General features: G+C 63.9%; 59 protein-coding genes (1 of these 59 cut by a window edge). 40 read left to right on the top strand and 19 right to left on the bottom strand.

Translation table 11 applies throughout. The features are described from left to right. Positions 1-435 carry the end of a tRNA epoxyqueuosine(34) reductase QueG gene (gene queG, locus ATI53_RS13015; RefSeq protein WP_009505898.1) on the top strand. It extends 612 nt beyond the left edge of the window, so the window shows 435 of its 1,047 coding nt (coding positions 613-1,047); the start codon falls outside the window, past its left edge; the stop codon is at positions 433-435. A 29-nt stretch (positions 436-464) separates the two neighbouring features. Here the strand turns inward: queG and ATI53_RS13010 are convergent, their stop codons facing one another. Then, a complete protein-coding gene (locus ATI53_RS13010) occupies positions 465-959 on the bottom strand; it encodes a hypothetical protein (RefSeq protein ID WP_009505899.1) in 495 nt (164 codons plus the stop codon). 217 nt (positions 960-1,176) lie between these two features. Between ATI53_RS13010 and msrB the strand changes: the two genes are divergently transcribed. From msrB to ATI53_RS12995, 3 genes are all read left to right on the top strand, one after another. After that, positions 1,177-1,626 (top strand): peptide-methionine (R)-S-oxide reductase MsrB, encoded by a 450-nt coding sequence (msrB, locus tag ATI53_RS13005; RefSeq protein ID WP_111550584.1) that lies wholly within the window; start codon positions 1,177-1,179, stop codon positions 1,624-1,626. After that, a complete protein-coding gene (gene msrA, locus ATI53_RS13000; protein ID WP_009505901.1) occupies positions 1,623-2,129 on the top strand; it encodes a peptide-methionine (S)-S-oxide reductase MsrA in 507 nt (168 codons plus the stop codon). The genes msrB and msrA overlap by 4 nt, the downstream gene beginning before the upstream one ends. A 314-nt stretch (positions 2,130-2,443) precedes the next feature. Beyond that, positions 2,444-3,004 (top strand): type 1 glutamine amidotransferase domain-containing protein, encoded by a 561-nt coding sequence (locus ATI53_RS12995; protein ID WP_111550583.1) that lies wholly within the window; start codon positions 2,444-2,446, stop codon positions 3,002-3,004. A gap of 83 nt (positions 3,005-3,087) precedes the next feature. Here the strand turns inward: ATI53_RS12995 and ATI53_RS12990 are convergent, their stop codons facing one another. Beyond that, positions 3,088-4,008, bottom strand: coding sequence for an IS110 family RNA-guided transposase (locus ATI53_RS12990; RefSeq protein ID WP_111550582.1), 921 nt, complete (start codon positions 4,006-4,008; stop codon positions 3,088-3,090). Between the two features lie 380 nt (positions 4,009-4,388). Here ATI53_RS12990 and ATI53_RS12985 point away from each other — a divergent pair, with 380 nt between their 5' ends. The 4 genes from ATI53_RS12985 to ATI53_RS12970 all read left to right on the top strand — a co-directional run bounded on the left by ATI53_RS12985 (position 4,389) and on the right by ATI53_RS12970 (position 7,123). Further along, positions 4,389-5,294 carry a LysR family transcriptional regulator gene (locus ATI53_RS12985; RefSeq protein ID WP_009505904.1) on the top strand — a complete coding sequence of 302 codons (906 nt, stop codon included), beginning with the start codon at positions 4,389-4,391 and terminating at the stop codon, positions 5,292-5,294. A gap of 161 nt (positions 5,295-5,455) precedes the next feature. Beyond that, positions 5,456-6,223 (top strand): ion transporter, encoded by a 768-nt coding sequence (locus ATI53_RS12980; RefSeq protein ID WP_009505905.1) that lies wholly within the window; start codon positions 5,456-5,458, stop codon positions 6,221-6,223. Between the two features lie 126 nt (positions 6,224-6,349). Next, the gene (locus ATI53_RS12975) at positions 6,350-6,730 is read left to right on the top strand and encodes a cupin domain-containing protein (protein WP_240778573.1); all 381 of its coding nucleotides are present in this window, start codon (positions 6,350-6,352) and stop codon (positions 6,728-6,730) included. A gap of 45 nt (positions 6,731-6,775) precedes the next feature. After that, positions 6,776-7,123, top strand: coding sequence for a YigZ family protein (locus ATI53_RS12970; RefSeq protein ID WP_111550590.1), 348 nt, complete (start codon positions 6,776-6,778; stop codon positions 7,121-7,123). Here the strand turns inward: ATI53_RS12970 and ATI53_RS12965 are convergent. From ATI53_RS12965 to ATI53_RS12950, 4 genes are read right to left on the bottom strand one after another with little or no spacing between them, the layout of a single operon-like run. Beyond that, entirely contained in the window at positions 7,120-8,022 is a 903-nt protein-coding gene (locus ATI53_RS12965) for an OmpA family protein (RefSeq protein WP_240778572.1), read from the bottom strand. The two genes, ATI53_RS12970 and ATI53_RS12965, sit on opposite strands and share 4 nt — an antisense overlap. Further along, a complete protein-coding gene (locus tag ATI53_RS12960) occupies positions 7,994-8,563 on the bottom strand; it encodes a peroxidase-related enzyme (protein WP_009505909.1) in 570 nt (189 codons plus the stop codon). The genes ATI53_RS12965 and ATI53_RS12960 overlap by 29 nt, the downstream gene beginning before the upstream one ends. Then, on the bottom strand, positions 8,560-9,291 hold the full coding sequence (locus ATI53_RS12955) for a GNAT family N-acetyltransferase (RefSeq protein ID WP_170134575.1): 732 nt from the start codon (positions 9,289-9,291) through the stop codon (positions 8,560-8,562). The genes ATI53_RS12960 and ATI53_RS12955 overlap by 4 nt, the downstream gene beginning before the upstream one ends. Then, positions 9,288-10,010, bottom strand: coding sequence for a competence/damage-inducible protein A (locus tag ATI53_RS12950; protein WP_111550578.1), 723 nt, complete (start codon positions 10,008-10,010; stop codon positions 9,288-9,290). The genes ATI53_RS12955 and ATI53_RS12950 overlap by 4 nt, the downstream gene beginning before the upstream one ends. 48 nt (positions 10,011-10,058) lie before the next feature. On the opposite strand from ATI53_RS12950, the gene sfsA reads away from it, so the two are divergent. Beyond that, a complete protein-coding gene (gene sfsA, locus ATI53_RS12945) occupies positions 10,059-10,772 on the top strand; it encodes a DNA/RNA nuclease SfsA (RefSeq protein ID WP_111550577.1) in 714 nt (237 codons plus the stop codon). A gap of 105 nt (positions 10,773-10,877) precedes the next feature. Beyond that, positions 10,878-11,735, top strand: coding sequence for a type I methionyl aminopeptidase (gene map / locus ATI53_RS12940; RefSeq protein WP_009505913.1), 858 nt, complete (start codon positions 10,878-10,880; stop codon positions 11,733-11,735). Between the two features lie 240 nt (positions 11,736-11,975). On the opposite strand, the gene ATI53_RS12935 is transcribed toward map, so the two are convergent. The 3 genes from ATI53_RS12935 to ATI53_RS12925 all read right to left on the bottom strand — a co-directional run bounded on the left by ATI53_RS12935 (position 11,976) and on the right by ATI53_RS12925 (position 14,777). Further along, positions 11,976-12,944, bottom strand: coding sequence for an MBL fold metallo-hydrolase (locus ATI53_RS12935; protein ID WP_009505914.1), 969 nt, complete (start codon positions 12,942-12,944; stop codon positions 11,976-11,978). 76 nt (positions 12,945-13,020) lie between these two features. Continuing rightward, positions 13,021-13,578: a 16S rRNA (guanine(966)-N(2))-methyltransferase RsmD gene (gene rsmD / locus ATI53_RS12930; RefSeq protein ID WP_009505915.1), complete on the bottom strand. Its 558-nt coding sequence runs from the start codon at positions 13,576-13,578 to the stop codon at positions 13,021-13,023. Further along, on the bottom strand, positions 13,575-14,777 hold the full coding sequence (locus ATI53_RS12925) for an NAD(P)/FAD-dependent oxidoreductase (RefSeq protein WP_111550589.1): 1,203 nt from the start codon (positions 14,775-14,777) through the stop codon (positions 13,575-13,577). Before ATI53_RS12925 ends, rsmD begins: the two co-directional genes overlap by 4 nt. An 87-nt stretch (positions 14,778-14,864) precedes the next feature. Here ATI53_RS12925 and ATI53_RS12920 point away from each other — a divergent pair, with 87 nt between their 5' ends. Beyond that, entirely contained in the window at positions 14,865-15,353 is a 489-nt protein-coding gene (locus ATI53_RS12920) for a peroxiredoxin (protein ID WP_009505917.1), read from the top strand. A 270-nt stretch (positions 15,354-15,623) separates the two neighbouring features. Here ATI53_RS12920 and ATI53_RS12915 read toward each other — a convergent pair whose 3' ends face one another. Together ATI53_RS12915 and ATI53_RS12910 are read right to left on the bottom strand one after the other, a co-directional pair. Further along, complete coding sequence (locus ATI53_RS12915) at positions 15,624-16,235, bottom strand: MlaC/ttg2D family ABC transporter substrate-binding protein (RefSeq protein ID WP_009505918.1); 612 nt, start codon at positions 16,233-16,235, stop codon at positions 15,624-15,626. Beyond that, the gene (locus ATI53_RS12910) at positions 16,235-16,993 is read right to left on the bottom strand and encodes an MlaA family lipoprotein (protein WP_111550576.1); all 759 of its coding nucleotides are present in this window, start codon (positions 16,991-16,993) and stop codon (positions 16,235-16,237) included. The genes ATI53_RS12915 and ATI53_RS12910 overlap by 1 nt, the downstream gene beginning before the upstream one ends. Positions 16,994-17,186: 193 nt before the next feature. Between ATI53_RS12910 and ATI53_RS12905 the strand changes: the two genes are divergently transcribed. From ATI53_RS12905 to ATI53_RS12870, 8 genes are all read left to right on the top strand, one after another. Continuing rightward, a complete protein-coding gene (locus ATI53_RS12905) occupies positions 17,187-18,923 on the top strand; it encodes a type I secretion system permease/ATPase (RefSeq protein ID WP_009505920.1) in 1,737 nt (578 codons plus the stop codon). Then, entirely contained in the window at positions 18,920-20,221 is a 1,302-nt protein-coding gene (locus ATI53_RS12900; RefSeq protein ID WP_111550575.1) for an HlyD family type I secretion periplasmic adaptor subunit, read from the top strand. Before ATI53_RS12905 ends, ATI53_RS12900 begins: the two co-directional genes overlap by 4 nt. 76 nt (positions 20,222-20,297) lie before the next feature. Further along, entirely contained in the window at positions 20,298-20,759 is a 462-nt protein-coding gene (locus ATI53_RS12895; protein ID WP_111550574.1) for a RidA family protein, read from the top strand. After that, positions 20,759-21,511 carry a glycerophosphodiester phosphodiesterase family protein gene (locus ATI53_RS12890; protein WP_009505923.1) on the top strand — a complete coding sequence of 251 codons (753 nt, stop codon included), beginning with the start codon at positions 20,759-20,761 and terminating at the stop codon, positions 21,509-21,511. Before ATI53_RS12895 ends, ATI53_RS12890 begins: the two co-directional genes overlap by 1 nt. A gap of 45 nt (positions 21,512-21,556) precedes the next feature. Then, positions 21,557-22,765, top strand: a complete 1,209-nt coding sequence (locus ATI53_RS12885) for a GNAT family N-acetyltransferase (protein ID WP_111550573.1) — start codon at positions 21,557-21,559, stop codon at positions 22,763-22,765. After that, the gene (locus tag ATI53_RS12880; RefSeq protein WP_009505925.1) at positions 22,762-23,052 is read left to right on the top strand and encodes a 4a-hydroxytetrahydrobiopterin dehydratase; all 291 of its coding nucleotides are present in this window, start codon (positions 22,762-22,764) and stop codon (positions 23,050-23,052) included. Before ATI53_RS12885 ends, ATI53_RS12880 begins: the two co-directional genes overlap by 4 nt. Positions 23,053-23,161: 109 nt before the next feature. After that, entirely contained in the window at positions 23,162-24,889 is a 1,728-nt protein-coding gene (locus ATI53_RS12875; protein ID WP_111550572.1) for a tetratricopeptide repeat protein, read from the top strand. Continuing rightward, positions 24,876-25,748, top strand: coding sequence for a 4-(cytidine 5'-diphospho)-2-C-methyl-D-erythritol kinase (locus ATI53_RS12870; RefSeq protein ID WP_111550571.1), 873 nt, complete (start codon positions 24,876-24,878; stop codon positions 25,746-25,748). The genes ATI53_RS12875 and ATI53_RS12870 overlap by 14 nt, the downstream gene beginning before the upstream one ends. On the opposite strand, the gene ATI53_RS12865 is transcribed toward ATI53_RS12870, so the two are convergent. Continuing rightward, positions 25,742-26,743 carry a polyprenyl synthetase family protein gene (locus ATI53_RS12865; RefSeq protein ID WP_009505928.1) on the bottom strand — a complete coding sequence of 334 codons (1,002 nt, stop codon included), beginning with the start codon at positions 26,741-26,743 and terminating at the stop codon, positions 25,742-25,744. The two genes, ATI53_RS12870 and ATI53_RS12865, sit on opposite strands and share 7 nt — an antisense overlap. Positions 26,744-26,810: 67 nt before the next feature. Here ATI53_RS12865 and ATI53_RS12860 point away from each other — a divergent pair, with 67 nt between their 5' ends. From ATI53_RS12860 to ATI53_RS12850, 3 genes are all read left to right on the top strand, one after another. After that, entirely contained in the window at positions 26,811-27,026 is a 216-nt protein-coding gene (locus ATI53_RS12860) for a putative signal transducing protein (RefSeq protein WP_034453162.1), read from the top strand. After that, positions 27,016-27,789: a tRNA1(Val) (adenine(37)-N6)-methyltransferase gene (locus ATI53_RS12855; RefSeq protein ID WP_111550570.1), complete on the top strand. Its 774-nt coding sequence runs from the start codon at positions 27,016-27,018 to the stop codon at positions 27,787-27,789. The genes ATI53_RS12860 and ATI53_RS12855 overlap by 11 nt, the downstream gene beginning before the upstream one ends. Positions 27,790-27,904: 115 nt before the next feature. Further along, complete coding sequence (locus ATI53_RS12850; RefSeq protein ID WP_009505931.1) at positions 27,905-28,078, top strand: YdcH family protein; 174 nt, start codon at positions 27,905-27,907, stop codon at positions 28,076-28,078. Positions 28,079-28,985: 907 nt separating this feature from the next. Here ATI53_RS12850 and phbB read toward each other — a convergent pair. The 3 genes from phbB to ATI53_RS12835 all read right to left on the bottom strand — a co-directional run bounded on the left by phbB (position 28,986) and on the right by ATI53_RS12835 (position 32,063). Next, entirely contained in the window at positions 28,986-29,708 is a 723-nt protein-coding gene (gene phbB / locus ATI53_RS12845; protein ID WP_009505932.1) for an acetoacetyl-CoA reductase, read from the bottom strand. 162 nt (positions 29,709-29,870) lie between these two features. Further along, positions 29,871-31,046 (bottom strand): acetyl-CoA C-acetyltransferase, encoded by a 1,176-nt coding sequence (locus tag ATI53_RS12840; protein WP_009505933.1) that lies wholly within the window; start codon positions 31,044-31,046, stop codon positions 29,871-29,873. A 180-nt stretch (positions 31,047-31,226) separates the two neighbouring features. After that, positions 31,227-32,063 carry an EAL domain-containing protein gene (locus ATI53_RS12835; protein WP_009505934.1) on the bottom strand — a complete coding sequence of 279 codons (837 nt, stop codon included), beginning with the start codon at positions 32,061-32,063 and terminating at the stop codon, positions 31,227-31,229. Positions 32,064-32,488: 425 nt separating this feature from the next. Between ATI53_RS12835 and rpsD the strand changes: the two genes are divergently transcribed. The 3 genes from rpsD (at position 32,489) to preA (ending at position 35,916) form a co-directional block, all read left to right on the top strand. Beyond that, positions 32,489-33,109, top strand: a complete 621-nt coding sequence (gene rpsD, locus ATI53_RS12830) for a 30S ribosomal protein S4 (protein WP_009505935.1) — start codon at positions 32,489-32,491, stop codon at positions 33,107-33,109. 175 nt (positions 33,110-33,284) lie between these two features. After that, positions 33,285-34,619: an NAD(P)-dependent oxidoreductase gene (locus ATI53_RS12825; protein WP_009505936.1), complete on the top strand. Its 1,335-nt coding sequence runs from the start codon at positions 33,285-33,287 to the stop codon at positions 34,617-34,619. Further along, positions 34,612-35,916, top strand: coding sequence for an NAD-dependent dihydropyrimidine dehydrogenase subunit PreA (gene preA / locus ATI53_RS12820; RefSeq protein WP_009505937.1), 1,305 nt, complete (start codon positions 34,612-34,614; stop codon positions 35,914-35,916). Before ATI53_RS12825 ends, preA begins: the two co-directional genes overlap by 8 nt. Positions 35,917-36,275: 359 nt before the next feature. Here preA and ATI53_RS12810 read toward each other — a convergent pair whose 3' ends face one another. Continuing rightward, positions 36,276-36,908, bottom strand: a complete 633-nt coding sequence (locus ATI53_RS12810; RefSeq protein WP_009505939.1) for a TetR family transcriptional regulator C-terminal domain-containing protein — start codon at positions 36,906-36,908, stop codon at positions 36,276-36,278. Positions 36,909-37,097: 189 nt separating this feature from the next. Here ATI53_RS12810 and ATI53_RS12805 point away from each other — a divergent pair, with 189 nt between their 5' ends. From ATI53_RS12805 to ATI53_RS12770, 8 genes are all read left to right on the top strand, one after another. Next, positions 37,098-38,345 (top strand): Zn-dependent hydrolase, encoded by a 1,248-nt coding sequence (locus tag ATI53_RS12805; protein ID WP_009505940.1) that lies wholly within the window; start codon positions 37,098-37,100, stop codon positions 38,343-38,345. Continuing rightward, complete coding sequence (locus tag ATI53_RS12800; protein ID WP_034453163.1) at positions 38,342-38,650, top strand: hypothetical protein; 309 nt, start codon at positions 38,342-38,344, stop codon at positions 38,648-38,650. The genes ATI53_RS12805 and ATI53_RS12800 overlap by 4 nt, the downstream gene beginning before the upstream one ends. Positions 38,651-38,665: 15 nt before the next feature. Further along, positions 38,666-40,120, top strand: a complete 1,455-nt coding sequence (hydA, locus tag ATI53_RS12795) for a dihydropyrimidinase (RefSeq protein WP_009505942.1) — start codon at positions 38,666-38,668, stop codon at positions 40,118-40,120. 63 nt (positions 40,121-40,183) lie between these two features. Next, on the top strand, positions 40,184-40,990 hold the full coding sequence (locus tag ATI53_RS12790; protein WP_009505943.1) for an ABC transporter ATP-binding protein: 807 nt from the start codon (positions 40,184-40,186) through the stop codon (positions 40,988-40,990). Then, positions 40,977-41,411: a GNAT family N-acetyltransferase gene (locus ATI53_RS12785; protein ID WP_240778571.1), complete on the top strand. Its 435-nt coding sequence runs from the start codon at positions 40,977-40,979 to the stop codon at positions 41,409-41,411. Before ATI53_RS12790 ends, ATI53_RS12785 begins: the two co-directional genes overlap by 14 nt. Continuing rightward, positions 41,408-42,271, top strand: coding sequence for an ABC transporter permease (locus ATI53_RS12780; RefSeq protein ID WP_009505945.1), 864 nt, complete (start codon positions 41,408-41,410; stop codon positions 42,269-42,271). Before ATI53_RS12785 ends, ATI53_RS12780 begins: the two co-directional genes overlap by 4 nt. Further along, positions 42,268-43,197 carry an ABC transporter permease gene (locus tag ATI53_RS12775; protein WP_009505946.1) on the top strand — a complete coding sequence of 310 codons (930 nt, stop codon included), beginning with the start codon at positions 42,268-42,270 and terminating at the stop codon, positions 43,195-43,197. Before ATI53_RS12780 ends, ATI53_RS12775 begins: the two co-directional genes overlap by 4 nt. A gap of 27 nt (positions 43,198-43,224) precedes the next feature. Beyond that, positions 43,225-44,214, top strand: a complete 990-nt coding sequence (locus tag ATI53_RS12770) for an ABC transporter substrate-binding protein (protein ID WP_111550569.1) — start codon at positions 43,225-43,227, stop codon at positions 44,212-44,214. Between the two features lie 196 nt (positions 44,215-44,410). On the opposite strand, the gene ATI53_RS12765 is transcribed toward ATI53_RS12770, so the two are convergent. Then, positions 44,411-44,767: a hypothetical protein gene (locus ATI53_RS12765; RefSeq protein ID WP_009505948.1), complete on the bottom strand. Its 357-nt coding sequence runs from the start codon at positions 44,765-44,767 to the stop codon at positions 44,411-44,413. 89 nt (positions 44,768-44,856) lie between these two features. On the opposite strand from ATI53_RS12765, the gene ATI53_RS12760 reads away from it, so the two are divergent. Next, entirely contained in the window at positions 44,857-45,588 is a 732-nt protein-coding gene (locus ATI53_RS12760) for a Crp/Fnr family transcriptional regulator (protein ID WP_034453180.1), read from the top strand. A 4-nt stretch (positions 45,589-45,592) separates the two neighbouring features. Here ATI53_RS12760 and ATI53_RS12755 read toward each other — a convergent pair whose 3' ends face one another. Next, positions 45,593-46,615, bottom strand: a complete 1,023-nt coding sequence (locus tag ATI53_RS12755) for a LacI family DNA-binding transcriptional regulator (RefSeq protein ID WP_034453164.1) — start codon at positions 46,613-46,615, stop codon at positions 45,593-45,595. 447 nt (positions 46,616-47,062) lie between these two features. Beyond that, the gene (locus tag ATI53_RS12745; protein ID WP_051989516.1) at positions 47,063-47,632 is read right to left on the bottom strand and encodes a PAS and helix-turn-helix domain-containing protein; all 570 of its coding nucleotides are present in this window, start codon (positions 47,630-47,632) and stop codon (positions 47,063-47,065) included. Between the two features lie 113 nt (positions 47,633-47,745). Here ATI53_RS12745 and ATI53_RS12740 point away from each other — a divergent pair, with 113 nt between their 5' ends. From ATI53_RS12740 to ATI53_RS12715, 6 genes are all read left to right on the top strand, one after another. Continuing rightward, a complete protein-coding gene (locus ATI53_RS12740; RefSeq protein WP_009505953.1) occupies positions 47,746-48,918 on the top strand; it encodes an acetyl-CoA acetyltransferase in 1,173 nt (390 codons plus the stop codon). 5 nt (positions 48,919-48,923) lie between these two features. Then, positions 48,924-50,468 carry a class I adenylate-forming enzyme family protein gene (locus ATI53_RS12735; RefSeq protein ID WP_009505954.1) on the top strand — a complete coding sequence of 515 codons (1,545 nt, stop codon included), beginning with the start codon at positions 48,924-48,926 and terminating at the stop codon, positions 50,466-50,468. 38 nt (positions 50,469-50,506) lie between these two features. Next, on the top strand, positions 50,507-51,592 hold the full coding sequence (locus tag ATI53_RS12730) for a C4-dicarboxylate TRAP transporter substrate-binding protein (protein WP_009505955.1): 1,086 nt from the start codon (positions 50,507-50,509) through the stop codon (positions 51,590-51,592). Positions 51,593-51,634: 42 nt separating this feature from the next. Continuing rightward, the gene (locus ATI53_RS12725) at positions 51,635-52,150 is read left to right on the top strand and encodes a TRAP transporter small permease (RefSeq protein WP_009505956.1); all 516 of its coding nucleotides are present in this window, start codon (positions 51,635-51,637) and stop codon (positions 52,148-52,150) included. A 30-nt stretch (positions 52,151-52,180) separates the two neighbouring features. Continuing rightward, positions 52,181-53,500, top strand: coding sequence for a TRAP transporter large permease (locus tag ATI53_RS12720; protein ID WP_009505957.1), 1,320 nt, complete (start codon positions 52,181-52,183; stop codon positions 53,498-53,500). Positions 53,501-53,578: 78 nt separating this feature from the next. Further along, on the top strand, positions 53,579-54,358 hold the full coding sequence (locus tag ATI53_RS12715) for an SDR family NAD(P)-dependent oxidoreductase (RefSeq protein ID WP_034453165.1): 780 nt from the start codon (positions 53,579-53,581) through the stop codon (positions 54,356-54,358). The last annotated feature ends 894 nt before the right edge of the window (positions 54,359-55,252 follow it).

The following is a 55,252-nucleotide window of genomic DNA, read 5'->3' as shown; positions in this document are numbered from 1 at the left end:
GCCTTTCCCGTGCCCTATCGGCTGGATGCGCGGCGCTGCATTTCCTATCTGACCATCGAACACGCCGGCCCCGTGCCCGAAGACATGCGCCCCCTGCTGGGCAACCGCATCTATGGCTGCGACGATTGTCTGGCCGCCTGTCCGTGGAACAAGTTCGCGCAGCAGGCAGCAGAGATCAAATACCATGCCCGCCCCGAGCTGGTCGGCCCATCGCTTGCCAGCCTTGCCGCGTTGGACGATGCCGCGTTTCGGGCGCTGTTTTCCGGTTCGCCCGTCAAGCGGATCGGGCGGAACCGGTTCCTGCGAAACGTCTGTTATGCGATCGGCAATTCCGCGGATGCGTCGCTGCGCCCGTCGGTTCAGGCGCTGTGCGACGACCCCGACGCGGCGCTGGCCGATGCCGCCCGCTGGGCAGTGGCGCGGCTGGGCGCGTAATGCGCCGGCCACCGCCCGTTTCCGGGGCTTCAGGCCCTGTCGTCGATCAGCAACGCGACGGTGCCGTCCCGCACGGAATAGACGCCCAGCACCTGGTCCGAGCTGAAACCGCCGTCTTCCAGCGCCCTGGTCAGAACCTCGTCGCCGTCCACGCGGGTCTGTAGCATGTCAAGCTGGGTCTGGGCGCGTGCCAGCGCGTTGTCCAGCGCGGCGTCGTTGCCCGAGCCGCTGTCGTCGGTGGGCAGCTCCCCCAGCAGAAGGGTTTCGACCGTGGTGCCTTCGGGCAGGTCTTCCATCGGCACGGCAACCCCGTCCCCGCTGAGCGTGCCGACCAGTTCGGCCAGCGTGTCAGGCGGGGGCGCAAGGGGCACGTCGGCTTCCAGCCGCGCCTGCGCGTCGGCCTGTGCGGCGGCCTTGGCCTGGCCCGTCAGATCGGTATCGGGCGACTGGGCATGGGCGCCGGTGCACAGGGCTGCCGCAAGCACGGCGGCAAGGCCTGTTGTAGTGGTCGAACGGATGGTCATGGCGAATCCTCTCTGTAATCCGTCGGTCGTATTGCCGGACAAACCGTTTGGGCGGCCATCCGGATCCCGCGCCGCTGTCGCTGTGGCAAAGCTTTGCCGATAGCGGGGTGCGATCGGGCGGGGGTATATGGTGGGGTACGACCCCGTGTCCGACGACAAGCCTTTGCAAACCGGCAAATGCGCCCCATCTTTGGGGGACAGATGATGGAGGAGCCCCATGGCGACCTACGAACGCAATCCCGACGTGATCCAGACGCTCGACCCCGAGCAGTACCGCGTCACCCAGCAGAACGGCACCGAGCGCCCCGGCTCGGGCCGGTATCTCGATAACAAGGAACCGGGGATCTACGTCGATGTGGTCTCGGGCGAGCCGCTGTTCGCCTCGGCCGACAAATACGATAGCGGCTGCGGCTGGCCCAGCTTCACCAAGCCGGTCGAACCGGCCCATGTCGCCGAACTGCGCGATGTCGCCCACGGCATGGTGCGCACCGAGGTGCGGTCGACCCATGGCGATTCGCATCTGGGGCACGTCTTCCCGGATGGTCCGGCGGACCGGGGCGGGCTGCGCTATTGCATCAACTCGGCCTCGCTGCGCTTTGTGCATCGCGACGACATGGAGGCCGAAGGGTACGGCGCGTATCTCGATCAGGTGGAGGACGTGGCATGACGGAACGCGCGGTTCTGGCGGGCGGATGTTTCTGGGGCATGCAGGATCTGATCCGCAAACGCCCCGGAGTCGAATCCACCCGCGTCGGCTATACTGGCGGCGATGTGCCCAACGCCACCTATCGCAACCACGGCACCCATGCCGAGGGCATCGAGATCCTGTTCGATCCGGCGCGGGTCAGCTTTCGCGACCTGCTTGAGCTGTTCTTCCAGATCCACGACCCCACCACGACGAACCGGCAGGGCAACGATGTCGGGATGAGCTATCGTTCGGCGATCTATTACGTTGACGATGCGCAAAAGCAGGTCGCGCTGGATCTGATCGCCGAAATCGACGCGTCGGGGATCTGGCCCGGCAAGGTCGTGACCGAAGTGGCGCCGGTGGGCGATTTCTGGCAGGCCGAGCCGGAACATCAGGACTATCTGGAAAAGTTCCCGGCGGGCTACACCTGCCATTTCCCGCGCAAGCACTGGATTCTGCCCAAGCGCGACGCGGCGGAATGACGGTGCCCCCGGCGGCCTGTTAACGGTGTGATTCGTGGCGGGCGGGGTACGCTTTGACGCGACGGTTTGCCTGACCGGGCGCCTGCTGACGGGTGGGGCGGCGGATGTGGTCGGCCATGCGCGCCGGTGTCCGGGTCGCCCCCGGTTTCGCTGCCAGGGCGTCGGCCGGCAAGGTGGACGTGAACGCCGGCACGCCATTGACCGGGGTGCCGGGCTGCGATCCTCACGAACCCGTTAACCGGGGGTATGGAACAAGGTGCCTGTCCTTCCGCGTTGTCCCCGCAACTGGAAGACAACTGAAAGGAAGGCACCCCATGCCCAAGATCACGCAAGCAAAAGTGCTCATCATTTCGACCAACGGCTTCGAACAGTCCGAACTTGAATTTCCCCGCGATCAGCTGCGCGAAAAGGGCGCGCAGGTCCACGTCGCGTCGCTCGACGGCAAGTCGATCAAGGGCTGGGAAGGCGCCGATTGGGGCCGCGAGGCCGAGGCCGACCTCAGGATCGAAGACGCCGACCCGACGCAATACGATGCGCTCGTCATTCCGGGCGGCCAGATCAATCCCGACCTGCTGCGCGTCGAACCCGCAGTGATCGCGCTGGTCCGCGCCTTTGCGCATCAGGGCAAGACCATTGCCGCCGTCTGCCACGCGCCTTGGGTGCTGATCGAGGCCGGCATTGCCACGGGCCGCGAAATGACCGGCTATCCGTCGATTCGCACCGACCTCAAGAACGCCGGGGCCAAGGTGCTGGACGAGCCCGTCGTTTGCGACAGCGCCATCGTCACCAGCCGCAACCCCGATGACCTGAAGGCGTTCGTGTCCAAGATCGTCGAAGAGATCGAAGAAGGCCGCCACAACCAGAAAGCCGCCTGACCGGGCAGCCATCGACTGGCTTTTCGCCGTGCCCCATTCGGGGCGCGGCGTTTTTCTTGCCCGTTGCGTAGTATCCGTCTTGATCAAGCGGCTTTTGCGTTCCATTTGCGGTCGTCGCGCAGCAGGGCGTCCGCGAGAACCAGCAGCTTTCGCATGATTGCCGTGATGGCGACCTTCGAGGGCTCTCCCGCGTCCTTGAGAGCCTGATACTTCTGTTTCAGGTCCGGATTGAATCGCAGCGCCACGAGGGCCGGCATGTAGAGTGCCGTGCGCAGGCTTCTCCGGCCGCCGCGGATTCGTGCCCGCCCAGACCATGTGCCGGACTGGCGCGTCATGGGCGCGAGACCCGCAAGACTGGCCGCCTGCTTGTTGTCCAGCGTGCCGAGCTCGGGCATCTCGATCAGGATCGCCATGGCCGTGACGGTTCCGATGCCGGGAATGGAAGCAAGAACATCCCGGCGGCGGGACAGGCCGGGATCGGTGGCGACCAAGGTCGCGATTGCGGCATCGATTTCCTTCAGCTGAATGCCGATCTGCTTCAGGCGGGCTCGCAACTGGCGCCTGACTACGAGGTTCACTGCGATCTGTTCGCGGTTGGTCGCGGCGATGCGGTCCTTGACCAAGGCTTGCCGGGCGACGCCCAACTCTCTGAGGTCGTGCAGGGTTTCCGATTTCGCGGGCCGTCCTTCAAGATCGAGAACCGCCCCCATCCGTGCCAGTATCGCCGCATCGATCCGATCGGTCTTGGCCAGTTCGCCGGTTGCTTCGGCGAAGCGGCGCGAGGAACGAGGGTTGACCTTGACCGTCATGATGTCTGCCGCGACCAGCGATGCTTCGAAGAGCCGGTGATAGGGGCCGGTGGGCTCGAACACGACCCGAACCGCTGACGCGCCGATCCAGCGGACCAGTGCTGCGCAGCCGGACCGATCATTCGGAAATTGCCGGTGTTCGCGTTTGCCCAGCCAGAATACGTCGAGTGTGGGTTTCGAGATATCGACGCCGATGGTATCATTCGTCGTCTTTCCCTCTTCCTCTGCTTGTCATCCGGGCCCAGAACCCGGGTATCCGTTCAGGGCAGATGAAAAGACGGGGGCGATCACACTACGCCTCGGTGCCCGGGTGTTTCGACCCGGCATCTGGTTTCCCTCGATCCGACCCCCGCCGCTGCCCGGCATAAATGCCGTGCCAGGCAGCGGCTCCTTTATCGCAAAGGAGCCGAGGAAAGTCATAAGACATGGGTTTCCGGTCGACGCACAGTCTGCGTCGAGACCCCGCTATTGTCGCGCCCGCGTCCCAATCGTGCCTGAATTGGCCACCATACCATGTGCTCAAGCGAGGCGTTGGCACCGTCTCATGCAAGGCAGGAACGACTGGGGAGACGGTGATGGATCGCCTGACCGAAATGGAAGCCTTTGCCATGGTGGTAGACCAGGGCGGGTTTACCGACGCGGCAAAGAAGATGGGCATCTCGAAATCGGCCGTGTCAAAACACGTGTCGTCGCTTGAGGCGCGGCTGGGGGCGCGATTGCTCAACCGCACGACCCGGCGGGTGTCGCCGACCGAAATCGGCCTGGCCTATTACGACCGCGCCCGCCGCGTTCTGAACGACGCGGGCGAAGCGGATGCGCTGGTGACATCCATGCAGTCGGCGCCTTCGGGGCTGCTGCGGATTTCCGTCGCGACGGATTTCGGGGTGAATCACCTGTCGCCGACATTGGGCGAATTCCTTGCGGATTTCCCGGACATCACAGTCAACATGGTGCTGAACAACCGCTACGTCGAGCTGATTTCGGAAGGGTTCGACATGGCCATCCGCATCGGCGAGCTGGAAGACAGCACGCTGCGGGCGCGCAAGCTGACGGACACGACGAAGCGGATGATCGCCTCGCCGTCCTATTTTCAGAAATTCGGTCGCCCGCAGCGGATCGACGATCTGAACGAACACAAGCTGCTGCACTATTCCAACCAGTCCTCGGGCAATGTCTGGAAGGTCACCGCGCCGTCCGGCGAAAAGCGCCAGGTGCGCACGGCGGGCTGGCTGTCGGTGAACGATGGGCAATCGCTGCTGAACGCCTGTATCGCGGGTCTGGGAATCGCCTACCTGCCGTCGTATCTTTATGCCGATGCCATGCGTCAGGGCCTGATCGAAGACGCCATTCCGGACCTTCCGGTGGAAACCCAAGGCATCTACGCCGTCTACCCGCCGGGCCGGTTCACCCAGCCCAAGGTGCGTGCCTTTATCGACTTTCTGGTCCATGCTTTCGCGGACAAGGGGCCGACCGACTGGTAAACGTCTGGCCTGCCTGCCTTTCCTCATGTTCTGCTTGTCAGGGCATTGCCTGCGCCCCGGTCCGTTCCGGGGCGCATTTTTTATTTGCGGCCTGGGGCTATGGACGGGGATCGTCACAGTGGCTAGATCCCCGGCATCATCCCAGAGGGAGCCAAGACCCCATGCGCCAAAGCCTCGCCCGGATTGTCGATCACCCGATCACCCGCAATGTCATCATCGCGGTGATTCTGTTCAACGCCGCGATCCTGGGGCTGGAAACATCACCGCAGGTGATGGCCGCCGCCGGTCCGCTGATACTGGCGCTGGACGCCGCCTGCCTTGCGATCTTTGTGGCCGAGCTTGGGGCGAAGCTGATCGCGCGCGGCGGGCGGTTCTTTCGCAACGGCTGGAACATCTTCGATCTTGTGGTGGTCGGCATCGCGCTGGTCCCGGCGGGACAGGGGCTGGCCGTTCTGCGGGCGCTGCGCATCCTGCGGTTGCTGCGCGTCGTATCGGTCGCGCCCACCCTGCGCCGCGTGGTCGAAGGGTTCATTGCCGCGCTGCCGGGCATGGGCTCGGTGTTCCTGTTGATGGGCGTGATCTTTTACATCGCCGCCGTCATCGCGACCAAGCTGTTCGCCGCCACCTTTCCCGACTGGTTCGGCAGCCTGGGGGCCTCGCTTTACACGCTGTTTCAGGTGATGACGCTGGAAAGCTGGTCCATGGGCATCGTGCGCCCGGTGATGGAGGTTCACCCCGACGCCTGGGTGTTCTTTGTGCCCTTCATCCTCATCACCACCTTCGCGGTGGTCAACCTTGTGGTCGGCCTGATCGTCAATTCGATGCAGGACGCCCACGCCGAGGAATCCAACCTTGCCACCACGGATTACCGCGATGAGGTCATCGCCCGGCTGCGCGCCATCGAGGAAAGGCTCGACAAGCGGGCCTGACCTGCGCACCTTGCCCGGCGGGAGGGTACCATGCCCAAATTCAGCCCCCGGACCGTGCAATCGGAAAGCGAAACCAGCGGCCCCTGAGGCCCGGCCCAGTCGCTTTTGTTCAGCGACAGCGGCGGGTTGACCCAGTCCGGTGCGTTTGTCGAAACCCTGCCGCCCGGTTCGTCTTCGGCGCTGAAACACTGGCATGCGGCCGAAGATGAAATGGTCTATATGCTGGAAGGCACAGCCACCGTGGTCGAGGGCGATGACACCTTTCCGCTTGTCCCCGGCGAGGCGGCCACCTTCAAGGCCGGCACCCCGGCCGGGCATTGCATCGTGAATCACGGCGAGACGCCGATCCGCTATCTGGTGATCGGCACGCGCGCGCCCGCCGACACGGTCACCTACCCCGATCATGACCGAAGGCTGGTTCACAGCAGGGATGTCTCTGGCAAGGTTGCCACGCGCCGGTTCACCACGCTGGATGGTGCGCCGTCGACCAGCGCCTACGACGACTGACGGCGCGGCATTGCCCGCATGGCGCGGCCCGGCTACACCGGGCCAATGCGCACGCTTGACAACATCATCTCTGACCGGGGGTCGAAATACGCCGTGTCCGGGGCGCCCTGCCGGTCCGAAGACGAGGCCAAGGCGCTTGTCAAGCAGTTGTGCCGCAAAAAGAAATTCGCCAAGGCGACCCACAACACCTGGGGGCTGCTGCTGGACAGCGGGCCGATCAAGAACGACGATGGCGAAAGCGGCGCGGGCATGGTCATTCTGCGGATGCTGGACCGCGAAGGGCTGACCGACCACCTTGTCGTCGTCACCCGCTGGTACGGCGGCAAGCACCTGGGCGGCGACCGCTTTCGCCACGTTCAGGACGCGGTGCGCCAGTATCTCGACACGCTTTAGGGCAGCAGAACCGCCTCGACCCGGCGGTTTTGCTCGCGCCCCTCGGGGGTCAGGTTGCTGGCGCGCGGGGCAAGGTATCCCGCCCCTTCGGCCGACAGCTGCGCCGCCGCGACGCCCTTGTCGCGCAAATACGTCACCGCCGCCCCGGCGCGGCGTTTCGACAGCGCCGTGTTGGCGGCGAGCGATCCCACCGCGTCGGTGTGCCCGACCAGAAGGATGCGCCGCGCCGCGTCCCCGGTCAGCCAGCCCGCCAACGCATCGAGCGAGGCGACCGCGCCGCCCAGCTCTGCCGCGCCGCTGTCAAAGTCGAGGTCGGGCAGAACCACATGCCCGGCGGTTTCGATCTGCATCACCACGCCCGACAGCGCGCCGGGTGCGGGCGGGGCCGCCAGAACGGCATCGACCGGCCCCGCCTGAATCGCCTGTAGGTATCCAGCGGCGCCTGACCGGCTGGCCAGCAACGACACCACGTCGCCGCCCGGGCCGCGCGCGGAAAGAAACCGAAAGGCGGTCAGGTCCACATACATTTCGGGCGCCGCGATGACATCGGTCCCGAACCGGAAATCAAATCCACCGCAGCTGCGCGTGCGGCATTCGAACAGGATCTCGTAGCCCTGCGCGATCAGCCCGTCGCGGACGGGGGCGAGGATCTGCAAAGTGGTCAGATCGCTTGACTCGATGCGCCAGGACCTGCGGCTGATCCGGCCCTCGACCATCCGGGTCGGAATGCCCGTTTCGGTCCATGGCCCCAGCGGCACCGCGTAGCTGCCCGCATCGGTCAGCGTCTCGCGCATCAGGCGCGCTCCGGACGGCAATGCCAGATCCAGCGCGGCCGCCGGACCCCCGGACAGCCCCACGATCATCAGCGCCTTAGCGAGCCTGCGAATGATAGCCGTCATTCGGGACCATGGCCGTGGCCGACGCCACGCGGTTCGTCATGTTGAAAAATGCCGTCACGTTGGCAATGTCCCAGATGTCGCGATCGGTGAACCCGGCATCGCGCAGCGCCTCGCGGTCGTATTCGGCGATCTCGGCGCTGGATTTCGTCATCTTTTCGGCAAAACCCAGCATGGCGCGCTGCCGATAGGGCAGGTCCGCGACGCGCCAGTTCATCACCAGCATCTCACCCAGCTTTGGATCGCCCGAAAGCGCGCGCACGGCGGCCCCATGCGCGGTAAGGCAGTAATAGCACTTGTTGATCGACGACACCACGACCGCGATCATCTCGCGTTCCAGCTTGGTAATTCCCGAGTCGGCCAGCATCAGTTCGTTGTACATCGCGCTGAAGGCATCCAGCTTGGCGGTGTCAAAGGCGTGCGCTTTCAGCACATTGGGCACCATGCCCAGCTTGTCCTGACAGATGTCGAAATACTTGCGCGTCCGGTCCGGAAGGGGGTCTGCCATGGGCAGGTCCAGCGCGGTGGGCTGATCTTTGGTCATGTCGGGGCCTCTGACTTGATGCGATAATGATACTGTCCCATGCATTCGTACCCAAGGGAAGCGTACAGCCCGTTGGCGGGCGCATTATCCGCAAGGCACAGCGCCGCCATCCAGGTGCCGCCCTGCGTCTGCGCCCAAAGCGCGGCCTGGCGCATCATCCATTTGCCAAGACCCTGACCGCGATGTGGCGCGCGGATTTCCAGCGCGTGGACCATGGCGATATCGGTGTGGATCGCGCAAAACGCGGTGCCTGCGGGTTTGTCCGACAGCCGCCCAAGGATGCCGGTCTTTGGCCCCCTGGCCCGGTCCATGACGCGCAGCCGGGCCGGGCCGATGTCCGCCTCGGCCCAGATCTCGCGCATGATGGCCAGCGGTTCCCACACATCAAAGGCCGTGACGCGGGGCATGTCGTGCCCCGTCTGGCTGTCGACGGGCGCGACCCACAGGTTGACCGGGTCGATCAGGTGGTATCCGGCGGTGTCCAGCGCGGCATCCAGCGCCATCTCGCCCTCGCGGATCATGAACAACGGTTGCTGCCCCAGCAGACGCATCGCGCTTTCGGCGGCGGCCAGATCATCCGCTGTCCAGTGCCCCGACGCGGTGGCGCAGGACACGCGCTTGCCGCCGCCGCCGCCCTCGCGCAGCATCCACGGCCCGGCCGTGACCGCGCGGACGCAGGGCCATGTTCCGTCGATGGCATCGTATAGCCGCGCCACTGCCGGAGTCATGCCGGGAACAGCCCGGCAAGCTGCGCCATCGCCTCGTCCACCTGCGCGCCGTCCTGTCCGCGAATGACGATATTCGCGCCATAGATGCCGTTCTTCTGGAACGGGTAGGACCCGATGCTGAGGTCGGGGAATTGCGCGGCCAGCGTCGCCAGCGGGCCGGCGATCTCGCCTTCGCCGCGCTGGATGCGCAGGCTTTGGGACAGCAGCGGTGCTCCGCCGGTCAGCGTGGGCAGGACGCTTGCCACCATCGCCTCGAACACCGCGGGGACCCCGGCCATGACGTTGACGTTGGCGATCCGGAAGCCGGGGGCGATGGACACCGGGTTGTCGATCAGCGCCGCGCCATCGGGGATGCGCGCCATGCGCTGGCGCGCGGCGTTGAATTCGGCGCCCTGGCGGTCGTAGTGGGCCCGCAGCAACTGGTAGGCATCCTCGCGCACGCCGATGGGGGTGTCAAAGGCGGCCGCCACGCTATCGGCGGTGATGTCGTCATGGGTCGGCCCGATCCCGCCCGAGGTGAACACGGTGCCATAGGACGCGCTAAGCTGTTTGACCGTGGCGGTGATGGCGGCGGGATCATCGGCGATAAACCGCGCTTCGCACAGGTTGATGCCGATCTTGGTCAGTTCCTGCGCAAGATAGTGCATGTTGGAATCGCGGGTGCGGCCGGACAGGATTTCGTCGCCGATGACGATCATGGCGGCGGTGGGGTTGGTCATGGGGCTGCCCTCCTTGGCACGTCTGCCTGACTGGTATAGGCCCGGCTCATGCGCTTTCAAACCCCACTCGTGCCTGCAACGCTGATCCGCCGGTACAAGCGGTTCCTTGCGGATGCCCGCCTGCCCGACGGGCGCGAGATCACCGCCCATGTCGCCAACCCCGGCGCGATGACCGGGATGAAGCACGAAGGGCTGACGATCTGGCTGGAACCCAACGACGACCCCGCGCGCAAGCTGCGTTACACTTGGCGGCTGGCCGAAACGGATGGTGTCTTTGTCGGCGTCGACACCGGGGTGCCCAACCGGATGCTGCGCACAGCACTTGAGGCGGGCGCAGTGGACGGGCTGCAAGGCTACGACACTGTCCGCCCCGAGGTGAAATACGGGGAAAACAGCCGCGTCGACTTTCTGCTCGATGGCCCACGCGGCCCCGCCTGGGTCGAGGTGAAGTCGGTGACGCTGTGCCGTCAGCCCGGCCTGGCCGAGTTTCCCGATACGGTGACCGCGCGCGGGGCCAAACATCTGGCGGAACTGGCCCTGCGGGCCGAGGCAGGCGAGCGCGCGGTGATGTTGTACCTCGTGCAGCGCACCGATTGCCATGCGGTGACGCTGGCCGGTGACGTCGACCCGGCTTACGTTCGCGCCTGGCACGCCGCCACCGGGCGTGGTGTCGAAACGCTGGCCTATGCCTGCGCCATCGCGCCCGATGCCGTGTCGCTTGGCGCGCGGCTGCCGTTTCACGCGCCGCCCGTGCCCGCCTGAATGCGGCGCGGTGTCGCAAAACATCCACCACGGGCCGCTCACCACTGGCATCTTCCGCCGAAAACGCCTAAATAGAAACAGGACACGCAGACGGAGCGCGCAGCCTTGAGACAAGAAACCGGTGGCCGCCTCACTCGGGACGGCATCCGCATCCACGACACCGAAGATTTCGACGGCATGCGCCGTGCGGGGGCCGTTGCCGCGCAGATCCTCGACGATCTGGTGCCGCATGTGGTTCCCGGCCAGACCACCGGCGGGCTGGAAACCGTTATCCGGGAACTGATAAAGGCAAGCGGCTCGACCTCGGCCACGGTCGGGTACAAGGGCTATCAGCACGCCAGCTGCATCTCGGTCAACCATGTGGTCTGTCACGGCATTCCCGGCAGCAAGATCCTGAAATGGAAGAACGACAGCCACGATCGGGTCGACGACACGCTTCTGGATGGCGACATCCTGAACATCGACGTGACCGTGATCGTGGATGGCTGGTACGGCGACACCTCGCGCATGTATGTCGCCGGAGAGGCAAAGCCGTTTGCCGCCCGACTCGTGCAGGTGACGCATGACGCGCTGATGATCGGCATCGACATGGTCAAGCCGGGCAACACCTTCGGGGATATCGGCCACGCGATCCAGACCTTTGTCGAAGGGCATCGCATGTCCGTCGTGCGCGATTTCTGCGGCCACGGGCTGGGGCGGGTTTTTCACGCCGCGCCCAACGTGTTGCATTACGGACGCCCCGGCACCGGGCCTGTGCTGGAAGAGGGGATGTTTTTCACCATCGAGCCTATGGTGAACCTCGGCCGGCCCGAGACCAAGGTGCTCAAGGACGAATGGACCGCGATCACCCGCGACAAGCACCTGTCGGCACAGTTCGAACATTCCGTTGGCGTGACCGCCGATGGCGCCGACATTTTCACACCGTCGCCGGGCGGCTTGTTTCACCCGACAAAACCGGCCTGACGCCCAGCCGCCGCGCCCACGGGGGCGCTGCCCGCCGCCGCGCGGCGGCTCCCTTGGGACCGTCCGGGCGCTGGTTTCGCGTCCCGATCGGCCCCTGGAAAGCTGGGCGCGCGGGGTGCGCCTGTTCTGGCGCGAAATATCCGGCCCCGGCCGCCAATCGCCGCTTGCGGTCTGACGCCGCGAAGATCGTGCCAGGGATCTTGCGGTCGTCAGATCAGGCCGCCTGTTCCGGTTGCTCTGTCAGTCCCATTTCCACAACGCGGGGATGAAGCGGTAGCTGTCGGCCTCGCGCATCACATGCCCCACGCCGGGGAAGGGAAAGTGGTAGCCCAGCACTGCCATGCGCCCGGTCGCGGCCATGTCCAGCAAACGGCGGCGGGTTGCCACGGTTTGCGCCCCGTCCATGTCGAAACCGTTGTACCAGCCGGGGTGTGCAAAGTTCATCCAGGCGTGGTTCAACGCATCCCCCGTCACCAGAAGCGGCTCGGCGCCCGACTCGATCAGCAGGCTCATGTGCCCCGGCGTGTGGCCGGGCGTTGCGATGGCGCGGATGCCGGGGGCGATTTCCGCACCGTCGGCGATCAGGGTCCAGTCGGCGCCTTCGGCGTTGATGGCGTTGCGCGCGCCAACCACAAAGGATTGCACCTCGGGCGCGACCCGTGCGGCAAGCCCGTCCTGCATCCAGAACCGATGTTCGCGTTCTCCAAGGAAGCAGGCGGCGCCCGGCAGGATCGATTCGTCGAAATCGTCGCGGATGCCCCAGATGTGATCCGGATGGGCGTGGGTGATCATCACATGGGTGATGCTGGACGGGTCGATCCCGGCGGCGCCAAGGTTGGGCAACAGCCGCCCGGCGGTGTCGAGAAACCGGTTCCCCGAGCCAACATCCACCAGCAGCCGCGTGTCGTTCATATCCACGACAAGGTGATTGGTGTGGGCATATTGCGTTTCCGGCGACAGGTAGTGTCGTTCAAGAAAGGCCCTGACCTCGGCGGGGTCGGCGTTCACTCCCAGCCCGCTGGCGGGCAGGTGCAGCGCGCCGTCCGAGATCACCGTCAGCCTGGCCTCGCCCAGCGTAAACGACATATGCCCGGGGTTTGCGGCCGGGGGTTGGTGAAGGTCGGCCCGCGCCAGCCGGGGCAGGGCAAGCGCGGGGGCGGCGGCGGCCATCGCCATGATGTCGCGCCGGGTGGGGGTGAGAATGGGCATGCGAGCCTCCCTGATCCGCAAATGCATAGATACATGCGAATACGATAACGGGACGAGGCCCGACGGGCGAGTCCTTTCAGGGCGCGGTCAGCATGGTGACGTGGGTGTCGCCATATCGGCGGCTGTCGAGCAGTTCGAACCCGTCCGGGGCGGGCTGGGGGGCATTCTCTTCCCACACGATCAGCGACCCGGCGGCGAGCCAGCCGCCCAGCGATGCGGCGTGCAGCGCCTTTACCCCGAGCGCCTTGCCATAGGGCGGGTCAAGAAACACCAGCGTGGCGGGGGTTTCGGCCGTGGGCAACCGGGTCGCGTCTCGGGCGATCAAGCGGGTGCGACCGGCGCAGTCCAGCAGGCGGATGTTTTCACGCAGAAGGCTTTGCGCCTTGCGCCCGTCATCCACGAAGGTGCAGCTTTGCGCCCCCCGTGACAGCGCCTCAAGCCCCAGTGCGCCGGTTCCGGCGAACAGGTCCAGCACCGTGGCGGCGGTGAACGGGTCACCGAACCGTCCGCCCGCAAGCATGTTGAACAGGCTTTCGCGGGTGCGGTCGGTGGTGGGGCGCAGATGGGCGCGCGGGTCGCCCTTGCCCACCGGGGTCAGCGCGCGGCCCCGCCATGTTCCGGCGATGATCCTCACTTGAGCAGGGTTTTCAGCTCGGTTGCCGGGTCTGCGACCGCTTCCGGCTTGGGGGATTTTCCGGATTCGATCAACCGTTTGCCAACCATATAGGCGCGCGGATCGTTCATCGCATCCAGCGCCAGCAGGGTGGCGCCGGCGTAATACCAGTGCGACACCGCAACGCCGCTGCGACGTGTCACGACACGGTCATAGCCTGCATTCAGCCCGGCAATCTGTAGTTTGACGTCGTACTGATCGGACCAGAACCACGGCTTGGCGTCATAGGCGCGCGCGGCGCCCAGGATGTTGTCGGCCACCACCCCGGCCTGGTCGATGGCATTGCCAACGCTTTCCAGCCGGATCTGCGCGCCTCTGTGCGGGAAAGACGCGCAATCGCCCGCCGCCCAGACGTTGGGGGCCGAAGTCTGCCCCGTGGCATCGGTGCGGATGCCGTTTTCGATCTCGATCCCGGCGGCTTCGGCAAGGTCCATCGCCGGCACGATACCAACGCCCGCGATCACGAAATCCACCGGTAAGGTGGTCCCGTCGGTCAGTTCCGCCGCCTGGACGCGGCCCTCGCCGGTCAGACGGCCCAGGCCCACGCCTTCGCGGATGTCGACTCCATGGGCGCGGTGCAGATCCCGGAAGTAGTCCGCCGTCTCGGGCGCGGCGACCCGTTGCAGGATGCGCTCGGCCATTTCCACCAGCGTGACCTTCAACCCCAGTTTGGACGCCACCGCCGCGGCTTCCAGCCCGATATAGCCGCCGCCGACGATCAGCACGCGGGCGCCGTGGCGAAAGCGTGGCCGCATCGCCTGCACATCGGCGATGGTGCGCACCGCGCAGACGCCCTCAAGGTCGCCGCCGATGGCGGCCGGCAGGCGGCGCGGGGTCGAGCCGGTGCAGAACACCAGATCGTCCCAATCCAGCTTGCGCCCGTCCGCGACCAGCGTGCGCGCGGTCAGATCGACCGCCGTGACTGGCGCGTTCAGGATGAGGTCGATCCCCCGCGCCGTGTAGAAATCGTGCGGGCGCAGGTACAGCCGTTCCTCTTCCATATCGCCCAGCAGATAGGCCTTGGACAGGGGCGGGCGCTGATAGGGCGGCACGGGTTCGTCGCCGATTACCGTGATCGGTCCCTCAAAACCCTTGTCGCGCAGCCGGACGACCAAAGACGCCGCGGCCTGTCCTGCCCCGATCACCACAACCTTGCCCATGCCGATGTCCTTCGAAAATTTCATTTATATGTCGTGGCGAAGCCTATATCCGTGAGAGTCGGAAACGCAACGCATAGGAGACGCGACATGGCTATCACCAAGGGCGACACGCTGCCGGGGGCAACCCTTGTCAAGATGGGCGCCGACGGGCCGCAGCAGGTCACGGTGGGCGAACTGACCAAGGGCCGCAAGGTCGTGATCTTTGCCGTGCCGGGCGCCTACACCCCCACCTGTTCCTCGGCGCATGTGCCCAGCTTTGTGCGGGTCAAGGACCAGCTGGCCGCCAAGGGCGTGGATGAGATCATCTGCCTGTCGGTCAACGACCCTTTCGTGATGTCCGCCTGGGGCGAATCGACCGGCGCGACCGAGGCGGGAATCACTATGTTGGGCGATCCCGAAAGCGCCTTTACCAAGGCGATCGGGATGGATTTCACGGCGCCCCCCGCCGGGCTGATCGCCCGGTCGCAGCGCTATGCTATGCTGGTCGAGGACGGCGTCGTCACCCTCCTGCACGCCGAAGCCAGCCCCGGCGAATGCGAGATTTCCGCCGGTGAAAGCATGCTCGAGGCGATGTAATGCGGTTCGGCGGCTGCGCCATTGCGTGCAGCCGCCGGTCATGCGGCGCAGATGCGGCTGGACGCCCGGACCGAGTTTCCCGACGGGTCCGACGCGTTGGCAAGCTGTAGCCATCCGCCATCGGCCAGGTGGGACGCCCCGAAACCCAGCCCCCGGCGCGGGCCGCCGAACACCGGTCTGATAAATGACTGCCCCTGCTTTAGATCTTTTGACGTGGCGTGCAGCGGGATCGGAACGCCGGCGTCGGCAGAGCGCAGTTCGACGATGCGATCACCCTGCGGAGCGCAGATCCGCGATCATTGCGTCGATGTTGCCGCCGCGACGGTCCAGCATCGACCCGATCTCGGTCCGTTCGGTCAACAGCATGTTCACGCCCTCGACGTACATGTTGAAGAACTTGCCGGACTTTTCGCCGACGAAAAAGGTCACGTCGAACGGTGATTGCCCGCGCAGGTAGGCCAACGTCGACACCTGATAGGCGTTCTTGACCGCCTTGGTGCCCTGGACGTCGATGCGCCCGCCTACGAACTTGCGGAACTGCTTGCCGTATTTGCGCGAGATGTAGCTGGAAAACGCCTGGGTAAACGCCTTTTTCTGCGCGGCAGAGGCGCGCCGCGCTTCGACGCCCATCACATAGGCGGCGATATAGGACATGTCGCCGTAACTGCGGAAAATCCGATCGAACTGCGCGATCATCTGCTGTTCGGACGCCCCGGTCGAGATCACGCCGTTGATGTCCCCGACAAGACGGTCGACCAGCGATTCGGCCTGCATCGCGCTGGCGGCCCGCGCGGGCGTACCAAGCGCGATGAGCAGCCCCGCCGACAGCATCCCCCCGATCATTGCCCGCCGCGTCATGGTGTCAGTCGCGAAATGCCGCATCAGAATCCCTCCGTGTCCAAGGCCTCGGGGTCCATATAGTCCGCCTGCGCGGCGCTTTCATCCCCCAGCTCGTACCGGCGGTTCTGAAGATAGATCGTGCGCGATTGCGCGTAGCTGTCGGCCGAGCCGTACAGCATCTCGTCGATCTGTTCGCTGTATTCGGACCTGTCGAGCACCCGTTCGGCCAGACGCACCCCGGTGGCGTAGTATTTGTCGGGCGCGGGCAGCCAGTAGCTGAGCGGATTGGTGACCAGATCGACCGCCATGCCGACCGCGTCGCGTTCGGTGCTGGGGCCGGTGACCGGAAGCTCGATATAGGCGCCTTCGGGAAACCCCCAGACATACAGGGTTTCGCCGAAATCACTTTCATCCTCGGGCAGGCCCATGGCTTCGGCGGGGTCCAGCAGTCCCAGCAGCCCGACGGTGGCGTTGATCGAAAACCGCGCCGCGTTGCGCGTTGCGCGCCCCAGCCGCAGTTGCAGCACCTGGTTCGCCACGGTTTGCGGCAGCGACAGCGTGTCGGCCATGTTCTCGATCCCGGCGCGCACCACGAAGGGAACGGCATCCCCGCCACCACCGCCGCCCGTCAACGCGGTATCGAGCCGCTTGTTGAAGGCGTGGACCCGGCGGTTCGGACCCTCCTGAGGGTCGTAGATTCCGTCCGGCGCTTCGCCCGGACCGGGAACCGCACAACCGGCAAGCAGCCCGGACGCGACAAGCAGCGTGACACAGACGATCATGCGGTGCGGGGTAGGCATTTCCTGACCTTCCTTGATTTGATGCTGGAACAGGCGAAGCCAGTCGATATAGGCTCTGCATACTTGCAGAACCGTGAAAGGCCAAGCGCCCGAGCGCGTGAGCCGGTCGCGGAATGGATTGACGTGATAACTTCTGTTAATTGAATTTTCGCTTCTCGGTGACAGGTTCGCCGCAGCGCGAAGGGGGCCTTCGATGGCGATTATGCAACGTTCAAAAGACAGCGGTCGGGATGAACTGGTCGCAGCGCGGCGCCAGGGCAGGCCATATTACTGGTTCGTCGGGGTTTTCAGCTTTCTGGTGAACGCGCTGATGCTGACCGGGCCGCTGTACATGCTTCAGATCTACGACCGCGTGCTTGGCTCGCGGTCCGAAGCGACGCTGCTGGCGCTGTCGGTGCTGGTGCTGTTTCTTTACGGCATGATGGGCATTCTGGATTATGCCCGCGGGCGCATCATGGCGCGGGTGGCGGCACGATTCCAGGCGGCGCTGGACCTGCGGGTGTTCGACGCGGTGATGCGTCGCGCGGCGGTCAAGCCGGACGAGCTGTCCATCACCGGGCTCAAGGATCTGGAATCGGTGCAGCGGCTGATGTCGTCGCCGGTGCTGATGTCGTTTTTCGATATTCCGTGGACTCCGTTGTTCATCGCCGCGATCTTTGTGTTTCATCCGGCACTTGGCATTCTTGCGGTATGCGGCGGGCTGGTTCTGGTGGGGGTCACGGTGCTGAATCAACTGCTCAGCCGTAGCCCGACGCTGAAATCGAACCAGGCGATGATGCGGGCGGAACATGGGTCGGAACAGATCCGGGCCGAGGCCGAGATGGTGCAGTCCCTGGGCATGCGCGCGGCGGCGTTCACCCGCTGGAACAAGGCCCGGTCGGCAGCCCTGAGCGGTCAGATCGGCACGACCGACATCGTCGGCACGTTTACCGTCGCGACCAAGACGTTCCGGCTGTTCCTGCAATCGGCGATGCTGGGCCTTGGCGCCTACCTTGTGCTGCGTGGCGAACTGACGCCGGGGGCGATGATCGCGGGTTCCATCCTGATGGGCCGGGCGCTGGCGCCGGTCGAACTGGCCATCGGTCAGTGGCCGATGGTGACGCGGGCGCGCAAGGGGTGGGACAACCTTGTGCAACTGCTGTCCGAACTGCCCCGCGAAGAGGCGCGGCTGCCGCTGCCCAAACCTGCGGCCAATCTTGAGGTGACGCAGCTGACAGTGGTGCCGCCGGGCGATCATCAGGCGGCGCTGCGATTGGTCAGCTTCACGCTTGATCCCGGACACGCCCTGGGTGTCATCGGGCCGTCCGGCGCGGGAAAATCGACGCTGGCGCGGGCGATCACCGGGGTCTGGCGCCCGGCGGGCGGCAAGATCCGCCTTGATGGGGCATCGCTGGAGCAATACGATCAGGATCTTGGGCAACACGTCGGCTATCTGCCGCAGCGGGTGACGCTTTTCGATGGCACGATCGCGGATAACATCGCGCGCCTGTCTGAAAATCCCGACCCCGAGGCCATCGTCACGGCCGCCCGCAAGGCCGATGCGCATGAGATGATCCTGAAGCTGCCGGATGGCTATGACACCCGTGTGTCTGCCGCGGGGGGGCGCCTGTCGGGGGGGCAGATGCAGCGGATCGGGCTGGCACGGGCGATGTACGGCGATCCTGTGCTGCTGGTGCTGGACGAGCCGAATTCGAACCTCGACAACGAAGGCTCCGAAGCGGTGAACCGTGCGATTCGCACCATGAAGGACGCGGGAAAGTCGGTGATCATCATGGCGCACCGCCCGGCGGCTATTCGGGAATGCGACATGCTCTTGATGCTGGAAAATGGCGCGCGCGCGGCCTTTGGGCCCAAGGAAGAGGTGCTGCGCTCGATGGTCAAGAATCATGACCAGATTTCGCGCAGTGCCGGCAACGGGGGTGTCAGATGAAAGACGATGGCTTTTCAACGCGCGTGCCGATGACCTTGGGTATCTGCGCCTTTCTGCTGCTGGTGGTCGGCTTTGGCACTTGGGCCGTGACGACGCAGATCTCTGGCGCGATCATCGCGGGCGGGCAGATCCAGGTCGAACGCAACCGCCAGATCGTGCAACATCCCGACGGGGGTGTGGTATCCGAAATCCTTGTGAATGAGGGCGATCAGGTGGAGATGGATGACGTTTTGGTGCGGCTTGACCCGACCTTGCGGCAATCCGAGCTGGCCATCGTCGAGGGGCAGTATTTCGAACTGCTCGCCCGTCGCGCGCGGCTGGTCGCGGAACGTGACGGGTCGGACGAACTTATCTTTGCGGACGAATTGTTGGCGCGCGCCGATGTTGAGGAAGAGGTTGCCGAACTTGTCGAAGGTCAGCGCAACCTGTTCTTTGCCCGCCTCGAATCCTTGTCGCGACAGACCGATCAGCTCGGCAAGCGCACCGACCAGATCCGCAGCCAGATCGAAGGCGTCGAAGCGCAGATTACCGCCATGGGCGATCAGCTTGGGCTGATCGAAAAGGAACTGGTGGACCAGCAATCCCTGCTGGACCGCGGTCTGGCGCAGGCCAGCCGCGTGTTGAACCTTCAACGCGAAGCGGCGCGTCTGGCGGGCCAAAAGGGCGATCTGGTCGCGCAAAAGGCCCGCGCCGAGGGGCAAATCACCGAGATCGACATACAGGTGCTTGGCCTGGAAACCACGCGGCGCGAAGAGGCGATCACCACGCTGCGCGACATGCAGTTCCGCTCACGCGAGCTGGCCGAACAGCGCCTGTCGCTACTGGAACAGCTCAAGCGGATGGAAATCACCGCGCCGGTCGGCGGGGCGGTGTATGGCCTTGCGGTGCACACGCCACGTTCGGTGATCCGCGCGGCCGAGCCGGTGCTGTTCATCGTGCCACAGGATCGCCCGCTGGTGATTCAGGCCAATGTCGATCCGATCCATGTCGACGAAATTCACCTTGGCCAGGAGGTGCTGCTGAGATTCTCGGCGCTTGACCAGCGCACCACGCCCGAACTGTTCGGCACGGTGACGCAGATCTCGGCGGATTCCTTTACCGATGAGACGACGCAGGCCAGCTATTACCGCGCCGAAATCGTCATGTCGGAAGGCGAGGTCGGCAAGCTTGCCGAAGGCACGACGCTGATCCCCGGCATGCCGGTCGAGGCGTTCCTGCGCACCGCCGATCGCACGCCACTGGCCTACCTTGTCAAACCGTTCACCGACTATTTCAACAAGGCGCTGCGGGAAAGCTGACCGCGTCTCTTCGGGTGTTTCCATCGGCGCGCAACAGCGGTAGCGTTGTGGCGACACGCTAGACAGGACATTTTCGATGACCGATATCGACGCTCGCCTGGCCGAACTTGGCCTGACCCTTCCCGATGCCCCTGCACCCGCCGCGAACTATGTGCCCTATGTCATCAGCGGCAACACGGTCTATGTGTCGGGACAGATCAGCCAGGGCCCGGACGGGCTTATCCTTGGCAAGCTTGGCGTCGACACCACCACCGAAGAGGGGGCAAAGGCGGCGGCCACCTGCGCGCTGAGCCTGCTGGCGCAGGTCCGGGCGGCCTGTGGCGGCGACTGGTCAAAGCTCAAGCGCGTGGTCAAGCTGACCGGCTTTGTCAATTCGACCCTTGATTTCAGCGAACAGCCCAAGGTGGTGAACGGCGCGTCGGATCTTCTGGTCGAGGTATTGGGCGAGGCGGGCAAGCATGCGCGCTCGGCGGTCTCGGCGGCGTCGCTGCCGCTTGGCGTCGCGGTCGAGATCGAAGGCATCTTCGAGCTGGTCTGATGCAACTGCCCTCCGCCTTTCTGGAACGCCCTATCGCGCATCGTGCCTTGCACGACAGCGAAAGGGGGCGGCCGGAAAACTCGCTTTCAGCGATTTCCGCCGCGATTCAGGCCGGTTACGGGATCGAAATCGACCTGCAACTGTCGCGCGACGGCGAGGCGATGGTGTTTCACGATGACGACCTGTCCCGCCTGACCACGCAGACGGGGCCGGTTCGCCAGCACAGCGCCGCCGAGCTGGGCGCAATCACGCTGCGCCACGGACATGACCCCATTCCGACGCTTGTTCAGGTGCTGGCGTTGGTCGCGGGCAAGGCTCCGCTGCTGATCGAGATCAAGGATCAGGATGGGGCCATGGGCCCCAATGTGGGCGCGCTGGAAACCGCCGCCGCGCGCGCGCTGGCGGGCTATATCGGCCCGGTCGCCGTGATGTCGTTCAACCCGGCATCGGTGGCGGCGATGGCGCGACGGGCCCCCGGCCTGCCGCGCGGGCTGACCACCTGCGGCTGGGACGCCGAAGACCAACCGCTCGTGCCCGAAGCGACCCGGGCCCGGCTGCGCGGCATCCCCGATTACGATGCGGTGGGGGCCTGTTTCATCAGTCACGACAAATCCGACCTTTCGCGCCCGCGCGTGGCCGACCTGAAACGCGACGGCGCGGCGGTGCTGTGCTGGACGGTACGCTCGCCCGAGCAAGAGACAGAGGCGCGCAAGATCGCGCAGAACATCACCTTTGAGGGATACGCCGCTTGAACCCCGCGCAGGCTGCGCCACATCAGCGGCAGGGGATCGCGCAAAATGACAGACCACACCACAGACCAGCCGGGCGCGGCGATTGCCGTCAACGTGTTGACGTCGCTCGACCAGATCGCCGAGGCGGACTGGGACGCCTGCGCCTGTCCCGAGGCTTTCGAGACCGGGCGCCCCAACGATCCTTTCACCACCTGGCGATTCCTGCACGCGCTTGAATCGTCGGGCTCTGTCGGGCGCGGCACCGGGTGGGAACCGCGCTACCTTGCCGTCGAGATGGACGACGTGGTCATCGCCGTGGCGCCGCTATATGCAAAGTCGCATAGCCAGGGCGAATATATCTTCGACCATTCCTGGGCGCATGCCTATGAGGGTGCGGGTGGGCAGTATTACCCCAAGCTTCAGATTGCGGTGCCCTTTACCCCGGCGACGGGTCGCAGGTTTCTGGTCCGGCCCGGCCATGAAGTCACCGGCATTTCGGCCTTGTTGCAAGGCGCGGTGCAGTTCGCATCGGAAAACGACGTCAGCTCGCTGCATGTCACCTTCTGCACAGAGGCCGAGGCCATCGCGGGCGCCGAAATGGGGCTGATGCGCCGCATCACCCAACAATTTCATTGGGAAAACAACGGCTATGCGGATTTTGACGGTTTCCTCGACAGCCTGAACGCACGCAAGCGCAAGACCATCCGCAAGGAACGCCGCACCGCCCAGGCGTTTGGGGGCGACATCCGTGTGCTGACGGGCGATCAGATCGAACCCGAACATTGGGATGCTTTTTGGCGGTTTTATCAGGACACCGGCGCGCGCAAATGGGGCACCCCCTACCTGACCCGTGCGTTTTTCGACATCGCCCATGACACGCTGCGCAACGACATCGCGCTGGTGCTTGCCGAACGCGACGGGGTGCCCGTGGCGGGGGCGCTGAATTTCATCGGGCGCGATGCGCTGTACGGCCGCTACTGGGGCTGCATCGAAGATCACCCCTGTCTGCATTTCGAAGCCTGTTACTATCAGGCCATCGACTTTGCCATCGCACGGGGGCTGTCGCGCGTCGAGGCGGGCGCGCAGGGCGAACACAAGCTGGCGCGCGGATATCTGCCGACCCAGACCCACAGCCTGCACTGGATCGCCGATCAGGGTTTTGCCCGCGCCGTCGCGCGTTATCTCGAAGAAGAACGCCGTGCGGTGGACGAGGATATAGAAATCCTTACCGCCTATGGCCCGTTCCGCAAGGACCGCAGGGAGGAACAGCAATGACGGAAAAGCTGTCGGATACCGCACGCGAAACCATTCTCGCGCCGCTCATCGCAAACGGCTGGATGATGACCCAGGGCCGGGACGCCATGGAAAAGACCTATGCCTTTGCCGATTTCATCGAGGCGTTTTCCTGGATGACCCGCGCCGCCTTCTGGGCCGAAAAATGGAACCACCACCCCGAATGGACGAACATCTACAACAAGGTCACCGTGGTGCTGTGCACCCATGACGTGGGCGGGTTGTCATCGCTGGACGCCAAGCTTGCCCGAAAACTGGATCTGCTGTGACCAGGGGACGCGTCGCAGGGTGGGGATGACGGGGGCGTGAAGCCCCCGCTCATTGCGTGTTGGCATATGGCAAGCTAGGCTTTCGGCAACATCAACGGAGGCAACAGGCATGGCATCACGGACGTTGGGTCCCATTCGCGGGGCGGCGCTTGCGCTTGCGTTCGCGGCGGCAGTCGCGGGTCCTGCGGTGGCCAACAGCCTGTCGGGCGGCTATCTTGCCGCGCGGCAGGCAAGCTTCCTTGGCGATTTCAAGGCGGCCGCCGACTATTACGAGCGCACGATCGCGTTTGATCCGGACAACCCGGCGCTGGTGGAACGCGCGGTTCTGGCCAATCTTTCGCTGGGCGATATCGATCATGCGGTGGCGCTGGCCAACCGGCTGTCCGAGGCGGGCTATCAAAGCCAGGTCGGCCACATGGCCCAGATCGCCGAACTTGCCGCGACCGACGATTTCGCCGGTCTGATCGCCCGCATCGAAGAAGGATCGGCCATTGGCCCGCTGGTCGACGGCCTGACGCGGGCCTGGTCCGAACTGGGCCAAGGCGACATGACCGCCGCGCAGGCGGCGTTCGATGCGCTGGGTCAGGAACGCGGGCTGAGGTCCTTTGCGGAATATCATCGCGCCATGGCGCTGGCCTCAGTGGGGGATTTCGAAGGCGCCGAGGCGGTGTTCGCCGCCCGTCGCGCGGGGGCGATGCAATTGACGCGCCGGGCGGTGATGGCGCGTTCCGAGATGCTGAGCCAGCTTGGCCGTCAGGCCGAAGCGGTGGCGATGATCGACGAGGGCTTTCCCGAACCGCGCGACCCCGCGCTTGAGGTGATGCGCAAGCGGCTTGTCGATGGCGAGGTGCTGCCTTTTACCTACGTCCGCAGCGCCCGCGACGGCATCGCCGAGGTGTTCTACACCCTCGCCGGCGCGCTTTCGAGCGAGGCGAACGACGATTTCACCCTGCTTTACGCCCGCATCGCCGAATATCTTCGCCCGGACCATTCCGGTGCGATCCTGATGACCGCGTCGTTGCTGGAAAGCCTGGAACAATACGATCTGGCCGTCGCGGAATACAAGAAAGTCCCGCGCGAGGACCCCGATTATCACGCTGCCGAACTGGGGCGTGCCGATGCGCTGCGGGCGCAGGACAAGACCGATGCCGCGATCGAGGTGCTGGAACAGCTTGCGTCGACCCATGGCGGCGAGGCGACGGTGCAATCCGCGCTTGGCGATCTTTTGCGCCAGCTTGAACGCTATGACGAGGCCGTCGCGGCCTATACCCGCGCGCTTGCGTCTTTTGACGCGGAAAACCCGGCGCAGTGGTTCCTGTATTACGCGCGCGGCATCAGCAACGAAAGGCGCGGGGCCTGGGACGATGCCGAGTCGGATTTTCGCAAGGCGCTCGACATCAATCCGGGCCAGCCGCAGGTGTTGAATTACCTGGGCTATTCGCTGGTCGAACATCAGCAAAAGCTGGACGAGGCGCTGGCGATGATCGAACAGGCCGTGTCTGCGCAGCCGCAGAGCGGCTATATCGTCGACAGTCTGGGCTGGGCGCTTTACAAGCTCGGCCGCTACGAAGAGGCGGTCGTTCACATGGAACGCGCCGCCGAACTGATGGCGGTGGACCCCGTGGTCAACGATCACTTGGGCGATGTCTACTGGGCCGTGGGGCGTGAAATCGAGGCGAAGTTCCAGTGGCAGCGCGCCCTGAGCTTTGTCGATTGGGAAGACGCATCGGACGAGCTTGACCCCGAGCGGATCCGCGAAAAGCTGCGGGTCGGGCTGGACCAGGTGCTGGCCGAAGAAGGCCAGCCGCCGCTCAAGGTTGCCGATGAGGGCAACTGAGGTCTTTGCACCCGCGAAGATCAACCTTGCCCTGCATGTGATCGGCCAGCGGGCCGACGGCTATCACCTGCTGGATTCGCTGGTGGTGTTCGCGCCGGTCGGCGACCGGCTTGTGATCGCGCCGGGCAGGGGTCTTTCGCTTCATGTTCACGGACCCGAAGCGGCGGGCGTGCCTGCGGATATGGGCAACCTCGCGCTGCGGGCGGCCGCCCTGCTGGGGGGGGACGCGGCGGTGACGCTGGACAAGCGGTTGCCGTCTTCTTCGGGAATCGGGGGCGGGTCGGCGGATGCCGCCGCCGCGTTGCGCGGGATGGCTGCGCTGCACGGCACACGGATCAATGACATGCAGGCGCTGGCGCTGGGCGCGGACGTGCCGATGTGCCTTGGCTCGCGCCCCGTTCGTGTGCGCGGCATCGGCGAACGGCTTGATCCGGTGACGCTGCCGCCCGTGGCCGCAGTACTGGTGAACCCCCGCCGCCCGGTGTCTACCCCCGCCGTGTTCAAGGCATTGCAATCGCGCGACAATCCTTCGATGCCCGACAGGTTGCCCAGCCTGACCGATGCGCCGGGGCTGATCGCCTTTCTCAGGGAAATGCGCAACGATTTGGAGGCGCCGGCCCGGCAGGTCGAACCGGTCATCAACCTTGTGCTGACGGCTTTGGAGGCCCAGCGCGGGTGCACCCTTGCGCGGATGTCCGGGTCGGGTGCGACCTGCTTTGGCCTGTTTGCCCATGAGGCTGACGCGCAGGCCGCAGCGCAACGGATCGGCCGGGCCAAGCCCGACTGGTGGGTTGCGGGCGGCGTGCTTGGCGATCAGATGCAGCAGGCGGCGCCGCGTCTGAGCCAGGGCATTCAGTAAAGCCGCGCCACCACGAAATCGGCCAGGTCGACCAGAACGTCACGCATCTCGCTTGTGGGCATCGCGCGCATTGCCACCTTGGCGGTTTCGGCCCATTCCAGCGCATCGTCGCGCGTGTTTTCCAGCGCGCCATGCCGATTCAGCAGGGCCAGTGCCTGTTCAAGATCGCCATCGCGCTGATCGCCCTTTTCGATGGTGCGCTTCCAGAACGCGCGTTCGGTGTCATCGGCGGCGGCAATCGCCTTGATGACCGGCAGCGTCAGCTTGCGCTCGCGGAAATCGTCGCCGACGTTCTTGCCGGTCGCATTGGCATCTCCTTGATAATCCAGCAGATCATCGGCGATCTGAAAGGCGATCCCCAGCGCGTCACCATAAGTGTAAAGCGCCTGCACGAGGTCTTCGTCGACGCCTGCAATGACGCCGCCAACCTCGGTCGCGGCCGAAAACAACGCCGCCGTCTTGCCCCGCACGACCTGAAGATAGATTTCTTCGGTGGTTTTGAGGTTTTGCGCCGCGGTCAGTTGCAGCACCTCGCCTTCGGCGATGGTGGCGGCGGCGCTGGACAGAATGTCCAGCACGCGCAGGTCGCCCGGCTCGACCATCAGCTGGAAGGCGCGCGCGAACAGGTAATCGCCCACGAGCACGCTGGATTTGTTGTCCCACAGCAGGTTCGCGGTGGGTCGGCCGCGCCGCTGGCTGCTTTCATCGACCACGTCGTCGTGCAGCAGCGTCGCTGTGTGGATGAATTCGACCGTCGCCGCCAGATGCACATGGAACGGCCCGTCATAGCCGCACAGCCGCGCCGAGGCGAGTGTGAGCATCGGACGCAGCCGCTTGCCACCGGCCTCGACAAGATGCGCGGTGACCTCGGGGATGCGCGGCGCGTGTTTCGACGCCATGCGCTCACGGATCAGGGCGTTGACCCCGGCCATGTCATGGTTGAGCATTTCAGAGAGCCGGTCATGCGGCTTTTTCGTCGGCGTATCCAGGCCCATCGGATCCCCATCAGTCCTTGTCCGAACAGGCTCGACAAGGTAGTTGCGCTGTCCTTACATCCTGCCCATGGAAGAGCTTCTTAGAACAAACGACATAACGCTCGTACCGTTGGTGAAAACCCTTCTGGACGCTGAGGGTATAGACAGCTTCGAGCTGGACGTAAACATGAGCGTGCTTGAGGGCAGCATCGGCATATTGCCGCGCCGTCTGATGGTGCGGACCGATCAGGCAGATCGCGCGCGGCGGGTCCTGCGGATGAACGGGGTAAGGTTTGAAGTCTGACCACTTTGCCGAGACCGACCTGTCGTGCGACGCGTTTCTGGGCGGAAAGGCGCAGCTCTGGCAGCCGCGTGCGGGCTATCGCGCGGGAATCGATCCGGTGCTTCTGGCCGCGACGGTGCCGGCGCGGACGGGCGAGACGGTGCTGGACCTGGGCTGCGGAGCGGCGCCCGCGCTGTGTTGCCTTGGGGTGCGGGTGCCGGGGCTGCGGCTGCTGGGTCTGGAAATACAGCCCGCCTACGCGGCGCTTGCGCAACGTAATCTTGCGCATAACGGTCTGAGCGGAGTCATCATGACCGGAGATATCGCGCACCCTCCGGAGGTGTTAAAGACCTATGCGGCCGATCATGTCATCGCAAACCCGCCGTATTTCGACCCGGCTGAGCGATATTCTGCCGACGATCCGGGGCGCGAGCTGGGGCTTGCCGGGCCGGTGCCGCTTGCCGCCTGGGTCGCCTTGGGGGCCAGACGGTTGAAGCCGCGCGGTACGCTGACCGTGGTGCTGCGCGTCGAACGTATGCCCGCGATGATCGCAGCGATGTCCAAACTTCTCGGTTCCTTGGAAATATGGCCGCTTGCACCGCGTACGATGCGCGCGCCACGGCTGTTTTTCGCTCGTGCGCGCAAGGGGGGACGGGCAGCTTTCCGCCTTCATCCATCGCTGATCCTGCACGACGGCGCGCGCCATCTTGAAGACGGCGAGGATTATTCTCAGCTTATCAGGGCGGCGCTGCGGAACGGCCAGGAGTTAAATTTTCCGCGGTGACCGCACGGTGTTGACGCGTCGTAAAGTTATTCTTCAGCACGCTCGCATCTGCAGCGTGACAGGAATCACTCGATGTGCTGCACTGACGGCTCAACCCAGCACAAGGAGGAAACAAATGAGCTTGAGTTCGCACCTGCAGGAACTGAAGAAGAAACACCACTCCCTCTCGACCGCTGTGGAAGAAATGCAGCGGAGTCCCAGCACGGACGGCCTCCACGTCGCACAGCTCAAGAAGCAGAAACTGCGGATCAAGGAAGAGATCTCGCGCCTGAGCGGGCAGCTGCATTGATTCCCCCAGACAGATGATGCCCGGCCCGGCCGTTTTCGGGGCGGTCGGGCCGGTTCGGGGCCACGGCATGACAGAGCCACAGGCGGATCGGGGCCAGAGGACGGCCCGGTGCGCCACTGCCAATTGCCGCCCCTCACCGTTTGGCGTCCCGCATGTTGCGGGGCGCCTGTTGCAGAGACGCTCGCACCGGCAGACGCACTGGGTGCGGCCCGTCCAGCGGCTCCCGTCCAGCGGCTTCAGAACCTGTTCCGGCTTTTGCCGCAGATGCGCGTGCCGCTCTGTCACGCTGGGCGCGGCAACAGGCGTTTCGGACAGGATCGTCGCGCGCAAAGCCGGGGATGTTGTTTGCCACTTCGAACAGCACACCGGGGGGACGGCAATAGGTCGCCTGCTTGCGCTGGACACTCACCGCATCGCGCACCCGCTGTTGCGCCGGGCGGTCCGGCACGGCGAATGCGATGTGGTGAACGTGCCCGGCACCGCTGAGCGCCTGGCAGGTCGCGCTGGCGCAAAATCGACGACCCACGCCGTCGATGCGTTGAGACAGCGCCCGTGCCCGCGGAGCGACCTTGGGGTAAGAAAGCAGGTCATCACCGTGCCCGGGCTGCCCTCTGCATCGCCGTGGTACAGGTGGCAGACAGTCGGTGTGTCGAAATTCACCGTGCTGTTGACCGGCACACCCCAACCCTGCGGGAGCGGACCGCGCGGTTTTCGCGCGGGCTGCGGCCCCGGGCGGCGACGTGCTGCGATCACTGAACGTCGCGCTGCATCGCATTTCTTTCTTTGCTGTGTCGAGCAAGGATGCCACGACGACCGCTATATGTATCGGCACAGATGCGCGCTGATGTGAGGCGTGTTCGCACGAAAACGCCCCGCGCGCGGGCACGGGGCGTTTCAGAACCTGGGATCAGACGAAGAACTGGCCGCCGTTCGCGGTAATCGTCGAACCGTTGATAAAGCCCGCATCGTCAGCCGCGAGAAACACCACGCAGCGCGCGATTTCCTCTGGTTCGCCAAGCCGGCCCGTCGGGATCTGGGCAATGATCGAGTCGCGCACCTTTTCGGGCACGGCCATCACCATTTCGGTCGCGATGTAGCCGGGGCAGATCGCGTTGGCGGTGATACCGGCGCGCGCGCCTTCCTGGGCCAGCGACTTGACGATGCCAAGATCGCCAGCCTTGGTCGCGGCATAGTTCACCTGCGCGAACTGACCCTTTTGACCGTTGATAGACGAAATCACGATGACGCGCCCGAACTTGCGTTCGCGCATTCCCGGCCAGATCGGATGGACGGTGTTGAACACGCCGGTCAGGTTGGTGTCGATCACCTCTTTCCACTGATCGGGCGTCATCTTGTGGAACGGCGCATCGCGGGTGATGCCGGCGTTGGCAACCACCACGTCGATCGGGCCAAGGTCGGCCTCAACCTGTGCAATTCCGTCTTTCGACGCCTCGTAATCGGCGACGTTCCACTTGTAGGTCTTGATGCCCGTCTCTTCGGTGAATTTCGTCGCCTTCTCGTCATTTCCGGCATAGGTGGCGGCGACGTCATAGCCTGCCGCCTTTAGCGCCTTGCTGATCGCCTCGCCAATGCCGCGGCTCCCCCCCGTGACCAATGCAACTTTTGCCATGATGTCCTCCGCTCCGGCTTTTCGTCGTCTGTCGGTAACTTTGTTACTGTGTAAATTAACAATACGCAATCTTGTTGCGCACGCCGTCTTGTGTGTCTGAGGATTGTTACACCTGACGCTCCGCGCCATGACCCTTTCATGACGCGGAGCGCGGACGGTCGCTTATGGACGCTCGACGCACATGGCAACGCCCATGCCGCCCCCGATGCACAGCGTGGCGAGGCCTTTCCTCGCGCCGCGGCGCTGCATCTCGAACAGCAGAGTGTTCAGGACGCGCGCGCCCGAGGCTCCGATGGGGTGGCCGATGGCGATAGCGCCGCCGTTGACGTTGACGATGGCCGGGTCCCAGCCCATGTCCTTGTTCACGGCGCAGGCCTGGGCGGCGAAGGCCTCGTTGGCCTCGACCAGATCGAGGTCCGACACCGACCAGCCCGCCTTGTCCAGCGCCTTGCGCGATGCGTAGATCGGGCCGACGCCCATGATCGACGGGTCAAGACCGGCGGTGGCGTAGGATGCGATGCGGGCGATCGGTTCGATGCCGCGCTTTTCGGCTTCTTCCGCGCTCATCAGCAGCACACCGGCGGCGCCGTCGTTCAGCCCCGACGCGTTGGCGGCGGTGACGCTGCCGTCCTTGGTGAAGGCGGGGCGCAGTTTTTGCATGTTCTCGATGGTGGCGCCGTGGCGAATGTATTCATCCTTGTCGACGATTGTGTCGCCCTTGCGGCCCTTGATGGTAAAGGCGATCACCTCGTCATCGAATTTACCCGCCTTTTGCGCGGCTTCGGCCTTGTTCTGGCTGGCAACGGCGAATTCATCCTGCTGCTCTCGGCTGATTTGCCACTGCTCGGCGACGTTTTCCGCGGTCTGGCCCATGTGGTAGCCGTTGAACGCGTCCCACAGGCCGTCCTTGATCATGGTGTCGATGTATTTGACATCGCCCATCTTGTAGCCATTGCGCAGGTTCTGCGCATGCGGGCTCATCGACATGTTTTCCTGACCGCCCGCGCAGATGATCGACGCGTCGCCAAGCATGATGTGCTGGGCGCCGAGTGCGACGGCGCGCAGGCCCGACCCGCACACCTGGTTGATGCCCCACGCCGCGCTTTCCTTGGGCAGGCCCGCGTTGACATGTGCCTGGCGGGCGGGGTTTTGCCCTTGGGCTGCGGTGAGAACCTGGCCAAGAATGGTTTCGGAAACATCACCCTTGTCGATGCCGGCGCGGGCGACGAGCGCCTCAAGTACGGCGGCGCCGAGGTCATGCGCGGGCGTGTTCGCAAAGCTGCCCCCGAAGCTGCCGACGGCCGTACGGGCCGCAGAAGCGATAACGACATTGGTCATGGATAATTCCTCCAAGCAGAACATGACAGGAGAGGCCACCGTATCGCTGGCAAGCCTCCCTTCTGGATCTTGCGCCCCTTCCATAACGCGGCGTCGCCGAGCGTGACAGGGGGCCTGACAGGAAAGTAACCGCTGGTAGCGCAAATGGTAGCGCAAAAAAACCGGATGCGGGGCGGGACGTCAGCCCAAGGCGCGGTCGGGTTCGATAATGCGCCAGTCGGGGGACACGGTGGGGGCGCCAAAATAATACCCTTGCAGGCAATCGACGCCGATTTCGGTCAGGAACGCCGCATCGTCTGCCCGTTCCACCGACTCGGCGACGGTGAACAGGTCGAATTGTTCGGCGATGCTGACCATGGCGCGGGTCAGCACCTGATTGTCGGGGTCCCGTGCGATTCCGCGAATGAATTCGCCGTCGATCTTGAGGATGTCGAAGCTGAAATCCTTGAAATGACGCAACGCCGTATAGCCCGCGCCGAAATCGTCCATCGCAAAGGTGATGCCGTCGGGCTGAAGGTCGGCCATGAAGCTGGTTACCAGTTCGGGCACCAGCATGGCCGAGGATTCGGTGATTTCCAGGATCAGGCGTTCGCCGACCGTGGGGTTTTCCGCGATGCCCTTGTGAAGGATGTCCATCCAGCGCGGATACCCGATGGAGCGCGCCGACATGTTCACCGCCAGGCGCAGGGACGGGACGTTGGCTAGTTCGCTGAGCCCTTCCTCAAGCGCGATGCAGTCCAGCATACGGCCATATTCGGTCCCTTCGACCGCAGAGATGAAGTCGCGGGCCGGAACGATACGTCCGGTTTCGTCAAGCACGCGGACCAGCCCCTCGTGAAAGGCGAGGGAATCGGGCTTGCGCGCCTGCACCACAGGCTGAAAGGACAGCATCACCTGTTTGTGCCGGATTGCGTTGCGCACCGTGTCCAGGATCGTGCGATCACGCTCCGCCACGGCAAGATCAAGCGGGCTCTGCCCTTGCGGAATGCCCTGTGTGTTGCGGCCTTGCATTGCCATCGCCCTTGTTGTCATTGTTAATCACCGATCGGCCGGCGCCGCTGTGCCCGGCCCCGCGCGCCACATGTGACCGCCCGGTCCTTGCCAGCCACTTTGGCCCGTCGCGCTTAATCGTTGGTAAAAGATTGCATTTGGAAGTATTTTCCGGCGCGCGCAAAGCCGTGTTGACTCGGGCCCCGCATGCCCCTATTAGCCGCCTTTCATTGGTGTTGGTGGCCCCTGCAAGGGGATGCCTGTCAGACCGGGGTGCCAACCGCGATTCGTCGCGCGCAGGTCCGGGAAGAGGACAACGCCCTTCATTGCCGCGCCTTGGCCGGAACGGGACCGATTTGGAACGGTCGGGACGCGATTGCGTCCTTGACCCGAAAAAAACGGGCACCGGTTTTCGGAACAAACGCGGAGCCAGTAAAGAAGGAGATCAGACGGTGACCAAACGCACCTCTGCCAAGTACAAGATCGACCGCCGCATGGGCGAAAACATCTGGGGCCGCCCGAAGTCCCCGGTGAACCGCCGCGAATACGGTCCCGGCCAGCACGGTCAGCGCCGCAAGGGCAAGATGTCCGACTTCGGTCTTCAGCTGCGCGCCAAGCAGAAGCTCAAGGGCTACTACGGCGACATGACCGAAAAGCAGTTCCGCCGCGTGTTCTCGGATGCCGAGCGTGCCAAGGGTGACACTGGCGAGCTGCTGATCGGCCTGCTTGAGCGGCGCCTTGACGCTGTTGTCTACCGTGCCAAGTTCGTGCCGACCGTGTTTGCGGCCCGCCAGTTCGTGAACCACGGCCACGTCACGGTGAACGGCCGTCGCGTGAACATCCCGTCGTACCGCGTTCAGGAAGGCGACGTCATCGAGGTTCGCGAAAAGTCCAAGCAGATGGCGCTTGTCATCGAGGCGTCGCAGTTGCCCGAGCGTGACGTGCCCGACTATCTGGACGTCGATCATAACAAGATGGTCGCGACCTTCGTGCGCACACCCGGCCTGTCGGATGTGCCCTACGCCGTCCAGATGGAACCGAACCTGGTCATCGAATATTACGCGCAGAACTGATCCGGTTCTGACGCCGTTTTGCAAAGGCCGCTCCGTTTGGGGCGGCCTTTTTCGTCGTTTCGCCTCATTTTGCGGCATCGCTTTCGGGCGGGGCGCGGTTTGATATTTTACCAGTTGATAAAAAAATAGAAGCGTGGAAGCCTCTCCCGAGCATATAGGCAGCGGGAGGCGACCGATGGACGCAAAGGCTCTGGCTCCGGGGATTCAGCCGGGGCGTCTGGACAAGGCAGGGATCGAGGCGGGATTCTCCGACCTGCATCCGGCGCTGGACGATCACGAGGCATTGGTGGCGGCGGACCGCTGCTATTTCTGCCATGATGCGCCTTGCGCGACGGCCTGTCCGACGGACATCGACATCCCGCTGTTCATTCGCCAGATCGCGACCGGCACTCCCGACGCGGCGGCGCGCACCATCCTGTCCCAGAATATCCTTGGCGGCATGTGCGCGCGGGTCTGTCCGACGGAAACGCTGTGCGAAGAGGTCTGCGTGCGCGAAACCGCCGAGGGCAAGCCGGTCGAGATCGGCCGTCTGCAACGCTATGCCACCGATACGGTGATGGCGCAGTATGTGCATCCGTTCGAACGCGACGCTCTCACGGGCAAGCGCGTCGCCGTGGTGGGCGCGGGGCCCGCGGGGCTGTCGTGCGCGCATCGGTTGGCGATGATGGGCCATGATGTGGTGATCTTTGACGAACGCCCCAAGCCCGGCGGTCTGAACGAATACGGCATCGCGGCCTATAAAAGCACCGAAGACTTCGCCGCGCGCGAGGTCGACTGGCTGATGGGCATTGGCGGGATCGAGCTGAAATCCGGCATGGCGCTGGGCCGCGATCTGACACTGGAGCGGCTTACGGCAGAGTATGACGCGGTTTTTCTCGGGATGGGCCTTGGCGGCGTCAACGCGCTTGGGGTGCCGGGCGACGATCGCGACGGTGTCGTTGACGCGGTTGATTTCATTTCAGAGCTGCGACAGGCGCCGGATCTGACAACGCTGCCCGTGGGGCGCAACGTGGTGGTCATCGGCGGTGGTATGACGGCGGTGGATGCCGCAGTGCAGTGCAGGCTGCTGGGCGCGCGCGACGTTACAATCGTGTATCGCCGCTCGCAAAGCCGCATGGCCGCGTCGCGCTATGAACAGGAACTGGCACAGGCAAAGGGCGTGCGCATCATCTGCAACGCCTCGCCCGTCGCGGTGCATGGCAATGGCACGGTGCGCGAGATCGAGTTCGCCTATACCGGCGACGATCTGACTCCGACGGGCGAAACCTTTCGCCTGCCCGCAGATCAGGTGTTCCGCGCCATCGGCCAGACGCTGGCAGGCGTTGGCCTGCCTGACCTTGACGGGCGCAAGATCGCGGTGGACGGCACCGGGCGCACCTCGGTCAAAGGAGTCTGGGCCGGGGGCGATTGCGCCAGCGGCGGCGACGATCTGACCGTTACGGCGGTGGCCGAAGGCCGCGATGCCGCGATCGACATCCACACACGCCTGATGGAGCAAGCGAATGGCTGACCTGACATCCAACTTCATCGGGATCAAATCTCCCAACCCGTTCTGGCTGGCCTCGGCGCCGCCCACGGACAAGGAATACAACGTCCGCCGCGCCTTTGAGGCCGGTTGGGGCGGCGTCGTCTGGAAGACGCTCGGCGAAGACGGCCCCCCGGTCGTCAATGTCAACGGGCCGCGCTACGGTGCTGTCTGGGGCGCGGACCGTCGGCTGCTGGCACTGAACAATATCGAACTGATCACCGATCGCCCGCTTGAGGTGAATCTGCGTGAAATAAAATCGGTCAAGCGCGACTATCCCGACCGCGCGGTCGTGGTTTCTCTGATGGTGCCCTGCACCGAGGACGCCTGGAAGGCGATCCTTCCGCAGGTCGAAGACACCGGTGCCGATGGGGTCGAGCTGAACTTCGGTTGCCCGCATGGCATGTCTGAACGCGGCATGGGGGCCGCCGTGGGGCAGGTGCCCGAATATATCGAAATGGTGACGCGCTGGGTCAAGCAGCACAGCCGGATGCCCTGTATCGTCAAACTGACCCCCAACATCACCGACATTCGTGCGCCTGCGCGCGCGGCCCATGCCGGTGGCGCAGATGCGGTGAGCCTGATCAATACGATCAATTCCATCACGTCGGTTGACCTTGATCTGTTCGCACCGGAACCGACGATTGACGGCAAGGGGGCGCATGGCGGCCTCTGCGGCCCTGCGGTCAAGCCAATCGCGCTGAACATGGTAAGCGAAATCGCACGCAGCCCCGACATGTATGGCTTGCCGGTTTCCGGTATCGGCGGGGTGACAACGTGGAAGGATGCGGCGGAATTCATGGCCCTTGGGGCCGGCAATGTGCAGGTCTGTACCGCCGCCATGACTTATGGATTCAAGGTGGTGCAGGAGATGATTTCGGGCCTGGCGCAATACCTTGACGAAAAGGGGCTGGCGCTGGACGACCTTGTCGGGCGCGCGGTGCCGAATGTGAGCGACTGGCAACATCTGAACCTGAATTACATTACCAAGGCGGTGATCGACCAAGACGCCTGCATCAGCTGTGGGCGCTGCTACGCTGCGTGCGAGGATACCTCGCACCAGGCCATCGACATGAGCGAGGACCGGGTCTTTACGGTCAAGGACGACGAATGCGTGGCCTGCAACCTGTGCGTCAATGTCTGCCCGGTCGAGGGGTGCATCACCATGAAACGGGTCGAACCCGGCGACACCGATCTGCGTACTGGCAAGGTGGTGTCTGCACAGTCCGCAGACTGGACGAGCCACCCCAACAACCCGATGTCTGTCCGCGCGGCGGAATAAGATTTTTCGTACGAAAAATCTTGGGACAGGCGCACCGCGTCAAGCCGCACCCTCCAAGAAAATTCGTACGAATTTTCTTGGAGCCGTCGAATCAGCAGTGAACGCGCATCTGCCCGGGGTTGCAGATTATGACGTATTGGTCCCCGCATTCCAGGAGGTGAAACCCACGGGCCCGAACCTCGGCCAGCAGCGCTTCGTATCCGAGCTCTCGGTGCACATCGCTTTTCTTGCGTCGCAGCACACCTCCAGCCCCAACCGCTTTCGCCGAAAAGAGCTGCGCCCGCCAGGCCGGGTTGCGCGGCCGGGAGGTTTGGAAAAAAGGCACATGTTTCATGTTTTCGAGCATCGGTTGATTCTGGTTAATCAGACCTTTCCGAAACGGAAAGCAATTTGCGAAACATTTCCTCGACATGGATAAAGGCCTCGTCCCAGCCCGTTGCCTCATCGGGGATCAAAACCCGGATCTGCGCGTCGAAATCCGCGTAATGCTGAGTGATGGCCCAAATTGAAAGGATCAGCTGCTCGGGGTTCACCATGGCCAGCCGGCCTTGTCCGATCCAGCGCCCGATCAGGGCCGCCTTTTCTTCGAACAGCGGCTTCAGCCCGGTTTCCAGATGCGGCGCCATACGCGGTGCTCCTTGCAGGATCTCATTCGCGAAGAGTCTGCTTTCTTTGGGAAATTTCCGGCTCATTTCCATTTTTCGGCGCGCGTAGGTCAGGATCTCGTCCAGAGGATTGCCGTTTGGATCCATCTCGTGCAGCGGCGCCAGCCAGTCTTCCATCAGGCGGTTCAGAACGGCGACGTGGATCGCTTCCTTGCCGTCGAAATAGTAGATGAGGTTGGGCTTGGACATGCCCGCCGCTTCGGCAATCTGGTCCAGCGTCGCGCCCCGGTAGCCATGCTGTGAAAAGACGTTGAGCGCGGCCTCCATGATCTTTTTGCGGTTGCGCAGCTGGATGCGGCTCGGCTTCTTCGCGGCGTCTTCTGGCATTCTGCCTCCGGTTCGCTCAATTTGCGGGCAATGTGCCCGGCGCTGTGCCTGCATTCCGGGCCACGGCCCGCAGGGAAATCTTGACAGCTTCGGGGGTGGTTGCAATCGTGCCTTTACCAAATGGTAAAAAACAACCCGGACAGGCAGCGGCCGGCCCGGAAAAACAGCAGACAGAACAGGGGAAGCGACATGGTGACCGGTGAAAACCTCCGGATTGACGGCGACCGTTTGTGGGACAGCCTGATGGAGATGGCCCGGATCGGCCCCGGCATCGCGGGAGGCAACAATCGCCAGACCCTGACCGACGAAGACGCCGAAGCGCGCGCGTTGTTCAAGACATGGTGCGATGAGGCCGGGCTGAGCATGGGCGTCGATCAGATGGGCACCATGTTCATGACGCGCCCCGGCACCGACCCCGACGCGCTGCCGGTTTATGTGGGCAGCCATCTTGATACCCAGCCCACGGGTGGCAAGTATGACGGCGTGCTGGGCGTGCTGGGCGCGCTGGAGGCGGTGCGGTCGATGAACGATCTGGGCATCAAGACAAAGCACCCGATCGTTGTCACCAACTGGGCCAACGAGGAAGGCGCGCGGTTTGCGCCGGCGATGCTGGCATCCGCCGTGTTTGCCGGGGTTCTGACGCAGGATCACGCCTATTCCCGTACCGATCTGGACGGCAAGACCTATGGCGACGAACTGAAGCGGATCGGCTGGAAGGGCGACGAAGAGGTCGGCACCCGCAAGATGCACGCTTACTATGAACTGCACATCGAACAGGGGCCGATCCTTGAGGCCGAGGGCAAGGACATCGGCGTCGTCACCCATTGCCAGGGGCTGTGGTGGCTGGAATTCACCCTGACGGGGCGCGAGGCGCACACCGGGTCCACCCCGATGGACATGCGGGTGAATGCCGGGCTGGCGATGGCGCGGATTCTGGAAATGGTGCAAGAGGTGGCAATGGCCGCCCAGCCTGGTGCCGTCGGAGGTGTCGGGCAGATGCAGTTTTCGCCCAACTCGCGCAACGTGCTGCCGGGCAAGGTGGTGTTTACCGTCGACATCCGGTCGCCCGATCAGGCCAAGCTGGACGGGATGCGGGCCGAGATCGAAAGCCGCGCCGCCGCGATCTGCGCCGATATCGGGGTTGGATGCGCAATTGATCCGGTCGGGCATTTCGACCCCGTGACCTTTGCGCCCGAGCTTGTCGGCAACGTCCGCAAGGCAGCCGAAGAACTGGGGTATTCACATATGAACCTGATTTCGGGCGCGGGGCATGATGCGTGCTGGGCGGCGCAGGTCGCGCCCGCCACGATGGTCATGTGCCCCTGCGTGAACGGAATTTCGCACAACGAGGCCGAGGAAATTTCCAGGGAATGGGCGCGGGCCGGGGCCGAGGTTCTGTTCCGTGCGGTGCTTGAGACGGCGGAGATCGTGGAATGAAGATTTTTCGAACGGATTCAGATCCTCAACAGATCGCGATTAAGTTTCCATATCGAAATGGTGCCCCCGCTCGGTATCGGGTCTTTCCTGCATACCGGTATGAAGTGGCGGGGCGCGAAAAGAACACGCTGCAGGAAGAGGTAGCCTTCGAAAGACTGGAGGACGCGGCCGATTTCATTGTTCGCCATCCAGGTTCGGCGATTCGGATGATGCCTGGTCGTGCGCTGGTCTCGGTCGGCTTGGTGATTGATATCGATGCTGATGAGCCCGAAGCGGCAGGCGAGCCTATAGATGATGATGCATAGGGAGTGCGAAACAAAATGACCACTGTCATCAAGGGCGGCACGGTCGTCACGGCGGATTACAGCTATGTCGCGGATGTTCTTGTCGAGGGCGGCAAGATCATCGGGATCGGCCCGGATCTGAAGGGGGACGAGGTTCTGGATGCCTCGGGCTGCTACGTCATGCCCGGCGGGATCGACCCACATACGCATCTGGAAATGCCGTTCATGGGCACCTATTCGAGCGATGATTTCGAAAGCGGCACGCGCGCCGCGCTGGCGGGGGGCACCACGATGGTGGTGGATTTCGCGCTGCCCTCGCCCGACCAGGGGCTGCTGGACGCGTTGCAGATGTGGGACAACAAATCGACCCGCGCGCATTGCGACTACAGCTTTCACATGGCGATCACGTCCTGGTCCGAAAAGATCTGGAACGAGATGGAAACCGTCGTCAAAGAGCGCGGCATCACCACCTTCAAGCATTTCATGGCCTATAAGGGCTCGCTGATGGTGAACGACGATGAGCTTTATGCTTCGTTCAGGCGCTGCGCCGAACTGGGCGCGATCCCGCTGGTGCATGCGGAAAACGGCGACGTGGTGGCGGAATTGTCGGCCCGCCTGCTCGCCGAGGGCAACAACGGCCCCGAGGGGCACGCTTATTCGCGTCCCCCGCAGGTCGAGGGTGAGGCGACCAACCGCGCCATCATGATTGCCGACATGGCCGGGGTGCCGCTGTATGTGGTGCATGTCAGCTGTGAGGACAGTCACGAGGCGATCCGCCGGGCCCGGATGATGGGCAAGCGGGTCTGGGGCGAGCCCCTGATCCAGCATCTGACGCTGGACGAGTCCGAATATTTCGACAAGGACTGGGATCATGCGGCGCGCCGCGTGATGTCTCCGCCGTTTCGCAACAAGATGCACCAGGACAGCCTGTGGAACGGGCTTGCGTCGGGGTCGCTGTCCTGTGTGGCGACCGATCACTGTGCCTTTACCACCGACCAGAAGCGCTATGGCGTGGGCGATTTCACCAAGATCCCCAATGGCACTGGCGGGCTGGAAGACCGCATTCCGATGCTGTGGACCTATGGCGTCGGCACGGGGCGGCTGACGAAGGAAGAATTCGTCGCGGTGACCTCGACCAATATCGCCAAGATCCTCAACTGCTACCCGCGCAAGGGCGCGGTTTTGGTCGGGGCGGATGCGGACCTGGTGGTGCTTGACCCCGAAAAGACCAAGACGATCACGGCGGCATCCCAGCAATCGGCGATTGATTACAACGTGTTCGAGGGCAAGGAGGTCAAGGGCCTGCCGCGTTTTGTGCTGACGCGCGGGCGCGTGGCGGTGATGGATGGCGATCTGAAACCCGCCGAGGGCCATGGCCAGTTCGTGAAACGCCCCGCCTCGGGCGCTGTGAACACGGCGCTGTCGTCATGGAAGGCGCTGACCGCGCCGCGCGCCGTTGAGCGTACGGGCATTCCGGCAAGCGGGGTCTGAGGTGTCCATGCGAGCAGCCCGAAGGAGCGGCGGAACGGCAAGCTTGCGGGGCCGGACGCAAACATGATCCCTGAACGCAAGCCGGAGATCGCGCATCGCACCGTGATCGAAGCCAGCAAGCTGAACCTGACGTTCCAGACCGGCGATGGCCCGGTGCATGCGCTGAAAGACGTGGACCTCAAGGTCGAGAAGGGCGATTTCGTGTCGTTCATCGGCCCGTCCGGCTGTGGCAAGACCACGTTTCTGCGCGTCATGGCGGACCTTGAACAGCCGACTTCGGGGGCGATTCTGGTCAACGGAGTCCTGCCCGAGGTGGCGCGCAAGAATCGTGCCTACGGCTATGTGTTTCAGGCCGCCGGGCTGTATCCGTGGCGCACCATCGGCGGCAATATCCGTCTGCCGCTGGAAATCATGGGCTATGATCGGGCCGCGCAGGCCAAGAAGGTGGCTGAGGTGCTCGAACTGGTCGATCTTGCCGGGTTCGAAAAGAAATATCCCTGGCAATTGTCGGGGGGGATGCAGCAGCGCGCGTCGATCGCGCGGGCGCTCGCGTTCGAGGCGCAGATCCTGTTGATGGACGAACCCTTCGGCGCGCTTGATGAAATCGTGCGCGATCACCTCAATGAACAGCTTCTGGCGCTGTGGGCACGCACGCAAAAGACTATCTGTTTCGTCACCCATTCGATCCCCGAAGCGGTGTACCTGTCGACCAGGATCGTGGTGATGTCTCCACGCCCCGGCCGGATCACCGACGTGATCGAAAGCACCCTGCCACGCGAGCGACCGCTGGGCATTCGCGATTCACCCGAGTTTCTGGCCATCGCGCACCGGGTGCGGGACGGGCTGCGGGCGGGTCATGCCTATGATTGAGGTCCGGCGCGCCGCCCCCGGGGATATCCCGGCCTGTGCCTTCGTCATCAACGGCTGGATCGACCGCACCGACTGGTTCCCGCGCCTTTTCACGCCCGAGCAGATCGAAGGCTTCTTCCGCGATGTCTGGGACGCGCGCGAGGTCTGGGTGATCGGCGATCCGGTCGAAGGCTATGTCTCGGTCGATCCTGCCGAGGGCAAGGTTTCGGCGCTGTATACATCGCGGCCGGGGGCGGGGCTGGGCAAGGCGCTGCTGGATGCGGCAAAGCCTGGGCGCGGGACGCTGCATCTTTACACCCATGTGCCGAACGAGGCGGCGCAGCGGTTCTATCGGCGCGAAGGCTTTGTGCAGGTGGGACAGGCGCTGCCCCCCGAGCCCCCCGAAACCGTGCCGGAAATCCGCATGGAGTGGCGCGCATGAAGAACATCCTGCCTGTGCTGACGGTGATCCTTGCGCTGCTGGTGGTCTGGTACGCATCGGCGTTTCAGCTCAACAAGCAATGGGCGCTGGACATGGCGGCGCGGCAGGACCGCACCATGACCACGCCGCAGCTGATCGCCGACACCTGGGCGCAGGACAAGCCCAAGCTGCCCGCGCCGCATCAGATCGTGGTCGAGCTGTGGAACACCGTCGCGCTCAAGAAGGTGACGTCCAAGCGCAGCCTTGTCTATCACGCCTGGGTCACGCTCAGCGCGACGCTGGCGGGGTTCGGACTGGGCACCGTGCTGGGGATCTCGCTGGCGGTCGGGATCGTCTACAGCCGGGTGATGGATCGCAGCGTCATGCCGTGGGTGATCGCCAGCCAGACCATCCCGATCCTTGCCATCGCGCCGATGATTATCGTGGTGCTGAACGCGGTCGGAGTCTCGGGGCTTTTGCCCAAGGCGCTGATTTCAATGTACCTGTCGTTCTTTCCCATCGTGGTGGGCATGGTCAAAGGGCTGCGGTCGCCGTCACGGATGGAACTGGATCAGATGCGCACCTGGAACGCGAGCGGCGCGCAGGAATTTGCAAGGCTGCGCCTGCCCGCGTCGATGCCCTACCTGTTCGCGTCGCTCAAGATCGCCATGGCCGCCAGCCTTGTCGGCGCCATCGTCGGAGAGTTGCCGACAGGCGCGGTTGCCGGCCTTGGGGCGCGCCTGCTGGCGGGCAGCTATTACGGTCAGACCATTCAGATCTGGTCGGCGCTGTTCATGGCGGCAGCCGTGGCAGCGGCGGCGGTCGGGCTGATCGGGCTGATCCAGCGCGCGACCCTGAAACGGATGGGGCTGGACCGATGACGCTGCCACCGATCATCCTGGCCGAGGCGGCGCTGGGGGTTCTGCTGACGGCGCTGGCCGCGCTGACGCTGGGCGGCCAGGGCGCGCTTGTCACCGCGCTGGTCTTTGCGGTGTGGATCGCGGGCACCGCGTGCAACATCTGGCTGGTGGGCCGGGTTGGCGGCGCGGCGGCCGGTATCGCCCCGCTGGTGCTGGGGGGCACGATCCTGGTGATGTGGGAAATCGCCGTGCGCGGTTACGGCGTTTCGGGCGTCATCCTGCCGCCGCCCACCGCCATCGCCGCGAAGATCGCGACCTCGGTGTCGATCCTGTGGGAGGATTTCGTGCAGACCGTCATCAAGGGCGCGTTGTCGGGCTATGCAATCGGCTGTATCGCCGCGCTGGTGACCGCCGTAATCGTGGACCGGTTCGATTTCCTGCGTCGTGGGCTGCTGCCGGTGGGTAATTTCGTCGCCGCGCTGCCGGTGATCGGCATCGCGCCCATCCTTGTGATGTGGTTTGGCTTCGACTGGCAGTCCAAGGCGGCGGTCGTCGTGGTCATGGTGTTCTTTCCGATGCTGGTGAACGCGGTCGAGGGGCTGCGCGCGACCGAGCCGATGCAGCGCGACCTGATGCGGACCTACGCCGCAGGATACTGGTCCGGGCTGGTCAAGCTGCGCCTGCCCGCCGCGCTGCCGTTTATCTTCAACGGGCTCAAGATCGCCAGCACTCTGGCGCTGATCGGGGCCATCGTTGCCGAATTTTTCGGCTCTCCGATCCGGGGCATGGGCTTTCGCATTTCCACCAGCGTGGGGCTGCTTGCGCTGGATCTTGTCTGGGCTGAAATCGTGGTGGCGGCCATTACCGGGTCGGCCTTTTACGGCGCGATCGCACTGATCGAAAAACGCATGACCTTCTGGCATCCGTCGCAACGGGGCCGGGGATAGAACGAATAACAAAACAGGGAGACGACCATGACCACCTTCAAGCTTTCCGCCGTTGCCGCGCTGACACTGGCAGCAGGCACCGCCCAGGCCGCCGACGAGCTGACGCTTCAGCTCAAATGGGTGACGCAGGCGCAGTTCGCGGGCTATTATGTGGCTGCCGAAAAGGGGTTCTATGACGAAGAGGACCTGGACGTGACCATCAAGCCGGGTGGCCCCGATATCGCCCCGGTGCAGGTGCTGCTGGGCGGCGGCGCGGATGTGATGGTCGACTGGCTGCCCTCGGCGCTGGCGGCACGCGAAAACGGTGCGCCCATCGTCAATATCGCGCAGCCGTTCAAATCGTCCGGCCTGATGCTGACCTGTCTCAAGGAAAACGGCGTGGAAACCCCCGCCGATTTCCCCGGCCACACGCTGGGCACCTGGTTCTTTGGCAACGAGCTGCCGCTGTATTCCTGGATGTCGAAACTGGGCTATGCCACCGACGGGTCCGAAGGCGGCGTGACCATCCAGAAGATCAACTTCAACGTCGACCCGCTGCTGCAAAAGCAGGTCGATTGCGCCACCACCATGACCTACAACGAATATTGGCAGGTCATCGACGCGGGGCTGACGCCGGAAGACCTCGTGGTGATGAAATACGAGGACGAGGGGATTTCGACCCTTGAAGACGGGCTTTACACCACCGAAGACAACCTCGACGACCCCGAGATGGTCGACAAGCTGACGCGCTTTGTGCGTGCGTCGATGAAGGGCTGGAAATACGCCGAATCCAACCCCGACGAGGCCGCCGAGATCGTGCTGGAAAATGACGACACCGGGGCGCAGACCGAAAAGCACCAGAAACGCATGATGGGCGAGGTCGCCAAGCTGACCGCAGGGTCAAACGGTGCGCTTGATCCGGCGGATTTCGACCGCACGGTCGATGTGCTGCTGTCCGCCGGCGCCGATCCGGTGATTACCGCGAATCCGGGCGAGGCCGCCTGGACCCACGCCATCACCGACGCGGCGCTGCAATAAGCCCGTGTGATACGAAAGCGGGGTGACCGGCAGGCCACCCCGTATGCGTTCTGAAAGAGGTCTTTGAAATGATGCGAGCCTGCGGCTTCGGGGACGCGGCTGGAAAAATCTCACTGGTTACCTGCGAGACAAGGCGCAGCCTAAAGGCGCGGTATGACAGCGCCATGTCAGCCCGATGAAAGTTGATCGCCCTTGCTTAGTCCGCGATCAGCGCCAGCAGATCCATCGACCGGAACGGGCGCTCCAGAACGGCAAACCCCGCGGCCTGTCCGCGTTCTTCGGCTGCGTTGCCCAAAAGAACGATCCGCGCTCCGGCCCGCGTCAGCGCCTGCCCCAGGGGGGTGTCCCTCACCGCTTCGGGCGCCATCTGCACAATGGCCACGAGCGGCCCGCAATCGGGCGTCAGCTGGGGCGGGGCGCTTTCGGGCGACTCCGCGCACAGGACCCTGGCCTGCGGACACGCGTCCAGCAGGATGCCAGACACATCCTCGGCGACGATCATATCGGTGATCCAGATCAGAAAAGTCGGGTTCAGGGCCGTCGTATCGTGCATTTCTATCTTCTTCGTAGCCATGAGGGTGTATTGGAACGAATCGGACGAAAGGGCATTAAACTATGACATACCGGCCGACTGGATTTTTGATGAAAACCGTTTCTTGCCGCGCCTGCCCGCTGTCCAAGTGCGAAACACTGATGCAGCACACCGAAGAGCACCGCAGGTTTCTGACGAAATTCCGCGCCGGGGAAATGGCGGTCGAGGCGGGCACGCAGATCCTGCTGGAAGGGTCCAGCGCGCCACAATTCTACACGGTGCTTGAGGGTATGGGCCTGCGCGACAAATCGCTGCCGGACGGGCGGCGGCAGGTGATAAACTTTGTCATGCCGGGGGATCTGCTGGGGCTTCAGGCCAGCGTCATGGGGGAAATGAACCATTCGATCGAAGCGGTTACAGCCATGCGGCTCTGCGTCTTTCGACGTGAAGACATCTGGTCGCTATACCGGACGCAGCCCGAACTGGGTTACGATCTGACCTGGATCGCCGCTGCCGAAGAACATTTTCTGGGCGAAACCATCACCACCATCGGCCAGCGCACCGGCACGGAGCGTGTGGCCTGGGCCTTGCTGCGGCTGTACCAGCGGCTTCGGGGGCTGGGAATCGGCAGCGACGCGCGGGTGCCGCTGCCGTTCCGCCAGCAGGACCTTGCGGATGCGCTGGGGCTGTCGCTTGTCCACACCAACAAGACGCTGGCAAAGCTGCGCGCAAAAGGTGTTGCGGATTGGGCCAACCGCGAGCTGAGCGTGCCCGATCCAGAAGCCCTTGCGCAGCTTGCCGTGGCCGAGCTGGAGTCGGTGCAGAAACGCCCCTACCTGTGAGGGCTCAGCGGCGCAGCGTATCGCCGTAGGCGATCTTGGGCGTCATCTCGATGATCTTGTCGAAGGCCGCGTTGGGGTCGTTGACCCGCGCGGCGATGATTTCGGCCGCCTTCACGCCGATCTCGGTGCGGCAGGCATCCATCGTCGCCAGCTTCTTGGGCAGTCCCTGAAGCAGTTCGACCCCGTTGAAGCCCGCAAGCCCGATATCGCCGGGAATGTTGCGTCCCTGTTCCAGCAGGTACAGCAAACCACCCGCGCCGATCATGTCGTTGGAATAGTAGATGAAATCCAGTTCGGGTTCCTGCCGCAGCAGCGCCGCGGTCATCTCGCGTCCCTTGGCCAGTGCCGATCCGCCGGAATAGAATTCCTGTGCCGCGATCTCGACCCCGCCCTTGGCGAGCGCCTCGGTAAAACCTTCGAAGCGTTTGCGCGCGCGATAGTCCAGCGGCATCTTGGTGCCGAGAAAGCCGATCTTCTGATACCCGGCCCGCAGAATGGCGTTCGCCATCTCGCGGCCCGCACGGCGATGGGAAATGCCCACGGCGGTGTCGATGGGGGTGCCGTCGGTATCCATGATCTCGATCACCGGGATGCCCGACGCCTTGAGCATGGCCTTGGACGCCTCGCTGTGTTCGATCCCGGCGATGATGATGCCAGAAGGACGCCACGACAGCATTTCGTACAGGACACGCTCTTCCTTTTCGGGGATGTAATCGGTCACACCGACCACGGGCTGAAGCTCGGTATCCTCAAGCACGGACGAGATCCCGGCCATGACCTCGGGAAAGACCATGTTGCGCATCGAAGGAATGATGACGGCAACGAGGTTCACGCGCTGGCTGGCCAACGCTCCTGCAATCTTGTTCGGCACGTATCCTAGCTCCTTTGCGGCCTGAAGAACCTTGGCACGAGTGGCTTCGGACACGTCCCCGCGATTGCGCAGGACCCGGCTGACCGTCATTTCCGAAACACCGGAGGCCTCGGACACATCTCTCAGGGTCAACGGACGTGTTGCGTCGTCTGCCACGGTGCGGGCCTCCTCGGATCTTGCAATTGCTTGTGATGTTAGTCTTTCTCTCGCGCGGCACAAGGCGGCAATGCAGGATGCTTCTATTTCGCGCATCGCGGCGGCCCCCGGTCCTGCGCGCTTTCATATGCGCCAGGCTTCGCGGATCTTGAAACCGGATACCGTTCGCTCAAGGCGTTATCGCAAAGCGCGACCGGCGCCAGATCCCGTTGTCAGGGCGCGGGCCGCGTCTTCGATGGCCGGGCGCCGGTGCATGACCGGCTGGCCGATGATCCCCGTGTCACCGGGCGCCAGGGTGCGGCGGATCCGCTGGCGGCTGAAGGCCAAGACGTTGCGCTGGCACGGGATGAGGCCGCCGAGATGGGGTTCGATGCATCCGGAAAACATGTCTCGGCGTCGCCCGGCCAGGTAGGCGACACTGATCAGGATCGGTCTGTCGGCGTCCGTCTAGATCGCGATGACGATCTGGGACACCAGCTCGGCGGTATTGTGCACGCCGAACTTCTTCATCAGCCGGGCGCGGTGCGTCTCGACCGTCCGGTGCGAGATGCCAAGCCTCTCGCCGATCTGTTTCGACGTCAGGCCCTGGCCGATCAGCGGCGCGATTTCGCGTTCGCGCGGCGTCAGGTTCACCGATTGGTACGTCTTCTTTTCGATCCGGTCAAAGCTCCAGATCATCAGCGCGAAAGGGTCTTCGGGCGACAGGGTGATGCCGCGTGCCCGCGCCCAGAAGACCTGTCCGTCACGGGTCTGCATGAAGCGCTTGTCTTCATAGTAATTGTTTTCGCCCCTTCGAAGACCGGCTTCGCAGACCTCTCCGATGCGCTCGAAATCGGCGGTCGACGGGTAGAGCCGTTGAACTGACCGCCCCACCAGATCGTCCCGTCTGAACCCGAACAGACGCTCGATTGCCTTGTTGCTTTCGATGACGCGCCGGTAGCGAAGCACCATCTGGGCAACGGGCGATTCGCAAAAGCCAAGCAGCCCAGCCTTTTCGGGGGTGGATGTATTGATCACGGCGGCCTCCACTACGCGGTATCCTACGTAGTCTTACGCATCTTTCTACGTAGTTCTACGACTATTCCGTCTGTCGTACGCATGTCATGTTGTGCGCCAGATTGGGGGGAAACATGACTGATACAATTTCCATCGTCGGCGCTGGCCATACGAAATTCGGGCGTCTGACCGAGAACCTCGAGGAGATGATCGTCGCGGTTACGCGCGAGGCCGTCGAGGATGCGGGTGTCGACCCCGGCCAGATCGACGCGGTTTTTCTCGGCCATTTCAATTCGGGCCTGGTCAGTGACGGTTTTGCGTCTTCGCTGATCCATCAGGCCTATCCCGAGCTGCGATTCAAACCTGCCATGCGGGCCGAGAACGCCTGCGCATCGGGATCTGCGGCGATCCATGCGGGCATGAACGCGATCCAGGCGGGCAAGGCGAGGATCGTGCTTGTCGTCGGCGCCGAGAAGATGACCCATCGCGCCACCGAAGACGTGACCCTCGCGCTGGCCGGGGCGGGATACCAGAACGACGAAAACGAGAAAAAGCTGAGCTTTCCACAGGTCTTCGGCGTCGCCGCCAGGGAATATACCGACCGATATGGCAGCCCGCTGGACGCGATGGCCCATATCTCGGTCAAGAACCACGCGAACGCGATGCGCAATCCGCTGGCCCATATGCAAAAGGAGTTCACCTTCGAGCAGGCAAGCCAGGTCACCAACAAGAACCCTGAGATTGCGCCGCCACTGCGCCTGACGGATTGCTCGCTGGTTACGGATGGCGCCGCCGCGATCGTGATGACGACCGAAGACAACGCTGCGAGTTTCGACCGCGCGGTGCGTTTCCGCTCGGCGGCACATGTCAGCGATCTCATCCCGATGTCGCGCCGGGACTTTCTGGAATTCGAGGGCCCCGCGCGCGCTTTCGGCATGGCCTTGGACGAGGCGGGCGTCACGCTGGACGATATCGACTTTGCCGAGGTGCACGATTGCTTCACCATCGCCGAACTGCTGACCTATGAGGCGATGGGCTTGGCGCCGAAAGGTCAGGGTGCCAAGGCGCTGGAAGAGGGGCATGTTTACCGGGGCGGCAAGCTGCCGGTGAACCTCTCGGGCGGCCTCAAGGCCAAGGGCCATCCCGTCGGCGCCACAGGCGTTTCGATGCATGCGCTGTCATACCGGCAACTGACGGGGCAGGCGGGCGACATGCAAACGCCCGGCGCCCGTCTGGGGATGGTGTTCAACATGGGCGGATCGGCCGTGGCCAACTACGTTTCGATCCTCGAAACGCAAAAAGCCTGACGCCCATGAACCTCGCGACCTGGCTTCATCAAACCGGCCTCGTGCGCCCGAGCGCACCGGCCATCCGCTTTGGCGAGACGCTTTGCGCCGATTACCGTCAGTTTGCCTTTCGCAGCTGGGCTGTCGGGCAGCATTTGAAGGACCGATACGGTATTCGCCGCGGAGATCGCGTTGCGCTCTTTGCCAAGAACTGCGTCGAATACCTCGAGATGCTCTACGGTGTTCTCTGGATCGGCGCCATCATCGTGCCGATCAACAACAAGCTGCATCCGCGAGAGGCCGCCTGGATTATCGAGAATTCCGACGCCAAGCTCGTTATCACCGAGACGGGCGAGATCTATACCAGCCCGACGGACCTTGATACGCAGTGCCTCGAAGTCGGTATCCGCGCGGCGGAATTCCAGACGTTTGCGAAGGCGGCCCCGGTCGCCGATTACGCAGCGCCCACCGAGATGGCAGATGATGATGTCGCGTGGCTGTTCTACACCTCTGGCACGACGGGCCGTCCCAAGGGCGTTATGGCGACGCACAAGAATCTGCGGATGATGGCGACCAGCTATGCGCTGGATGTCGACACGGTCTCGTCGGCGGATCATTCGCTTTATGCCGCGCCGATGTCGCATGGGGCGGGGCTTTACAATTTTCAGTTCGTGCGAGCGGGGGCCTGCCATGTCATCCCCGAGTCCAAGGGGTTTGACGCCGCCGAAATTCAGCATCTTGCCGACAGGCTGGGCAACCTTGTCTTTTTCGCGGCCCCGACGATGATCATGCGGCTGGTGAAATACGCCGAGCAGACCGGCGATCGCGGCGACGGCATCCGGACCATCGTCTATGGCGGCGGCCCGATGTACGCGGCGGATATCAACAAGGCGCTGGCGACGTTCGGGCCCAAGTTTGCCCATATCTACGGCCAGGGCGAAAGCCCAATGACGATCACCGCGATGAGGCGGGATCTGGTGGCCGATACGCGGCATCCCAATGCCGAGCGGCGCCGTGCCTCGACCGGAATCGCGCAATCCTGCGTCGAGGTGCGCGTGGTCGACGAATTCCTGACCGACAAACCCGTGGGCGAGGTTGGCGAGGTGATCGTGCGTGGCGATACCGTGATGAAGGGTTACTGGAAAAACGCCAAGGCGACCTCGGAGACCATCGTGGATGGCTGGCTGCGGACCGGCGATCTGGGCGCCATGGACGCCGACGGCTTTCTGACGCTGACGGACCGGTCCAAGGACGTCATCATCTCGGGCGGCACCAACATCTATCCGCGCGAGGTCGAGGAAGCGATCCTGACCAACGACAAGGTGTTCGAAGTTTCGGTGATCGGATGCCCGCATCCGGAATGGGGCGAGGAGGTCGTGGCCTTCGTCGTGTTCAACGAAGGCCAGGAATGCGGGACCAATGAACTTGATGATTGGTGCAAATCGCAAATCGCATCGTTCAAAAAGCCGAAGCGCTATGTTTTCGTTCCTGAATTGCCAAAAAACAGCTACGGCAAGGTTCTAAAAACCAGCCTTCGCGAACGCCTCGCAGTCTCTGAGGAGGGGCTGTGACGCTACCACTGTAAATTCATGCAAATCGGGAGGATCACATGAAGCGTAGAAATTTCCTGCAAACGGGTGCAGCGGCTGCTGGCGGCGCATTCATCATGGGGGCACCGTCGATCGCATCGGCGGCTACATCCCTGAAGTTCGACAGCTATGTCTCGGATTCCGCGGGCCCATCCTGGATCGACCGCTGGTATCTGGACGAACTGGAGAAGCGCACCAATGGCGAGGTCGAGATTCGCCGGTACTGGTCCGGCTCGCTCAACAAGGTCGGCGAGCATCTGGCCGCCGCGCGCGATGGCACATCCGAGATCACGCTGATCGCACCGGGCTATTACCAGGCCGAGCTGCCGGTGACACGCGGTCTGGAGTGGTATTTCCGGATGAACCGCGCCGACGCCCTGCAGCGTGTCTGCCGCGAGGTCTATGACAATTTCGAGCCTCTGCGCGCCGAGTGGGAGCAGCGCCACCGCTCGAAGGTACTCTATTGGACCAACTGGAACTATGCGCCCCTCGTGCTGCGCGAACCGATCAACAGCCTTGAGGATCTCAAGGGCAAGCGGATCCGTGGCTATGGTGTGGCCACCGACGTCATCGAAGCGCTTGGCGGTACCGCGATCCCCATGGCGGCCCCCGAGGTCTATCCCGCGCTGGAGCGCGGCATCCTCGATGGTGTCTACGGCTTCGATTTTGTTACCGCCGTGGCCTATAAGCTGCATGAGATCGCGCCGCATTTCTACGATATCGGCGATGGCCCGCACGCGCCCTCGGCGGTCATCATGAACAAGCAGGTTCATGACAATCTGCCCGAAGATGTCCGCAAGGTCTCGGACGAGCTGATTTCCGAAATCTACGGCGGCCAGTTTTCGTCGATCTACGAAGACGTGCTGTCGCGCTATGTGGATACGGCCACCGCCGAAGGGGTCCGGTTCGCGACCATCTCGGACGAGGAAAAGCAGCGCGCCAGGGATCTCGTCCAGCCTGCCCAGATCGACAAGTGGAAAAAAGAGGTCGCTCCGCAGGCGGGTGTCGACGGCGACGCCATGCAGTCGATGATCGACGATGCGATCGCAAAATTCGATCCCGAAGGCACTCTGCCCCGGCCCTACGAGATCAGCAAGCGGTCCTGATTCGCACCGGGCTCGTCGCGACCGTTCTGACAGGAGATTCTCATGAACGTGATCCAGGCAACCCTCAGAATTGTCTCCAACCTGTTCGGGGTGGTCGCGATGCTGTTCCTGGCCTTTCTGATGTTCGGCATCACCGCCGATGTCATCATGCGCGGGCTGACCGGAGACCCCCTTTCGGGGGTCTTCGAGATGTCCGAGCTGAGCCTCGTGATGGTCGTCTTCATGGGGGCGATGTGGGCGCAGCGCGACCGCGCGCATATCAGGGTCAACATTCTGTCCCAGCGGCTGTCCGGGCGCGCGCACCGGGCCATCATGGCGTTCGGATGGGGTTGTGGCGCGCTTGCCCTGCTGATGCTGGCCTGGCCCGCGACGCAGGAGGCCGTCTATTCCGTGTCCATCCGGGAATTCCGCTGGGGGTATACCCAGATCCCGATCTGGTGGACCAAGGTCGGGCTTGCGCTTGGCCTGTGGTTCGCCGCGATCCAGATGATCTGCCACGCCACGTTTGCCCTCGTCCAGGACGAGAGCGATGATCACCAACCCATCGCCGAGGCATGATCGGCCAGCGTTCCGTCTGAGAGGTTTCCAATGGACCCGTCCCTTGCACCGTATATTGCGGTGGCATTGATTTTCATCCTGATGGCGGCCGGTGTTCCGGTCTTTGCCGCGCTTGCGCTGTCGGGCGCCGCGGGCATCATCATGGTCGAGGATTTCGCGTTCCTGCTGACCCGGCTCAAGTCGCTGCCCTATTCGGTCACGGCGGTCTACACTTTGGTGATCATACCGCTTTTCATCCTGATGGGATCCTTTGCGCATCACGCCGAGGTCGGCAAAAAGCTGTTCAACGTGGCCAGCAAATGGACCGGGCATCTTCCCGGCGGGCTTGCCATGTCGTCGATCCTGACCAGCGCGGGCTTTGCCGCCACTTCGGGCTCGTCTGTGGCGACGGCCGCGACGGTCGGCAGTGTCGCGCTGCCCGAGATGAAGAAAGCGGGCTACGATCCCGCGCTTTCTGCCGGGGCGGTCGCGGCGGGCGGTGTCCTGGGCGTGCTCATTCCGCCCAGCGTCCTGCTGATCTTTTACGCGGCGCTGACCGAGACATCGGCGGGCAAGATGCTGATCGCCGGGTTCGTTCCGGGCCTGCTGACGACGATCGTCTTCATGTTCGGAATTTATTTCATTGCCAAGCGGGGCGCCTCGAAGGGGGCCGTGACACCGCGCGCGGGCTGGGGAGAGGCCGCCATCGGCACCGCGCAGGCCTGGCAGGTCCTGGTGCTTTTCATCGTCGTGATGGGCGGGATTTACCTTGGTCTGATGACGCCTACCGAGGCCGGCGCGCTGGGCGCGTTTGCCGCGTTTCTCATGCTGCTTGCGCATCGCGGGGCGTGGAAGGCGGGGATGCTGGGCAAGATCACCGAGAGCTTCCGGTCGTCCATCGACACGACGGTGATGATCCTGTTCACCATCATTGGCGCGGGGGTCTTTTCCTACTTCCTGACGCTGGTGCAGGTACCCAACCAGCTGGCGCAGGCGGTGGTGGATTCGGGCCTGCCGCCCTATCTCGTCATCGGTTGCCTGCTTCTGGTCTTCGTTCCCCTGGGCATGTTTCTGGACGCGTTCTCGATGATGGTGATTGCGATCCCCATCATGTTCCCGACCGTGCGGTCTCTGGGCTTCGACCCGATCTGGTTCGGCATCCTGACGGTCAAGATGTGCGAGATCGGCCTGATCACACCGCCTGTCGGCCTGAACTGTTATGTGATCGCCGGCATCGACCGCGAAACACCGCTTCCGACCGTGTTCCGGGGGGCGCTGTGGTTCGTGGCGATGGAATTCGTGACCATTCTCATCCTCTTCAGCTTTCCCGGCATCATCACCTGGCTTCCCAATCTGATGGATGCGAACTGAGTCCGGCAAACCGCCATGGGTGCGCAGATGACCCAGACCAGCGGCGCGTTGGCGGGCCGCGAAAACAGGAGGAGCGTGATGCTTACATTCGACGATGGAACAGCAGTCGTGACGGGCGGAGGGTCCGGCATCGGGCGGGCTACCGCTGTGCTGCTGGGCAGGGCGGGCGTTCCCGTCGTGGTCGCCGATATCGACGAGGACGGTATGTCCGAGACCGTTTCCCGCATCAGATCTGCCGGGGGCGATGCGTTGGGCGTTACACTGGACGTGAGCGATCAGTCATCGGTTAACGCGGCGTTTGACAAGGCCGAGGCATGGAAGGGGGCGGTCACTGTCCTGGTCAACAGCGCGGGCATCCTGCGGGTCGAACCCTTTGACACCGTATCCCGCGAGGACTTCGAGCGCGTGATGACGGTCAATGTCACCGGCAGTTTTCAATGCGCCCAGCGGGCCACGAAGGGTATGAAAGCCAAGGGGTTTGGCCGCATCGTCAACCTGTCCTCGGTTTCGGGCTACCGCGCGGGCGTGGGCCGGACGGCCTATGGCACGTCCAAGGCCGCCGTCGCGCAACTGACGCGGCAACTGGCGCTGGAGCTGGGGCGATATGGCATCACCGCGAACGCGGTTGCGCCGGGCACCACCATGACCAGCATGACTGCCAAAGCCTATACCGATGAGAACAAGGCGAACTTTCTCAAGATGATCCCCTCGGGGTTCATCGCCGAGCCCGAGGACATCGCGCCCTCGATCGTGTTCCTGGCGTCCCTGCAAGCCCGTTATGTGAATGGGCACACGATGCCGGTGGATGGCGGCTATCTGGCCTCCGGCATGATGCAGACCGCGGGCTTGGAACTGTAAGACGCGGGCCGCGCCCCATTAAATAAGCCGGTCCGCCGTCACTCGGCGGGTCGGTGGAAAATCGTCGCTGCGCCGCGCGCGGTCGGTGCCGGCAGATCCTTCGTTCGATGTTTGCAACCACCCGTCATCGAAGCACAGCATGCCCTGGCTCATCGGCTCATCGGCTGATCCGCATGGGCTCAGAGCATGCCGTCTGAATCACGGCCGGACAAGGCGCATCGCGGTCAAACTTGACCAGGGTTCGCTCGTCTCCGGTGGTTAAACACCCGGTTCCGATGCCATCTGGAGACCTCTGCGCTCCAGATTGATTCTCCGGTCTTCATCCCCTGCATTGAAATACCATCCGCAGCGATATACCCGTGCGCCGCGCGGATCATACCGCTCCATATCGACGGTGTCACCAGCGGCCAGGACTGCCATCGTCTGCAGCCAGAGCGCGATTGCTGCCGACACATGCCCGCCGCGGTGCCGGTGTTGACGTTATAAAAGGGGCGTCGCCGCGAAGAGGTAGGGGCGTCCGCCGGTGCCACGCAGCGGTTGGTCACGGCATCCAGGACTTGCCCGGCAGAGGCACTCGCCTGCCCTCCCCGCAGCGTTGGCCAGGACAAGGAGGGTCTGGCAAGTGTGGACGAGCGAGGCTTTGACAGGCAGCACCGGCATCAGGGCGCCCGGCGATGGCGAATGGATGGGGGTCAGGACAATCGCTACTGGCGCAAGCGCCCTCCGGCCACGGGCCCGGCGAGCTTCGGCATCCGCGCCGTAACACTTCCCCCGGTGCGGCGGGACCTGCTTGGCCGGCTCCCGAACAACGAAGAGACCGGCAGCGGGACCCTGGGGTGGGGCGCATGACGCGCGCCGTTGCGCCCTCGCCATCCTTGACCGTGGCGTCGTCCC

It is taken from the genome of Salipiger aestuarii (assembly GCF_003259905.1).
Classification (GTDB): Bacteria; Pseudomonadota; Alphaproteobacteria; order Rhodobacterales; family Rhodobacteraceae; genus Salipiger; species Salipiger aestuarii.
This window is presented reverse-complemented; position numbering and strand designations above follow the sequence as displayed.

Coding starts and splice junctions, on each gene's coding strand:
- phbB (WP_009505932.1), bottom strand. CDS start 29,708: ATGGCAAAAGTTGCATTGGTCACGGGGGGGAGCCGCGGCATTGGCGAG.
- ATI53_RS12765 (WP_009505948.1), bottom strand. CDS start 44,767: ATGCACGATACGACGGCCCTGAACCCGACTTTTCTGATCTGGATCACC.
- ATI53_RS12715 (WP_034453165.1), top strand. CDS start 53,579: ATGCTTACATTCGACGATGGAACAGCAGTCGTGACGGGCGGAGGGTCC.
- ATI53_RS12835 (WP_009505934.1), bottom strand. CDS start 32,063: ATGGCAATGCAAGGCCGCAACACACAGGGCATTCCGCAAGGGCAGAGC.
- ATI53_RS12950 (WP_111550578.1), bottom strand. CDS start 10,010: ATGACCAACCCCACCGCCGCCATGATCGTCATCGGCGACGAAATCCTG.
- ATI53_RS12890 (WP_009505923.1), top strand. CDS start 20,759: ATGCAACTGCCCTCCGCCTTTCTGGAACGCCCTATCGCGCATCGTGCC.
- ATI53_RS12865 (WP_009505928.1), bottom strand. CDS start 26,743: ATGGGCCTGGATACGCCGACGAAAAAGCCGCATGACCGGCTCTCTGAA.
- ATI53_RS12735 (WP_009505954.1), top strand. CDS start 48,924: ATGAACCTCGCGACCTGGCTTCATCAAACCGGCCTCGTGCGCCCGAGC.
- ATI53_RS12825 (WP_009505936.1), top strand. CDS start 33,285: ATGGACGCAAAGGCTCTGGCTCCGGGGATTCAGCCGGGGCGTCTGGAC.
- ATI53_RS12980 (WP_009505905.1), top strand. CDS start 5,456: ATGCGCCAAAGCCTCGCCCGGATTGTCGATCACCCGATCACCCGCAAT.
- ATI53_RS13010 (WP_009505899.1), bottom strand. CDS start 959: ATGACCATCCGTTCGACCACTACAACAGGCCTTGCCGCCGTGCTTGCG.
- ATI53_RS12960 (WP_009505909.1), bottom strand. CDS start 8,563: ATGACCAAAGATCAGCCCACCGCGCTGGACCTGCCCATGGCAGACCCC.
- hydA (WP_009505942.1), top strand. CDS start 38,666: ATGACCACTGTCATCAAGGGCGGCACGGTCGTCACGGCGGATTACAGC.
- ATI53_RS12970 (WP_111550590.1), top strand. CDS start 6,776: ATGCGCACGCTTGACAACATCATCTCTGACCGGGGGTCGAAATACGCC.
- ATI53_RS12995 (WP_111550583.1), top strand. CDS start 2,444: ATGCCCAAGATCACGCAAGCAAAAGTGCTCATCATTTCGACCAACGGC.
- msrA (WP_009505901.1), top strand. CDS start 1,623: ATGACGGAACGCGCGGTTCTGGCGGGCGGATGTTTCTGGGGCATGCAG.
- ATI53_RS12955 (WP_170134575.1), bottom strand. CDS start 9,291: ATGACTCCGGCAGTGGCGCGGCTATACGATGCCATCGACGGAACATGG.
- ATI53_RS12935 (WP_009505914.1), bottom strand. CDS start 12,944: ATGCCCATTCTCACCCCCACCCGGCGCGACATCATGGCGATGGCCGCC.
- ATI53_RS12850 (WP_009505931.1), top strand. CDS start 27,905: ATGAGCTTGAGTTCGCACCTGCAGGAACTGAAGAAGAAACACCACTCC.
- ATI53_RS12725 (WP_009505956.1), top strand. CDS start 51,635: ATGAACGTGATCCAGGCAACCCTCAGAATTGTCTCCAACCTGTTCGGG.
- ATI53_RS12875 (WP_111550572.1), top strand. CDS start 23,162: ATGGCATCACGGACGTTGGGTCCCATTCGCGGGGCGGCGCTTGCGCTT.
- ATI53_RS12785 (WP_240778571.1), top strand. CDS start 40,977: ATGCCTATGATTGAGGTCCGGCGCGCCGCCCCCGGGGATATCCCGGCC.
- ATI53_RS12775 (WP_009505946.1), top strand. CDS start 42,268: ATGACGCTGCCACCGATCATCCTGGCCGAGGCGGCGCTGGGGGTTCTG.
- ATI53_RS12880 (WP_009505925.1), top strand. CDS start 22,762: ATGACGGAAAAGCTGTCGGATACCGCACGCGAAACCATTCTCGCGCCG.
- msrB (WP_111550584.1), top strand. CDS start 1,177: ATGGCGACCTACGAACGCAATCCCGACGTGATCCAGACGCTCGACCCC.
- ATI53_RS12730 (WP_009505955.1), top strand. CDS start 50,507: ATGAAGCGTAGAAATTTCCTGCAAACGGGTGCAGCGGCTGCTGGCGGC.
- ATI53_RS12760 (WP_034453180.1), top strand. CDS start 44,857: ATGAAAACCGTTTCTTGCCGCGCCTGCCCGCTGTCCAAGTGCGAAACA.
- ATI53_RS12905 (WP_009505920.1), top strand. CDS start 17,187: ATGGCGATTATGCAACGTTCAAAAGACAGCGGTCGGGATGAACTGGTC.
- ATI53_RS12840 (WP_009505933.1), bottom strand. CDS start 31,046: ATGACCAATGTCGTTATCGCTTCTGCGGCCCGTACGGCCGTCGGCAGC.
- ATI53_RS12985 (WP_009505904.1), top strand. CDS start 4,389: ATGGATCGCCTGACCGAAATGGAAGCCTTTGCCATGGTGGTAGACCAG.
- preA (WP_009505937.1), top strand. CDS start 34,612: ATGGCTGACCTGACATCCAACTTCATCGGGATCAAATCTCCCAACCCG.
- ATI53_RS12870 (WP_111550571.1), top strand. CDS start 24,876: ATGAGGGCAACTGAGGTCTTTGCACCCGCGAAGATCAACCTTGCCCTG.
- ATI53_RS12925 (WP_111550589.1), bottom strand. CDS start 14,777: ATGGGCAAGGTTGTGGTGATCGGGGCAGGACAGGCCGCGGCGTCTTTG.
- ATI53_RS12720 (WP_009505957.1), top strand. CDS start 52,181: ATGGACCCGTCCCTTGCACCGTATATTGCGGTGGCATTGATTTTCATC.
- ATI53_RS12895 (WP_111550574.1), top strand. CDS start 20,298: ATGACCGATATCGACGCTCGCCTGGCCGAACTTGGCCTGACCCTTCCC.
- ATI53_RS12920 (WP_009505917.1), top strand. CDS start 14,865: ATGGCTATCACCAAGGGCGACACGCTGCCGGGGGCAACCCTTGTCAAG.
- ATI53_RS12860 (WP_034453162.1), top strand. CDS start 26,811: ATGGAAGAGCTTCTTAGAACAAACGACATAACGCTCGTACCGTTGGTG.
- ATI53_RS12810 (WP_009505939.1), bottom strand. CDS start 36,908: ATGCCAGAAGACGCCGCGAAGAAGCCGAGCCGCATCCAGCTGCGCAAC.
- ATI53_RS12770 (WP_111550569.1), top strand. CDS start 43,225: ATGACCACCTTCAAGCTTTCCGCCGTTGCCGCGCTGACACTGGCAGCA.
- ATI53_RS12805 (WP_009505940.1), top strand. CDS start 37,098: ATGGTGACCGGTGAAAACCTCCGGATTGACGGCGACCGTTTGTGGGAC.
- ATI53_RS12800 (WP_034453163.1), top strand. CDS start 38,342: ATGAAGATTTTTCGAACGGATTCAGATCCTCAACAGATCGCGATTAAG.
- ATI53_RS12915 (WP_009505918.1), bottom strand. CDS start 16,235: ATGCGGCATTTCGCGACTGACACCATGACGCGGCGGGCAATGATCGGG.
- ATI53_RS12885 (WP_111550573.1), top strand. CDS start 21,557: ATGACAGACCACACCACAGACCAGCCGGGCGCGGCGATTGCCGTCAAC.
- ATI53_RS12790 (WP_009505943.1), top strand. CDS start 40,184: ATGATCCCTGAACGCAAGCCGGAGATCGCGCATCGCACCGTGATCGAA.
- ATI53_RS12900 (WP_111550575.1), top strand. CDS start 18,920: ATGAAAGACGATGGCTTTTCAACGCGCGTGCCGATGACCTTGGGTATC.
- ATI53_RS12740 (WP_009505953.1), top strand. CDS start 47,746: ATGACTGATACAATTTCCATCGTCGGCGCTGGCCATACGAAATTCGGG.
- ATI53_RS12780 (WP_009505945.1), top strand. CDS start 41,408: ATGAAGAACATCCTGCCTGTGCTGACGGTGATCCTTGCGCTGCTGGTG.
- ATI53_RS12965 (WP_240778572.1), bottom strand. CDS start 8,022: ATGACGGCTATCATTCGCAGGCTCGCTAAGGCGCTGATGATCGTGGGG.
- sfsA (WP_111550577.1), top strand. CDS start 10,059: ATGCGCTTTCAAACCCCACTCGTGCCTGCAACGCTGATCCGCCGGTAC.
- ATI53_RS12910 (WP_111550576.1), bottom strand. CDS start 16,993: ATGCCTACCCCGCACCGCATGATCGTCTGTGTCACGCTGCTTGTCGCG.